34 protein-coding genes and 1 pseudogene (1 of these 35 only partly in view) are annotated in these 57671 nt (G+C 61.9%); 6 read left to right on the top strand and 29 right to left on the bottom strand.

Going from position 1 to position 57671, the window contains the following annotated elements; genetic code table 11:
* Positions 1–152 precede the first annotated feature (152 nt).
* From hrpB to IPI01_11795, 5 genes and pseudogenes are all read left to right on the top strand, one after another.
* Positions 153–2604: pseudogene (gene hrpB, locus IPI01_11815) on the top strand (ATP-dependent helicase HrpB).
* A 112-nt stretch (positions 2605–2716) separates the two neighbouring features.
* Entirely contained in the window at positions 2717–4477 is a 1761-nt protein-coding gene (locus IPI01_11810; protein MBK7258464.1) for a hypothetical protein, read from the top strand.
* Positions 4478–4482: 5 nt separating this feature from the next.
* Positions 4483–6924, top strand: coding sequence for an alpha-mannosidase (locus IPI01_11805; GenBank protein MBK7258463.1), 2442 nt, complete (start codon positions 4483–4485; stop codon positions 6922–6924).
* Entirely contained in the window at positions 6924–9578 is a 2655-nt protein-coding gene (locus IPI01_11800) for a glycoside hydrolase family 3 C-terminal domain-containing protein (GenBank protein MBK7258462.1), read from the top strand. The genes IPI01_11805 and IPI01_11800 overlap by 1 nt, the downstream gene beginning before the upstream one ends.
* On the top strand, positions 9575–10594 hold the full coding sequence (locus IPI01_11795; GenBank protein MBK7258461.1) for a hypothetical protein: 1020 nt from the start codon (positions 9575–9577) through the stop codon (positions 10592–10594). The genes IPI01_11800 and IPI01_11795 overlap by 4 nt, the downstream gene beginning before the upstream one ends.
* Positions 10595–10606: 12 nt before the next feature.
* Here the strand turns inward: IPI01_11795 and rbsD are convergent, their stop codons facing one another.
* The 29 genes from rbsD to IPI01_11650 form a co-directional block, all read right to left on the bottom strand.
* On the bottom strand, positions 10607–11008 hold the full coding sequence (gene rbsD / locus IPI01_11790) for a D-ribose pyranase (protein ID MBK7258460.1): 402 nt from the start codon (positions 11006–11008) through the stop codon (positions 10607–10609).
* 43 nt (positions 11009–11051) lie between these two features.
* On the bottom strand, positions 11052–13379 hold the full coding sequence (locus IPI01_11785) for an alpha-xylosidase (GenBank protein ID MBK7258459.1): 2328 nt from the start codon (positions 13377–13379) through the stop codon (positions 11052–11054).
* Positions 13376–13855: a hypothetical protein gene (locus tag IPI01_11780; protein MBK7258458.1), complete on the bottom strand. Its 480-nt coding sequence runs from the start codon at positions 13853–13855 to the stop codon at positions 13376–13378. Before IPI01_11780 ends, IPI01_11785 begins: the two co-directional genes overlap by 4 nt.
* Entirely contained in the window at positions 13795–14547 is a 753-nt protein-coding gene (locus IPI01_11775) for a hypothetical protein (GenBank protein MBK7258457.1), read from the bottom strand. Before IPI01_11775 ends, IPI01_11780 begins: the two co-directional genes overlap by 61 nt.
* Positions 14534–15685: a hypothetical protein gene (locus IPI01_11770; protein MBK7258456.1), complete on the bottom strand. Its 1152-nt coding sequence runs from the start codon at positions 15683–15685 to the stop codon at positions 14534–14536. Before IPI01_11770 ends, IPI01_11775 begins: the two co-directional genes overlap by 14 nt.
* Positions 15682–16047 (bottom strand): substrate-binding domain-containing protein, encoded by a 366-nt coding sequence (locus tag IPI01_11765; GenBank protein MBK7258455.1) that lies wholly within the window; start codon positions 16045–16047, stop codon positions 15682–15684. The genes IPI01_11770 and IPI01_11765 overlap by 4 nt, the downstream gene beginning before the upstream one ends.
* On the bottom strand, positions 15944–16771 hold the full coding sequence (locus IPI01_11760; protein ID MBK7258454.1) for a LacI family DNA-binding transcriptional regulator: 828 nt from the start codon (positions 16769–16771) through the stop codon (positions 15944–15946). Before IPI01_11760 ends, IPI01_11765 begins: the two co-directional genes overlap by 104 nt.
* Before the next feature lie 6 nt (positions 16772–16777).
* A complete protein-coding gene (locus IPI01_11755; GenBank protein ID MBK7258453.1) occupies positions 16778–19654 on the bottom strand; it encodes a hypothetical protein in 2877 nt (958 codons plus the stop codon).
* Positions 19655–19673: 19 nt separating this feature from the next.
* A complete protein-coding gene (locus tag IPI01_11750; protein ID MBK7258452.1) occupies positions 19674–20132 on the bottom strand; it encodes a hypothetical protein in 459 nt (152 codons plus the stop codon).
* Positions 20133–20222: 90 nt separating this feature from the next.
* On the bottom strand, positions 20223–22310 hold the full coding sequence (locus IPI01_11745; protein ID MBK7258451.1) for a T9SS type A sorting domain-containing protein: 2088 nt from the start codon (positions 22308–22310) through the stop codon (positions 20223–20225).
* 21 nt (positions 22311–22331) lie between these two features.
* Entirely contained in the window at positions 22332–24479 is a 2148-nt protein-coding gene (locus IPI01_11740; protein MBK7258450.1) for a hypothetical protein, read from the bottom strand.
* Between the two features lie 14 nt (positions 24480–24493).
* A complete protein-coding gene (locus IPI01_11735) occupies positions 24494–26230 on the bottom strand; it encodes a DUF2961 domain-containing protein (GenBank protein MBK7258449.1) in 1737 nt (578 codons plus the stop codon).
* The gene (locus tag IPI01_11730) at positions 26227–26469 is read right to left on the bottom strand and encodes a hypothetical protein (GenBank protein MBK7258448.1); all 243 of its coding nucleotides are present in this window, start codon (positions 26467–26469) and stop codon (positions 26227–26229) included. The genes IPI01_11735 and IPI01_11730 overlap by 4 nt, the downstream gene beginning before the upstream one ends.
* Positions 26470–26472: 3 nt before the next feature.
* Entirely contained in the window at positions 26473–29274 is a 2802-nt protein-coding gene (locus IPI01_11725) for an SUMF1/EgtB/PvdO family nonheme iron enzyme (protein MBK7258447.1), read from the bottom strand.
* 15 nt (positions 29275–29289) lie between these two features.
* Entirely contained in the window at positions 29290–32016 is a 2727-nt protein-coding gene (locus tag IPI01_11720; GenBank protein ID MBK7258446.1) for a hypothetical protein, read from the bottom strand.
* Between the two features lie 194 nt (positions 32017–32210).
* On the bottom strand, positions 32211–33134 hold the full coding sequence (locus tag IPI01_11715) for a PorV/PorQ family protein (GenBank protein MBK7258445.1): 924 nt from the start codon (positions 33132–33134) through the stop codon (positions 32211–32213).
* Between the two features lie 28 nt (positions 33135–33162).
* Positions 33163–34935 carry a hypothetical protein gene (locus tag IPI01_11710; GenBank protein ID MBK7258444.1) on the bottom strand — a complete coding sequence of 591 codons (1773 nt, stop codon included), beginning with the start codon at positions 34933–34935 and terminating at the stop codon, positions 33163–33165.
* A 28-nt stretch (positions 34936–34963) separates the two neighbouring features.
* A complete protein-coding gene (locus IPI01_11705) occupies positions 34964–37756 on the bottom strand; it encodes a TonB-dependent receptor (protein MBK7258443.1) in 2793 nt (930 codons plus the stop codon).
* Positions 37757–37766: 10 nt separating this feature from the next.
* Complete coding sequence (locus IPI01_11700) at positions 37767–39254, bottom strand: hypothetical protein (GenBank protein MBK7258442.1); 1488 nt, start codon at positions 39252–39254, stop codon at positions 37767–37769.
* Positions 39255–39310: 56 nt separating this feature from the next.
* Positions 39311–39967, bottom strand: coding sequence for a hypothetical protein (locus tag IPI01_11695; GenBank protein MBK7258441.1), 657 nt, complete (start codon positions 39965–39967; stop codon positions 39311–39313).
* A 169-nt stretch (positions 39968–40136) separates the two neighbouring features.
* Positions 40137–44078 carry a T9SS type A sorting domain-containing protein gene (locus IPI01_11690; protein ID MBK7258440.1) on the bottom strand — a complete coding sequence of 1314 codons (3942 nt, stop codon included), beginning with the start codon at positions 44076–44078 and terminating at the stop codon, positions 40137–40139.
* A gap of 315 nt (positions 44079–44393) precedes the next feature.
* Positions 44394–45542, bottom strand: coding sequence for a galactose mutarotase (locus IPI01_11685; protein ID MBK7258439.1), 1149 nt, complete (start codon positions 45540–45542; stop codon positions 44394–44396).
* A 44-nt stretch (positions 45543–45586) separates the two neighbouring features.
* The gene (locus IPI01_11680; GenBank protein MBK7258438.1) at positions 45587–46885 is read right to left on the bottom strand and encodes a galactokinase; all 1299 of its coding nucleotides are present in this window, start codon (positions 46883–46885) and stop codon (positions 45587–45589) included.
* A gap of 15 nt (positions 46886–46900) precedes the next feature.
* Positions 46901–47917 (bottom strand): UDP-glucose--hexose-1-phosphate uridylyltransferase, encoded by a 1017-nt coding sequence (locus IPI01_11675; protein MBK7258437.1) that lies wholly within the window; start codon positions 47915–47917, stop codon positions 46901–46903.
* A gap of 140 nt (positions 47918–48057) precedes the next feature.
* Positions 48058–50103: a polysaccharide biosynthesis protein gene (locus IPI01_11670; GenBank protein MBK7258436.1), complete on the bottom strand. Its 2046-nt coding sequence runs from the start codon at positions 50101–50103 to the stop codon at positions 48058–48060.
* A 305-nt stretch (positions 50104–50408) separates the two neighbouring features.
* Positions 50409–51380: a GDP-mannose 4,6-dehydratase gene (locus IPI01_11665; protein ID MBK7258435.1), complete on the bottom strand. Its 972-nt coding sequence runs from the start codon at positions 51378–51380 to the stop codon at positions 50409–50411.
* A gap of 117 nt (positions 51381–51497) precedes the next feature.
* A complete protein-coding gene (locus IPI01_11660) occupies positions 51498–53447 on the bottom strand; it encodes a choice-of-anchor D domain-containing protein (GenBank protein MBK7258434.1) in 1950 nt (649 codons plus the stop codon).
* Between the two features lie 178 nt (positions 53448–53625).
* Complete coding sequence (pepF, locus tag IPI01_11655; protein ID MBK7258433.1) at positions 53626–55551, bottom strand: oligoendopeptidase F; 1926 nt, start codon at positions 55549–55551, stop codon at positions 53626–53628.
* Between the two features lie 130 nt (positions 55552–55681).
* Entirely contained in the window at positions 55682–56950 is a 1269-nt protein-coding gene (locus IPI01_11650) for a mannanase (GenBank protein ID MBK7258432.1), read from the bottom strand.
* Positions 56951–57050: 100 nt separating this feature from the next.
* Between IPI01_11650 and IPI01_11645 the strand changes: the two genes are divergently transcribed.
* Positions 57051–57671 carry the 5' portion of a hypothetical protein gene (locus IPI01_11645; GenBank protein ID MBK7258431.1) on the top strand. Its footprint extends 480 nt past the window's final position, so the window shows 621 of its 1101 coding nt (coding positions 1–621); its start codon is at positions 57051–57053; the stop codon falls past the right edge of the window.

The raw sequence follows: 57671 nt of genomic DNA, 5'->3' as shown, positions 1-57671 counted from the left end.
GTGTGAAGTGCGAAAGGAAGCTGCGAATGGTGTTCTTGAAGATACCGCAGACGGCCCGAAAAGTCAAGGTCTGCAGCTGGCTCCACAGTGCGCCCCGGACCTCAGCGCACATTGACTCTCAGAAGAGCTCATCGTAGATTGACTGCACCCGTATGGCTTCCCAGAAGCATTCATTTCCCGTCGATTCCGCACTTCCGGAACTCGCTGCTGCCCTCACAAGAGCAGGCATGGCGATACTCATCGCCCCGCCCGGCGCCGGGAAGACCACGCGCGTTCCTCCGGGTCTCCTCGCCACGTCCGGCTTCCCCGCCGGAAAGATCCTGATGCTCGAACCGCGCCGCCTGGCCGCACGCCGCGCCGCGGAGTACATGGCATCGTTCACAGGTGAGAGCGTCGGCGAAACGATCGGCTACCGGATACGCGGCGAGTCGCGCGTGTCCGCACGGACACGCATCGAGATCGTGACCGAAGGGATCCTGACGCGTATGCTCCAGGACGCGCCGGACCTCCCCGGTGTTGCGCTCCTGATCTTCGACGAATTCCATGAACGGAGCATCCACGCCGACCTCGGACTCGCCCTCGCTCTCGATGCGCGCACGCATCTCCGCGCGGATCTCCGCATCCTCGTCATGTCAGCAACGCTCGATGGCGCCGCGGTCGGGAAGATCCTCGGCGATGCTCCGGTCGTCCGGAGCGAGGGGAAGATGTTCCCGATCGAAACGGTCCACCGCACATTCCCTCTGGAAGGCTTCATCGAGAAGAACATTGTCGAGACCGTGCAGCGTGCACTCAAGGAAACGGAAGGTGATCTGCTCGTCTTCCTCCCGGGCCGCCGGGAGCTCTACCGGTGCAGGGATATGCTGGGCGACGCCCGGCTCTCACCGGACATTCACGTCCACCTGCTCCACGGCGAAGCGTCGCGCGCCGATCAGGATTCTGCCCTGCTTCCCGCCGCGAACGGTGCGCGGAAGATCATTCTCGCCACGAGCGTGGCGGAGACCAGCCTCACCATCGACGGCGTGCGCGTGGTGGTGGACAGCGGACTCGCCCGTGTGCCGCACTTCGACCCGCGCCGGGGGATGTCCGGATTGATCACGGTCCCCGCCACCATTGCCACCGCGGACCAGCGCCGGGGCCGCGCAGGACGCCAGGCGCCGGGTGTGTGCTACCGGCTCTGGACAACTTCAGAAGAAGAACGGCGTGACCGGTATCCGACACCGGAGATCCTCGCCGCCGACCTTGCACCGCTTGCTCTCGATCTTGCACGGTGGGGCGTGAAGGATGCCGGCACACTCCGTTTCCTGGATCAGCCGCCCCCGCATCATCTGTCACAGGCAACAACATTGCTCACACAACTCGGGGCACTCGATGCAGCGGGACGTATGACCCCGCGCGGCAAGGCGATGAGCGATCGCCCCGTGCATCCTCGCCTTGCGCATATGATCCTCCGCGGGAAGGAACTGGGCATGGCGGCTCGCATGCGAGATCGCCGCACTGCTGGAGGGACCGGAGATCTCGCGTGGCAATGCAAAGGCGGATATCGACCTGGACGGTCAACTTGCCGTGATGCGCGGCGAAGGGCGCGGAGAGGCCGCGGCACGCTCGCGCATCCAGGCGGATGCACGGCGTCTCCGCATGCTCATCGGCGCCCACAAGGACGATACGACCGACGCTCGCCCCGGTGTGTTGCTCGCACTCGCCTTCCCCGACCGCATCGCGCGCAGGCGCGAGGACGGCGGACGACGCTACCTTCTCGCCAACACTACCGGCGCGCTGCTTCCCGATTGGAGCCAGCTCTCGCGGCACGAATTCCTTGCCGTCGGCGATGTGGACGGCGCCGGACTCGAAGCGAAGATCTTCCTCGCGGCACCGGTCACGAAGGACGAGATCGATACCCACTGCGCCGGGTCGATCGTGACAACGGACGAACTCTTCTGGGATGGCCGGACCGAAGCGGTGCTCGCCCGCCGCTTCCGCCGGCTCGGTGCGGTGACGATCGCGGAGCAGATGGTCACCCCGGATGCCGGTGAAGCCGCGGAGCTTCTCCTCAAGGAGATCGTCGCGGGCATTGGCTGCCTCCCCTGGCACCGTGAGACGGATGGAGTGCGATCGCGGAGCGAGTGGCTGCGCAGACGCGGGTTGGCCGGTGAAGCCTGGCCCGATCTGAGTGATGAACACCTTCTGGCAAGCGCGGAGGAGTGGCTGCTCCCGCATCTGCACGGACTGAGCCGTATCGCACATTTGGAGAGACTCGACCTGAGCGGGATCGTCCGGCAGTTGCTCGGAGAGAAGAACCGCCGGTTGGTGGAGACTCTCGCGCCACCCGTGCTTACTTCTCCGGTCGGACGCAAAGTGCATCTGGACTATGCGGCCGGGGACCAGCCGGTGATGGCCGTGAAGCTGCAGGATATGTTCGGACAGAAGCAGAACCCCACCGTCGCTGCGGGAAAGGTGAAAGTCCTGCTGCATCTTCTTTCCCCCGCCGGCCGGCCACTGGCCGTCACGTCGGATCTTGCTAGCTTCTGGGCGAATGCGTACGCCGACGTCCGCAAGCAGATGCGGGCGCGGTATCCGAAGCACAAGTGGCCGGAGGATCCCGGTTAGCCCGACCAGGTTGGTCGGGCGCTTCAAAAAGGCGGTGCAATCGTTTGCTTGCATATTTCCGTCGTTTGCTCTATAATAGGGGGTCGTTTCCACCTCCCCGCAAAGGAACCCTATGCCGCTCCATCCCATCGATATGGCGATCGTCATCGCCTACCTTATCCTGAATGCCCTCATCGGCGTGTATGTTCAGAAAAAGGCAACCGCAAATGCCGACGCCTACTTCCTCGCCGACCGGAACGTGCAGTGGTGGATGCTTGGCCTCTCCGGATGCTCCAGCTACATCGATATCGGCGGCACGATGGCACTCGTGGGCGCGATGTTCTACCTGGGCGTGAAAAGCATCTGGATGACCCACATCTTCTGGGGATGGCTGATCATCTGCTTCTATATGGCGTTCCAGGCAAAATACATCCGCCGCTCGGGCGTCATGACCTTTGCGGAGTGGAATGTGACCCGCTTCGGCGACACGCGCGACACCGAACATGCCCGCATCGCCGCCGCCTCATTCCTCCTCATCCTCATGGTCTTCAACCTGATGTTCATGGCCGTGGGCACCGGCAAGTTCGCCGAAGAGTTCCTCCCCTTCAGCCGCTGGCAGTCGTCGCTCATCGTCTTCGGCATCGTCGGCATCTATGTCACCCTCGGCGGCTTCAAAGGCGTGATCGCCACCGATGTCTTTCAGACCGTCATTATCGCCATCGGCGCGATCGTTCTTGCGGTGATGGCCATGCAATCCTCCATGGACCCCGCGGTCTTCGCCGCCAAGGCGCCCGAATGGAGTTCCCTCGCACCGGCCTGGCAACTGTGGCCCTCGTATCTCAGCGAAACACCCGCAGCCTACGCACACTACGACGCCTTCGGCACCATGCTGCTCGCCGGCTTTGGCTGGCTGATCTTCCGCGTGCTCGCTGGCCCGAACGTGTGGGACTTCCAGTTCTTCCTGAGCGTGAAGAGCCCCCGCGCCGCATCGCTCGCTGCCGGCACCTGGACTCTCGGCTACACCCTCCGCTGGATCATCGCCTGCTCGTTCCTCGTTCTCGGGATCGTCCACCTGGGCAGCTCCGCCGGCTTCGATGCCGAGAAGATCATGCCGCTGGTCCTCAAGAAGCTCCCCGTCGGCCTGCAGGGGATCTTCATGGCGGTCCTCCTCGCCGCCCTGATGTCCACCCTGAGCGCCATGATCAACGTGACCAGCTCGGTGGTCACGAACGATTTCCTCGCACGCTACTGGGCGAAGAACATGACCGGCAAACAACTGGTGCGCGCCGGACAACTCGCCTCGGTCGGCGCAATCATCCTCGGGTTCGTCTTCAGCCTCGCCTTCAATGATATCGTGTCCGCATGGGAGACGATGATCTTCGTGGTCGTCACCATGATCCTCGTCCCCTCCACCTGCCGCTGGCACTGGTGGCGGTTCAGCGCGAAAGCGTTCGTCTGGAGCATGATCGCCACCGCCGCGTTCATTGTCTTCCAGAAAGTGGCATTCCCGGAATGGGGCGTGGTGCTGACGCTGGCCGCCGACACCTTCGCTTCGTTCGTGCTGACCCTCGCGATCGGTGCCTCCATGAAACCCACGGCGATGGATACACTCGTCGCCTTCTATTCTAAGGTCCGCCCCTTCGGTTTCTGGGGGCCGGTGCGGCGGGAGGCCGAATCCCGCGGACTCGTACCGCGCAACGACAAGATGCCCATGATGGATGTTCTGAACGGCGGGCTCACGGTGATCTTCCAGGTCTCCCTCGCCCTTGTCCCCTTCTACATGTTCCTGCGCACATGGGACATGATGTGGCTCTGGATCGCGATCGCCCTCACGCTGGCGGTGATCCTGTATTTCACCTGGTACAAGAACCTCCCTTCACCTGACGAAGTGTGAGCCCTATGGCACGCCCCACCCTGCACCTGATCTGCAACGCCCACCTCGATCCCGTCTGGCAATGGCGATGGGAGGAGGGGTGCGGTGAAGCTCTGTCGACGTTCGGCACGGCGGTCCGCATGCTCGACGCCCACCCGGGCCTGATCTTCAACCACAACGAGGCCATTCTCTATCGTTGGGTGCAGCGCTACGACCCCGCCCTGTTCCGCGCGATCCAGAAGCGCGTCCGCGCCGGCCGCTGGCATATCAGCGGCGGCTGGTATCTGCAGCCCGACGTCAATCTGCCCTTGATCGAATCCATCATCCGGCATATCGCGGAAGGCCGGCGCTTCTTCGCCGAACACTTCGATGCCCACCCAACGGTCGCGTACAATTTCGATTCGTTCGGCCATGGCGGCGGGCTCCCGCAGGTGCTGAACCAGGCGGGCTATACGATGTATATCCATATGCGTCCGCAGGAGGCCGAACGCCACATCCCGTCAGACCTGTACCGCTGGCAGGGCGTGGATGGCTCGGAGATCCTGACGTACCGCATCGCCGTCGGACTCTATCACACCGAACGGGACAACATCGAACAGCGCCTTGCCGAAGGAACGGAACTCGCTCTGAAGCTGAACCGGGATGTCCCGGTCTTCTGGGGGATCGGGAACCACGGCGGCGGCGCCACACAGGAAGACCTCGAAACGATCGATGCGTTCATAGCGAAGGAACGCCGGGTACGCATCGTCCACAGTACACCGGAACGGCTCTTCACGGCCCTGAAACCACACGCCCGCACCGCGCCTGTTGTGCAGGGCGATATCCAGCGGGTCTTCACCGGTTGCTACACGTCTCTGTCGCGCTTGAAGCGAAGGGCACTTGCCACCTCATCGGCACTCCTCCAGACGGAAGCTCTGGCAACTGCGTCCTGGTGGGCAGGCAAAGATGAATACCCCGCCGGCGAATTGCAGCAGGCATGGGAGCAGACGTTGTTCAATGATTTCCACGATATCCTCCCCGGCTCATGTACACAGCCGGCGGAACAGGATGCCCTCGACCTCTACGGCGCCGCGGCATCCACCATCAGCACCGTACGCATGGGCACCGCAGCGGCACTCAACAGGGGCCCGCACCACCCTGCATATATACCGGTCACGATCCTGAACGCCAACACGGCGCTGACCCGCGTGCCGGTTGACGTGGAGTGCATGCTGGACCTCCGCCCCAAATGGACGGGCACCTGGCATCTCCGCGTTACGACGCCGGACGGAACAGAGATCCCCTGCCAGGAAGAGCAACCGGAATCACTCCTCCCCTTCAACCAGTGGCGGCGAAAACTGAGTTTCGTGGCCGACCTTCCGCAACTCGGCGCTGCACGGTATGTCATCGCCATCCACGAAGGAAGCCGGACGACCAGCCCCGCCACGCCGTGCGTCCGTCATACCGCCGACCCGATGACAGGACTCCTCGCATCGCTCGATGCCGGGAACCATCGCGAAGTCCTTGCCGGCCCGATGATGCAGCCGCTTGTCGTCGAGGATACCGGGGACGCCTGGGGTGCCGATGTCTGGAACTACCGGAAGGTTCTCGGGGCATTCACCCCCAAAGGTAAGTCCCCTGTCGTACTGCACGACGGACCGGTGCGCAGGACCACCGAGTCCTCTCTCACACACGAGGCATCGACCGCAACGATCCGGACCACCGTCTCTCCCGACTGGCCGGTGATCGAGTACTCCTTCCGCATCCACTGGCATGAGGCTCACAAACGCCTCAAGCTTTCCATCCCGACAGTCTTCCGTTCATCGGCATTGCTCTGCGAGATCCCCGGCGGTGCGATCACACGCCCGGCGGACGGAGAGGAACATGTCCACGGGCGCTGGTGCATGGTGTCCGGACAGATCGGCGGCAAAGACACAGCCCTCGGCATCGTGAGCTGCGGCCAGCACGGCGTGGACCTGAAGGATGGCGAGATCCGGTTGTCGGTCCTCCGGAGCGCAGCATATTGCCACGAGAAAGGCCTGCCGATCCCCGACCCGCCGGCACGGCGATATATGGACCAGGGCGAACATGAGTTCCGCATGCTTGTGATCGCTGGCGACACGGCACAGGTACGCGCAGCGCTCCCGGCACTCGCAGATCATCTCTCCGCACCGCCTGCGGTGTACGCGCATCTCCCGTTCGGGACGCCTGCGAAGGCCACAAAGCCCTCACAAGCATTGCCCGCTTCAACAGGACTCGTTACGATCGGCTCCCCGGCGGTCCGCCTGCAAGCACTCAGGAGAACGGACGACGGCAAAGCGCTCCTCATGCGGCTCCAGGACACATCGGGGGAACCCACGCGGACAACCGTCCGGATCGCGGGGATCAAGAAGGCCATCGCAGTGAAGTTCGCGCCGTTCGAGATCAAGACACTCCGGATCTCCCGCACGGGTTCGTGCCGGGAGGTTCATCTGTTGGAGGTCCATTGATGATCAGACACGCATCTTCGATCCTCATCCCGGCGGTCCTGATGCTGTCCGTTGCCGGCATGGCCACAGCGCCGGCCCAGCACCGTGACCTCCGGGCAACCTACATGCAGCGCACGGCACCGGTCGAAGCACGCGTGGCCGATCTGCTCTCCAGGATGACCCTCGAGGAGAAGATCGCCCAGCTCCGGTGCACGACGAAGAAGGTGGTCTGGGGCAACAACCTCACAGCCGACGGCGTCGGCGGCGTTGGCCCCATCTTCCGCCGGTTCACGGCAACCGCAGCCGCGGAAAGCATCAACTCTGTCCAGAGGATGGCGGTCGATCGGACCAGGCTCGGCATCCCGATCCTGTTCCATGATGAGGCGCTCCACGGACTCATCGGCACGAAGGTCACGAGCTTCCCGCAGGCCATCGGACTCGCGGCGACCTGGGACCCCGCGCTCATGGGCAGGGTCGCGACGGTGATCGCGAAGGAAACGCGTGCACGCGGCATCCGCCAGGTCCTGTCGCCGGTCGTGAACATCGCACGCGATGTACGCTGGGGGCGGGTCGGCGAAACGTACGGCGAGGATCCTCTCCTCCATGCCCGGATGGGTGTGGCCTTCTGCGAAGCGATCGAGAATGAAGGTGTGCTGACGACCCCGAAGCACTTCGTGGTGAATAACGGGGAAGGAGGCCGCGATTCCTATCCGGTCTCCATGGGAGAACGCGAACTCCGTGAGGTCTACCTGGCACCGTTCAAAGCGTGCATCCAGGAAGGCCACGCCACGTCCGTGATGGCATCATACAACTCCCTGAACGACGTCCCCGCCTCTGCCAGCCACTGGCTCCTCACGGACATTCTCCGGAAGGAGTGGGGATTTCAGGGATTCGTCGTCTCGGATTACGGTTCCGTTGCCGGGATCCGCGAAAAGCACGGCGCAGCAGCCACGATGCGTGAAGCCGCGGCGATGGCCGTGGAAGCGGGGCTGGATATGGAGCTCCCGGACATCATCTACTATGGCGATCCCCTCGTCGACGCCGCGAAAGACGGACTGGTATCGATGGACGCGGTGCACCGGGCCGTCGCCAACATCCTCCGTGCAAAATTCCGGCTGGGATTGTTCGAATCGCCCTACGTGGATGCCGCGCAGGCGGATGCGGTCAACGATGCACCCGCTCACCGTGCCCTTGCCCGGGACGCTGCACGCAAGGCGATCGTCCTCCTGAAGAACGAAGCGCATACCCTCCCGCTCAGCAAAAGCATCAAACGCATCGCCGTGGTCGGGCCGTGTGCGGACTCCGTGGTGCTCGGCGATTACAGCGGCTATGGTATGAAGGCTGTGACCCTGCGTGAAGGGATCGCGGCGGCGGTGCCCTCTGCACAGCTCGTGTACGAAAAAGGCGCGAGCGTCGGCTTCGATGTCCTTCCGATGATCCCCGCAGAGAATCTGGTACCTGCAGGCGCCCCCCCGGGCGCTCATGGCCTGAAAGCCGAGTACTTTGACAACATGACATTCTCCGGTACACCGCGCATCGTCCGCGTGGATCCGGGTGTGCAGTTCACGTGGGCCATGGGATCTCCCGACTCCCTCATCCCGCGCGAACAGTTCTCCGTGCGCTGGACAGGGAAACTGGTCCCCACGGTGAGCGGTCTGTACCGTATCGGGGCAGCCACCGACGACGGCGTGCGGCTCTGGATCGACGGAAAACTGATGCTCGAACGGTGGTTCGACCGCGGCGCAACGCTGGACGATGTGACGATGCGGTTCGAGGCCGGCAGGGCGTACGACATCAGGATGGACTACTACGAGAACAGCGGCTGGTGCCATGCGGCGCTGGTCTGGCGCCGGTTGACCGAGGTCGATCCCGCTCAGGCCGCGGCCGTGGAAGCCGTCAGGAAGGCCGATGCGGCGATCATCGCAGTGGGCATCATCGAGGGTGAAGGATACGACCGGACGCATCTGGAACTCCCCGGCGGACAGGAAGCACTCATCCGTGCCGTTGCCGCCACGGGGAAGCCGACCATCGTCGTGATCTACAGCGGCAACGCCGTCACGATGGCGAACTGGATCGACAGCGTCGCCGCTGTCGTCGAAGCGTGGTACCCCGGTGAGGAGGGCGGCAATGCCATCGCCGATGTGCTCTTCGGCGACATGAACCCGGGCGGCAAACTCCCGGTCACGTTCCCGCAGCACGTCGGACAGGTACCGTTGTACTACAACCACAAGCCCACGGGGCGGGGCGACGATTACACGGATCTCAGCGGCAAACCGCTCTTCCCCTTCGGCCACGGACTCAGCTACACGACATTCTCGTATGCAAACCTGGACATTGCTCCTGCCGCGATCTCACCCGACAGCACCGTGCAGATACGGATCGACGTGAGAAACACCGGAACGCGTACCGGCGATGAGGTCGTGCAGGTGTATACGCATGACCCCATCGCCTCCTTCACCCGGCCTGTGAAAGCACTCAAGGCCTTCCAGCGTATCACACTCGCCCCCGGTGCGCAGCAGACCATGGTCTTCACTCTCCGTGGCGCAGAATTGTCGTACCCCGGCGCCGACCTCAAGCCAGTGCTCGAACCCGGTATGATCGAGGTGATGGTCGGCAGCTCATCGGAAGACATCCGGCGCACGGGCTCATTCGCGGTAACAGGACCAACGAAATGACATCACAACAGCGTATCCGGAACATCATCGCCCGCCGGCCCGTGGACCGGTGCGGCTTCTGGCTGGGCAACCCGCACGGCGACACCCTGCCGATCTATTACAAGTACTTCGGGGTCAGTTCGCTGGAGGATCTGCATCGCGCCCTGGGCAGCGACTTCCGATGGATCACACCCCAGCTCATGGATTCAACGTACCGGCACCCTGAGGGCAAGGGGCTGTTCGACCTCTGGCGGCACAAGACATCGCTGGGCGACCCGGGCCCGCTGGCGCAGTGCGAAACGGTGGAGGAGATCGAACGTGCCTACGAATGGCCGTCCCTCAGCTACGTGCATCTCGACGAGACCATCGCGGCGCTGAAGGCGGCGGAGGGATTCTACCGGGCCGGAGGCTACTGGGCGCCGTTCTTCCACGACGTGGCAGACCTGTTCGGATTCGAGGAACTGCTCATCAAGATGCACACCCACCCCCATCTGGTGGAAGCGGCTTTCGAGAGGGTGTGCACGTTCTACCTGGAAGCGAACACGAAGCTGTACGATCTGGCGGGCGATACGATGGAGGCCTACTTCTTCGGCAACGATCTCGGGACACAGCGCGGATTGATGATCGGGCCGGAACAACTGGAACGATTCGTGATGCCATGGGTGCGCCGGCTCTCGGCACAGGCCCATGAACGCGGCTATCAGGTGATCCTGCATTCCTGCGGCTCGGTGCACCAGATCATCGGCCGCTTCGTGGAGGCGGGCATCCAGTGCCTGCATCCGCTGCAGGCACGCGCGGAGAACATGAGTGCCGCAACGCTCGCACGCGACTTCAAAGACTCGATCGCCTTCCTCGGCGGGATCGACACACAGGAACTGCTCGTGCACGGCACGCCGGACGATGTACGGGTGGACGTGCGGAGGGTGAAGCAGGCGCTCGGACCCTACGTCATCATCAGCCCGAGCCACGAAGCCCTGCTCCCCAACGTACCGCCGGAGAATGTCGAAGCGATGGCCGGTGAGGCCCTGAGGCAATAGCGGGAGGATCCCTTAGAACACCACTCCGGCGATCAACACGATATTCGAGAACGGGGTTGCTTCACCGGTACGGACGAAGTTCACGTTCGGTTCGGTGCGGCAGAACTCTTTGAACTTCTCATGCGAGATCTTCTTCATCGGCACCGTACCGATGGCGGCCTGGATCTCCTTCAGGATCGCCGGACTCTTCTGCTCCACTTCCTTTGCCATCATCGCACCCTCGATGTGCAACTCACCCAGCACCACCTTCAACGTCTGCACCAGTCCGGGCGTGCCGACCGTGAGCACGCAATCGGCCATCGGTTTGTCGTGCGGTATCGGATAGCCACAGTCGCAGATGACCAGTTTGTCGCCATGCCCCATCCCTGCCACGATCGCCGCCAGATCAGAATGAAGGATACCGGACTTCTTCATGAATGACTCCTCGTTGGGGTTGATCAGAACCTACGGATGATGCTCACAACCGGACCAGCATGGAACCCTTGCGCGCGCGTCCGGTGTCGCCTTCACGTATCACGCCACGGTAACCGGATGCATGCAATTCAATATGATACGTCCGCGCCGCCGGCCCCTGCCAGTTCACCGTGCAGTGGTCGAGGCCAGGGAAAACGCTCACTTCCGTTTCGCCGTCGTCGTCCGCGAAGCGCGTGGTCCCCTGATCATCCGACCAGAGCGACAGGACGAGGCGCTCGTGGCGCCCGCCGGTGATCCGGGCACCCTGCTCGAGCATCGGGATCACTGCCCCGGCCCGCACATACAGCGGAAGGGTGGACAGCGATACGTCCAGCCGGAGAATCTCTGGCCCCCGGATCACTTCGCCGGTCCAGAAGTCGATCCACGTGCCTTCCGGCAGATAGACGATCTTCTTCCCCGATGGGTGAACGACAGGGGCGACCATGAGCGACGGGCCAAGCATATACTGCTGATCGTGCACAGACGCGTGTGGATCATCGGGCCACATCAGCGGCAGCGCGCGCATGACAGGCATCGCCGTCCGGCTCGCCTCGATGGCGGCACTATACAGGTACGGGAACAGGCGGTAACGCAAATGGACGTACTGCCGCACGATCCTCAGGGCTTCATCGTCGAAGACCCACGGCTCACGCGGACTGTCGCCATGCATGCGGCTGTGCGAGCAGAAGAGTCCGAATTGCGCCCACCGCACGTACAGGTCCGGCAACGGCCTGCCGCGGTACCCGCCGATGTCGTTGCTCCAGAACGGCACGCCGGAGAGCCCCATGGAGAGCCCTCCCCGCACCGTGCAGGCAAGGCTGTCGAAGTCCGCAGCCGGATCGCCCGACCAGCACACGGGCGTGCGCTGGCTCCCGCCGATCGCCGCCCGTCCCCACACCACACCGTGGCCCCGTTCCTGCCGCGTCACCTCCGACACCGCTTCATTGTAGAGAAGCGGATACAGATTGTGCATCGTCTTCCCCGTCTCGCCATTGGCAAAGACCGCATCCGCCGGGATATCCTCGCCGAAATCCGTCTTGAAGACATCTGCGCCGGCCTTGAACACCGGCCGGTGGAGCTCCTGGAACCACCGGACGGCATCGGCGTTCGTCACATCGATGATGGCCACGCGGGCATTCCAGGAGTTCTCCGGTGTGGCTTCACGGACGATCCCGTCGGGGCGCGGGGCGAGCGAGAGCCCGTAGTCGATCACATACACGTCGCCATCCGGCCTCAACAGGAAATACCCGTGATCCTTGCCGAACGCAAAGAGTTCGCTTTCCACCGAGATGTACGGGTGCTCCCACAAACAGAGCCGGAGACCTTTCTCGCGCATCCGCGCGATCAACCCGGGAAGGTCCGGGAACGATGTAGCGTCCCATGTGAAATCGCAATACTTCCGCCACGTCATCCACCAGGGGTCGATATGCACGACGTCCGCGGGGATCCCGTGCTTCTCCAGGCCGTCAATGAGCGCTTCCATCGCCGGCTGGTCGCGGTAGGTACCGCCGGACGAGACCCAGAGCCCGAACGTCCATGGCGGCGGGACGGGCGCGCATCCTGTGAGCGACGCATACCGCCTCAGGATCTCAGCAGGGTCCCGGCCCGGTATCAGGTACATCCGCAGAGAGGGGGCTTCGACGGTCACCGTACAGGATTGGCAGGACGCCACCCCGAGGTCCCAGATAATCCGCGCACCGGTATCCAGGAAGAGGCCGTACCCTCGCGTGCTGATGAGAAGTGGGATATTTTTATGCGATCGCTCGCTCGTTGACCCGAAGGCATCCTGCGTCCATGCGGTGATACGCTGGCCGTGCCTGTTCAACGGGAGGAATTTCTCGCCAAGCCCGAACAGGGCCTCGTCGGGCTCCAGATGGAAAGCGAACGTCACGGCCTGCGTGCCAGGTGCTCCCTGCACGATGCCCAGCGGAAGAACGAACGGCCGCCCGAGACCGTCCACGTCGGTGGGATTCTCACGGAAGAGGCATGTCCCCTCCGGGTCCTCCATCCGGAAGAACCAGGGGTCCGCATCGATGCGAAGGACACTACGGCCGGCGAAAAGAGTGTGCCCATGCGGTGATGGGGTATCGGTGACAGGAACGGGAGGCTGAGACGATGACACGACCATGCCGGTGGGCGGTGGGACCATGGCCCCGGAAGGAACGATGGTCCACTCCCAGATGTCCGGCAATGGCATGCGGAAGGACATCCGCACGACCGTGCCGCATTCCGTCACCGCGTCGAAGCTCATTGACCCGTGATCCGTGGCCATCGATGCAGCCCGGATCACACATTCAAAACCATCAGGTGCATTGTACGGGCGTGCATTCATCCGTTGTCTTTGGGAGGTGGCGAAGAGATGCGTTGCGCGATCGCCTGGATGTCGGTCTCGGGCCAGGTGTCGTCCACGATGCCATTGGTGACATCGACGTTGATGAAGAGCCCGCGGTAGGTCCGGGCCGCGCGCAGGATGCGTTCGACGTAGTCCATCATGCCGTCGAAGTGCATATCGCGGTGCAGCCCCACCCGGCATGCAAGCACCTTCTTCCCCCCGAAATGCCCGAGGACCTTCTCGTAGTGTGCTTCCGTGGATCCGAATTCGAGTCCACGCAGGTTGTGCACTTTTTCCAGGCTGCTGAACTGATGGGTCCAGTCGCCGCAGGAATGCATGAACACACCGCCGAATTCTTCCGAGAGCATGTTCATGTACGGCACACTGAAGGTGTCGTGCATCGCCGCCGAGAGCATCACGCACTCATCGTTCGCCACCGACACACCCATGCCGTCGGGGAGCCAGGGCTGGAACATGCTCGGGACGAATTCGACGCCGCGCTGCCGGGCCAGCTCCCGCTGCGCCCTGACCAGGCGATGATGAAATCCGTGACCTTCCGGAGCAGCCTGTGCGCCACCTCCGGATCGGTCTTCATCAGCGCCAGAAATTCCGTATGCCCCGCGATGAGTGTGGAGGCATCCAGGGGTCCCTGCACATCCGTGAGCCGGATCGGAACCGTGCCGGCGGTCCGTTCGAGAAAGTGGGTCGTCGTCCTCAGGATGCGCGGGACCTCACCTTTCGTGAGATCCGGGACCTGCAGTGCTTCCACGGATGCCGCCTCGCCGTCGCATGCCGGATGGACCGCAGGGAGATTGTCTTCCCACCACACCACCTCACTCCCGAAGGCCGACGGGATGGAGACCACGCCGAACGCAGGACACAGCGACGACACGACGTCGCCCGGCAGGAGGGCGGTCGCTTTCAATTCTTCGAGCTGCGCCTGGAGGAACATTTCAGGGTCCTGCAGCCGTTGCCGCACGGTACCTGTGCCCTCGACCGAGAACAATGCGCTCTTGATCGGCGACCCTCCCTTCACCTTCGGGCCGACATAGCCGAACATAAACCCGGGGCGTTCGACGTTCTCGAGGCGCCACATCCGTTCGAGGAATGTACGGTGGGCAGGTGACTGCGCGGGCAACCGCGCCACATCATTGTCATGCACGGCCATAGAGCTCCGCCGCCTCCATCATGGCATTGATGTTCTCCACCGGTGTCCCCGGCGGGATGTTGCTTCCGTCCTGGATGATCAGCCCGCGGTGCGGGCCGAGGATCTCGATCACCCTTCGCGTCGCCTGCCGGATCTCCTCCGGCGTCCCGCTGTGGATGAGCATCGGGTTCACATTCCCGATCAGCACGACCTTGCCTCCCATCACCCGGGCGGCCGTATGAAGGTCCACCTGATACCCGAATCCCTGGAACTCGTGGATCGCCAGGTCGTGCGTGAAGATCTCCAGCAGGTGGTCCGTCGCGCCGCACATATGAAGGCTGAGACGCCCGTCAAAATGGAACCGCAGCTGTTTCTCGAATGGCAGGACCAGGTCACGGTAGGTTGCCGCCGACAGCGATACCGCAAGGTCGTCCGTCCACGCGAAGTCCTTCGGGACCGGGAGGCCTTCTTCCTCCCAGCAGAAATCGAGATAGGCGATGAGCTTGTCCGTGACGATGCGCAGAAGTTCACGGACGAACTCCGGCCGTTCTTTGACCGCGATGAACAACTCCGTCTGCCCCATGATATCGCCCGCCACACCGAACGGCCCATCGGAGGTGTGGGTGAGCGCGGGGTTCATGCCGGGATAGAACACGGGACCGCCCTGAAACCGGACAGGATACTTTTCTGCCACGACCATCATCGCCTTGCGGTAGGCGATCTGCCGCGCATTGATGCCGCCCTGCACGAAGTCCATCCGCTCGAGCTTCTGCAGATCGGCATCCGTATCCACCCACCCGGGGCCGACCCAGGGGATGTCATCCTCGGGGAACACGATCTCGCACCCGAGGCTCCCGGCTTCAAACGTATTCTGAAAATCCGTCCATCCCCCCACCCACGGACCGGTGATGCTGTACGCGTCGGTCCGGACATTCTCCATCAACCACTTCTGTGCGAGGATCTGCGCCCGCAGCATCGTTTCCGGATCCTGGTAGTACTCACGGAACGAGATCCCTGTCTTCGGGACGAGAAAGCGATGGGCGATCGCGGGGATGACCGGGACCCGGTCGGGGACCTCGAACCGCTTCGCGCATTCGACCCGCCGGCGCCGGGCTTCGATCTCGTCCTGCGGAACACCGATCTCGATGACGGGACTCATGATCTCTTCTCCAGTGTCCTTTTCGTTCCCGGGGGCGTGCATCCACACGAACTGCGCACGACAAGTTCTGCCCGGACGATCTGGTCCTTCCCCGAACGCTTCTCTCCATTGATCGCCGCGATGAGGCGCTCCGCAGCGGCACAGCCAAGATCATAGGCCGGTTGGCGGATGGTGGTCAGCGGTACGGGTATCAGGGATGCACGGAGGTCGTCCGAGAATCCAACGACCGCAACGTCTTCCGGGACACTCAGTCCGCTATCAGTGATCGCCCGCATGGCACCATACGCGGCGGGATCGTTGATGGCAACAACGGCCCGGGGGCGCCGACCGGGGAAACTCCAGAACGGAACGCATCGCTGCATACCCTGCATCCTCATGAAAGCCGGAGAGCACCGTGCGCGAGGGACCGCACACGATCCCGGCCTCCGCATGCGCGCGCCGGTAGCCCGCGGCCCGGTCGCGACTGATGCCAAGGTGCGGTGGGCCGGCGAGATGCGCGATGCGCGTGTACCCATGCTCGATGAGATGATGCGTGATGACCCGCGCACTCTCCTCGTCGTCGATGCTCACACAGGTTGCACCGATCCCCCGGACGCACCGGTCAAAGAAGACCAGGGGTATTCCCAGCGTCATGACCCGTTCATACGGCTTCTCATCTTCCGCGTTCTGGGCAACCGAGAGCAGTATGCCGTCCACGCGGTTCGCCTCGAGGGTGTGCAGCGCGTCGCGTTCGCGGTCCGCCGTCTCCGCACTGTGCATGAGCAGCAAATGATACCCGGCCTTCGTGGTCACTTCTTCTATGCCGCGGATCGCCTCCGGACAAAAAGAGTGCGAGCTCTCCGGGATCACGACGCCGATCGTCCGTGTCCGGCTGATGGCAAGGCTCCGCGCGAGGAGGTTCGGGGGGGATCGCATCTTGCGGGCGGCCTTGAGGACCTTCGCGCGGGTCCTGTCATCGACGTTCGGTTTGGGATTGAAGACACGAGAGACGGTCATGACGGACACCCCGCTCGCCTTCGCAACATCTCCCGACGTTGCGTGGCGTACGGTCCGCCGGGATCGCCGTGATGGTGTGGGAAGCGCCATGATCGATCATTCCGGGCGGAGGGTGACGCGCTGCGCAGCCCAACCGCTGGTGGATGGGTCGAACCGCACGATGCACTCCCATGCGTTCCCCTGCCCCACTCGCCGGACCTCCGCGCCGACCGCGCGGACGGTCTCGAACCCGAACACGCGGAAGGGGAAGATCGCGCTGGTAGCACCCCGTCCCTCCACCTCAACCGTATACACGCCCTCGCTGTATGACGTGCCGAGGATGCGGGGCGCGCGCGTGCTGTCGCCGGGCGCCGGCGCAGGCACCACGGGCACGAACGCCAGTCCGCCGGTGTACTCGAACGAGACCGTCACGGTGGAATCCACGCGGACCACGACCGGGGTCTTCACCTTCCCGCGCACCACGTCCCCATCCGCAAAGTGAGGCACCCCATCGATCATGACGCGGCCGACCTTCATGCCCTGGGCCACTTCAGGGGCGAGTGTGACCGTGCAGGGCGGGCCCGCGGTGCGATGCAGTGTATAGGTCATATATGCCGGCACCCGCGTCATGGTCATCTGGAGAACGCTGGCACCCGACCGGAGCCGCTCCACCGTCACATGGTCCCAGTCGATCGGAAAGCGTGGCGTGAGGTCCGCCGCAGCGTGGAGGGCATCGGGCTTCCATCCGACAAGTCCCTCGATCACCGGTTGCAGAATATTGGTCTCCGACCAGCACTGGTGGAAGCAGACACCGCTCGGACGGTAGACAGAGCCATGCATCACTTCCTGCGTCAGGCCGAGCGCCCAGTGTTCCTTGATGCGCATCAGTTCTTTGAGATGAATGAAGCCCTGCACCGAATTGCCATACATGAATTCACCAAGGGCTGTCCAGCCCGTGAACAGCGGCCAGGCTGCACCTTCCTGATAGCTCCTCGGATTGAAGAACGGCGATGCACCCGACAGTCCCCGGACCGCCCAATCCGTAGAGAACTCCGCACTTGCGTACGCACGCAGCATCCGCGCGGCTCTCTCGTCGTCCACGATCCCCCAGATCAGGCCCACCGCGGGGAATGCCGTCCGCTGCTTCACGAACGATCCATCCTTCAGCTTGCCATGACTGTAAAAATCGATGGCAGGGACCCAGAAATCATTCTCGAGCGAGACGCGGACGCGCAGGGCCTGGTGCAGATACCGTTGACGGGACTGCGTATCACCTGCCAGTTCCGCGATCCCGGCGGCGCCTTCAAGGGCGCGGAGCCAGAGCACCGAAAGGTAGTACTCGCTGTGGGTGCCGAACAGCTCCCCGCCGGGCTCTACCCACCCGTGGCCGACATCGGTGTTCTCGATTAGGCCATCACCATCGGTGTCGGTGGAGAACAGATGGTCCATGGCCCGGGCGATGGAAGGCCAGCTCGCGCGGATGAATGCCGTATCGCCCGACGCACGCAGGTAGTGATCGGCGAGCATCACATACATCGGCGTTGCATCCGAAGCATCGAAGTGCACCACGCCACTCGTCATCAGTTCGTGAAGGACCTTCCCGGTCCTGTCCTGCCACGCTTGATAGAGCGCAAGCTGATCCCGCACCGTCGCCAGGTCGCCGATGGCATCGAACGCGAAGCCTGACCACGCCGCGTCGCGCCCGAAGTACCACGCATAGCCCGGCCGTCCGCTGTTCCTGTGCTCACCGTTCCAGCCGCGCGCCGTCGTCGCATACCCCGCCAGCAATCCGGTTCCGACCCCGGGAGTCGTTGCGATGAACCTGTCGGCCCCGATAAGAGCCCACGCATACCATTTGTTGAACTCAGCGTCGGGTGTGGTCACCGACGTCACGCGCCCGAGCAGTGCGCGGTAGTGATCTGCAGACCCACGGTGCACGCGTGCCGGATCGCCGACAAGGGCACGATAGTCCTTCTCACACTGCCCCCGGCCTTCATTCGTCCCGGCGAACGCGAACGTCAACTCGCCCCGACCCGCGCCACCCAGCGGGTACTCCGCGCCGAACGCGATCTGATGGTCCGTGGTGGGTGAACCGGTGAGCGCCCGCGGACTCCAGTCGACCCGGCCAAACTGGCCAGCCAGGACCTTCGCGGGTTTCGCATCCGCACCGAACATCCCTGCGAACATCGCTGTGCGGTCGCGCACCTGCAGTGCGCCCAGGGACTCATTGTATCCATACATCAACGTCCCGAGAGCCGGCGCCTCATACGGCCACATCCACCGGAGATCGGTGCGGAACCTGATGACCAGGCGGACGGGGATCTCGGACTCGTAACGGACGAAGCCGCCGGATTGCGTAAGGGATGCGACCAGGATCTCGCGGAGTTCGTGCCCGCCGATGCGGTACCTGCGCGTGAAGGAGGATGGCCGCGCTTCAACGGAAGGCGTCATGTGCGAGAGCCATGCCACCGAATCGCCCGAGACAATGCCGGCCTGATAGTCGCGGATGATCCGGAGGGGATGGACCCATACCTCATCGATCCCCCCGCGCTCCTTCCCCATGATCACCGCACGGCGTCCGGCAACATCGAACATCTCCGTGCCGCCATTCTCACGCGACAGGAGCAGGTCCCCGGTGAACACCAGGTCCAGCGGGGCGCGCTTCGCGGTACGGAGCGGCGGTGAGGTTACCCGTTCGAGGACCGGCGCGGGAGCCATCTTCTCCCAGTAGGACACGGGCCCCGGCATGCGTACTCCTGCGGTGTAGAGGAGCGCATTGGTCATGAACTGTTCAAGGTTCGCGCGCAGGTGATTCACCGGCGCGAACGCGATCATGCCACCGAGGGAGAGGATGCGGCCGCCCTTGAGGACATGCTCCACCGCCACCTTCCGCGCCCCACGCATGAACACATAGGATTTCTCGACGGCGACGACCTTCCCCTTCGCAGGCCAGCTCTCATTGTCGTACGTGATGATCGGAAGGATCCGGTCCACCACACCGTCCTCGATGTATTCACCGCCGAAGAGAGCCGTTCAACAACGGATGACCGTGCAGGGAATGATACCCCTTCTTGTCCCACAGCCAATCGTTCTTGAGCGTATCCAGCCGGACGGTGGGACGCACCGGTTCGATCCCGAGATCGGAGGGGAGGAATGCCGCGTACCCCGTGGCAACGATGTGGCCGCGGGCAACGAGGAACGACCGGAGTGCCTTCATACGTTCCGGCGCGTGCGAGAGCAGAGCGTAAGGGGCTTCACCCGCAGAATGGATCCAGAGCACGTCGCAGGCCGGAGGAACCCATGATGCAGTGGACGCGTAGGTGACCATGGCCGTGAAGCGGGGAATACTCTCGATCCATCGTACCGCCGCACTGTCCTCGGCATTCATCCGGTCTCCGGCGACCACATACCCGACCCGGACCCCAGAGGACTCCGGCGCAGGGTCCGCGGCGGCCGGGGCAGCAGCAGCCATATGAAGAGTCAGAGCACAGATGAAGAAAACCGCGCCGCGCACGGTGTGTGATCCCGGATATGACCGATCTCGATGCATCGACGTTCCCATCTACTTTACCATGGCCATCATGCGTGTTTGAACCCACTGCGGCGAACTCAGCCGGTAGTAGTAGACGCCGGAAGCGAGCCCCCGGGCATCGAACGACACCTGATGGGTGCCGGCATCAAAGAATCCGCTGGCAAGGGTCCTGACGCGCTGGCCAACGACGTTGAACACTTCCAGGCTGATCGGTGCTCGCGCACCGAGATCGAACCGGATGGTGGTCGAGGGATTGAAGGGATTCGGGAAGTTCTGGTCGAGGCGGAAGCCCTCGGGCGCACCGATCCTGTAGCTGCCCTGGGTGCCCACACCGGTGGCCTTCGCGAGAGCGACGGCGCCCTCGTAGTCCAGCACGTAGTGCCACCAGTTGTTCAGCACACCGTCTGTGATCCCGACATACCTCGGCAAATGGCCGTACCACCACCGGAGGTAGCCGAGATGGTCCAACCCTTCGGCGAGCGGTTCACCGGGGGTGAAATACCAGGTGGAGACATTCACCTGACGGCTCATATTCAGCAGGATCGGATACCGGTACCAGTTCTCCGCGAACGACGTCACCATGGTCTGGTTGCCGTAGTTGTAATCGCTTGTTCCGTTCGGAGGGAAGTGGATGTTCCCGACGTGCGCCTGCCCGGGCATGTCCTTCTGGATCCGCGTGAAGAGGTCCCATGGTGTCGGGGTCGTGGACTTCGGGTTCCACGGCTTTCCGGTCGCCTCTTTGTACGCCTGGATCATGGCACTTTCCGACCGGTGGCCGAAGCTATGGAACGCCTGATCGACACCCCGTTCGTAGTTCAAGCCCATCACCGACAGCAGCCGTGTCAATGCCGTCCCATCCTTGATCGGCGGCGAGTTCCACCAGAATGCCGTGGGGCCGAGGAGCTGCGATTCGTACATGGCGAGATAGGGCGCGGCGAAGACCCAGACTTCATCGATCTCTCCGCGATTCCTCTTCTCGTCGAAATGATAGTACTTCACACATTCGCGGTAGTCGAAGGCAAGCAATCCGGAATCCGACGCTGCCTTCAGGGTATTCCATCCCGGTTCCTTCAGCAGGGTGACGTACTGATCCACCGTCATGAACTGCCCCCGCAGGCGCGTGTGGAGCTGCGTTGCTTCCACGACCTCCGTGATCTGGAAGTTCACCACGCTGTCCGTGGCTTCCCGGAAATGCTTCACCAGGGACGCCGCAAGCACGCGCGGGTTCCGCCAGTGGAACTCTTCGTGGATCCGGTTGGACGACGGCAAGACGGGGTCCTGATAGACCACTGCCACCTTGATGGTCATCGGGGCGACCTTCTGTGACACGAAATCCTGGACCACCGTGACCGGGGCACTCCCTGTGAGCTCATTGCCGTCGGTATGAACAGTGAGCGTGGTACTGCCGAGCGCCACGCCCGACACGGTACCATCCGCGTTGCCGACGGCGACCGCCGGGTTGGCGCTCTGATAGTTCAGGGGCTCGGTCAGGAAGTTGGGCGACACCTTCCCGCGATCGTCCCTGATCTTGATCGTGAGCTGGGCACTCGCACCGGGGACCAGCATCAGCGGGGCCGGATAGATGACGAAGTTCGTGTAGGTCACGGTTCCTTCGATGGTCCATTCGCCCAGGTAAACGCCGGGCCCGGTCGGATTCTTCAACCGCAGGCGGAGATAGCGCAGCGCCTGCTTCCCGAACGTGAGGGAATCCCATTTGAAGAATGCATGGGAGCGGTTGTTCACCAGCTGGATCCACGACCCGGTCCTGGTGTTCAGATCGGCAAGCGTGGCCGCACCCTCCAGAAACCACTTGCCGTCATTCCAGAGGAACACCTTGCTCTTTTCGATCGTCACAAGGGAGTCGAATGCAAGAGTGAAGACGAGCGAGTCGGAGGACCCCTGGGCATACTCGGTAAGACTGTTGCCGTCGAACACCTTGGTGGAATCCGCGCCGACCGAGGGGACGACGGTGACCGATGCCTTCCCCATCTGGATCTGCTCTTTGATGTCGAAGGCAAGGACCTTGGTGATCTGGCCCGGGGCAACCGACACTGCAAGCATCAGCAGTGCCGCCACGGGGCCTGCGGCCCGGCGTACGATCGAATGGTTCATTGTCATAGACACCTCCCTGCCCCCGTTCTACTTGTGATGATACATATCCAGCAGGACCTTCGCCATGATCGCGTCCCAGATATAATTGGACGGGCTTTCCTGCACCGGGAAGTCGGGGCTGTACGATTCCCAGAAACGGTGATTGATCGACAATTGAGTTGTCACAGCATCCATCATCTTTGCACCAACCTTGTCGGCGAGGCCGTCATACCCATAGTTCCGTAACCCGCGCATCACGATATAGTCCCAGAGCAACCACACCGGCCCATTCCAGCGGCAGCATCCATCAACGAAGGGGGTGTACTGCGGGTCATTCGCGGCGATCGTGGGAACACCGTACTTCCTCCAGAAGGATGTCGGATCGGTCAGGTGTTTCACCAGTTCCGCGGCCTGTTGTTTCGACGCCACATGTGCCCACATCGGCAGAAAACCGATGAGTTCCTTCCGTTTCAGGCTCGCCCCTTCGAACACAAAGCTGTTGCTGTCCATGCTGACATTATAATAGAAGCGGTCCTGCGGGTCCCACATATGCCGGTTGATGAGCGCCGCCGTCCGGTCGAATTTCGCCGTCCACTCCCGCACCCCGGCGGTGTCCCCCAGTTCGCGGGCCATCTGCCGCAGATGATACATCTCGTTCGCCATCTCGGCGGTCAGGTCGAGCACGTCCAGCTCATGAGAGATGTCCCGCCCTTCATCGGTCCCCTCGGAGAACAACTGGAAGACCACGTTCCAGCCGTCGCGCACGTTCTCGATGATCCCGTACGGGCCCCACTCGTACATCCCATCACCGTCCCTGTCCCGCTCGGTTTCCATGTAGCGGATATAGCGCGCTCCTGACGCATACGCATCCTTCAGGAACGCCCTGTTCTTTGTGACCGTGTACATCTCCCAGTTCGTCCACGTGAAGAATGGAGCGGATGTCGTCGGTACGCCTTCATGCGGATACACCTGCGGGCCGCGCGGGCCGTGACGGTAGGCGATGAGCCCATCCTCGTACTGCTGATCCATGTAGATGCGCTGTGACTCTTCCGCAGAACGAGCATCCAGGTACACATACGGGATCATCGAGAGCGATTCATGCATCACCTGATGACCGTGCCCCCATCCCCATACCGGGTTCCGGGAGAAGACGTAGAAGTTCCGTGTCGTTTGGCCGGTCGGCGGCAACATGCACTGGCGCACAAGATTGAACGCCCCGATGTACACGATCTTCTCTCCCGGGGTCCGGAACCGGACACGCGGCACGGTACGGAACAACGCGACATTCTCATCGACGCACTGCTGCATCGATGCGGTGCGCGCACCCCGGGCATCGGCACGCAGCGCCGTTTCGGGTTCGGCGGCATCCTGCACCGACCGTACAAAGCGCACGGTGCGCTGTTCCCCCGGGCGCAGCACGACATCCGACTGAAGCATGACCGCATCGACCGGGCCGACCCCGGCCTGGTTCAGCGCCGTAACATTCTCATGGACCTTGCTCAGCCGCTTGATCGCAAAGTACAGGTCGTCCATCGACGACCGCGCGTACGCTCCGTAGCTGGACGGCGGTGGAACGGCGCTGAGCATGTTCCGGAATCCGGTCGGGTACCCCCGGTCCTTGTACAGATTGCTGTGCAGCCGGACCAATTCCTCATGGTGGGCAAAGATGTATCCGCCGTCCGCGTCCTCATACCGTACCACGCGGAGGGAATCATTCGGAAGATGCAGCACGGGATAGACCATCACGTTCAACGGAACGGTGCCGGTGTTCGCCATATGGAGCTCGATCACGGCCGAGCCGGAACTGTACACGCAGAACGTCTCCTGCACCTTCACGCCGGCGAACGGTTCGTACTCCAGGACGGCCATATCCGGGAAGGACGCCACGACGACAGGCGCGCGCGCAAACTCCCGGGTCTTCGCGATCACCACATTGTTGAACTTCCAGAGCACGGCCAGATCACCCGCGAACTGACTGCTGTACGTGATCGGCTTGTCCGGCGTGAAATAATCCATGAAGTACGCTTTGTCCGCAAAGAACCGGGAGCGTGCCATGGGAGCAGCATAGGTCGTGAACAGTGGGTCCTTCGCGCCGGCCTGCAAGCGCAGATAGTCGTCCGTGATCCTGACCTGACCTGAAGCAGGCACGAAGGACACCAGGGCAATGAGGAGCCCGGCGGTTTTCCAGAGGTGCATCACGCAGTCTCCTTCTATTCGGTGCGGGTCGGGCTGAACCGGAGCGTGTGTTCCGGATCGAGCACACGCGCATAGAAATTGTACCCGCCGTAGTTATTCTCGATCTTGAGCAGAAGCGTGTTCCAGCCCTTCTTCAAGGCCACCGGCACACGGTCGTTGTCAGGCCGCACCACGCGTATCGCGAGCACACGGTGCACAGCCTCGCCGTTCACGAAGACCTTCACACCGTCGTCGGTCCCGAGAAGCAGCGGCACGGTCCGGTCCTTCGGAGCATAGATGTAGGTGAGTGCATACACAACGACCATCTCATACGGATCGAAATGGTACAGGTCCATGCGCCCGCGTGGCGGGGTCTGCGTCAGCGTCCACCGTACCGGTTGTCCGTTGACGCCCGCGTAGGTCTTCGTCAGATCGATCTCCCGTTCCGGCGGATAGGGCACATCGATGCCGCGGCGGTTCAGCCGTTCGTCGCGCGGATTGTCGAACGGCCCGATGAGTTGCCAGGCGGGAATGTAGGAACGGTGGGGCACGGGAATGAACACATCGATCCCGGTGGCAAATCCCGAGGCCTTGTCGTTCTTCCCTGTCACGGACACTCCGAGGCGGACCTGGCCGCTTGCCGCCTGCACGTCCTTCAGGATGATCTTCCCGCCGGGGACGACCGCCGGCGCATAGCCATCGTATTCTGCCAGCGTCCGCTCTCCCTGCGTCACCCGAACACGGCCGTATCCGGGCCCTTTCGCGATGTACATTGCGACATCATACGCCTCCTCCTCCACAGGGAACGAAAGGTCCACCCCCTCGCCCGGCCGCGCGAAGTCCAGGGTGAGTTGCTTCATCCCGCTCCACTCGGCGCCGTATCCCGTCATGTCTTCGGCCTTCGCTTTCAGGCCACCCGCCCGGGGGAGCAGGTCCTCGGCTTCCACCCCGCCATTCGGCACCACCACCCGCAGAGGGATGCGCGCAGCGGGAGGAAGCATCGCCGGGAACGGGGCATGCGGTTCAAGCTGGTACCAGTACGCCGTGCTGCTGTAATCTGCGATCTCCGCGTTCTGGTCGCCGTGTTCGATGCTGAAGTTGAGCGATGACGTGAATGAGATGGCATCCTGGATGTGGAAGCGGTACGCCGCGATCCGGTTGAGCGTGTCGTCCTTCAGGATCAACCCGTGGTACGGTGCTGCAAACTCACCCTTGTTGAAATACCACCCCCCGTTGAAATAGTCCTCGGTCCCCGTACCGCGGATCGACGGAGCCTTCTCGCCGTCCACCGTGACCAGCTCATCCCCTTCCAGATACTGCATGCCGTTGTCATATCCCTGCATGCTCATGTTGACGCCGACGAGGTGTCCGCGACCCTTTGCATCGAGGATGACGAACGGCTTCTCCGACCGCGTGCGTGGCTCACGCCGCCAGGAAGCATGGAAGTATCCCATGTCCGCGGCCGGCGCCTGATCCAGCGTCCGCCAGTTGACATGATAGTAGAACGACTGGATCTCCTCCCCTGTCTGGTTCACGATCTCGAGCCGCGCTGCTTTCGCGAACGGCATCGGGAAGTAACAGTAGTATCCGCCACTCGACATGCCGAGCCACGGTGTCAGATAGTGCTTGTACGCGAATCCCGTACCGAAGAAATCCCCCACCGGTACTTCGACGGAAGGCGTCTTCTCATCGTCCCAGTAGGCACGCAACAGGATCCTGCGGAGGAAGTGCTCATCGGTGGACATGATCGTGAACCAGAGCCCGACGATCATCCCGGCCCCTTGATCGACGCGATCACCGCGGTCTTCCCCGGAGGGATCGCGATGAAGTCGCTGTTCCCTCCGCTCGTATCGACGCTCGAAGCCTGCAACAACCGACCGGGTTTGATCTGCGGCAAACGGGAGGGCGAAAGGATATTGTCCATGATACTCTGAGCCTGCCCGCAGGGAGCAAGGACCAGAAGCATGGCAAGGAAAAGGGGCCATCGGTTCATCATGTCATTCCGTTTCATGATCTAGTTGCGCGCCGCATCTTTCACACAGCGGAAGCCCACCGTGGCACACCGGTCGAACCCCGGCGCAACAAGCAGCAGGATCTGAGGATTGTCCACCGGCTGCGGCCCGCCCCGCACATACCACCAGCTCGACGTCGGGTTGTAGTAGCTGCCGCCACGGAGCATCCCGTAGTAGAACGTGCCATTCGCATAGAGGTCGGCGGTGAGCTGCCACACGTTCCCGACCATATCCATGACACCGAACGGACTTGCCCCTGTCGGGAATGCATCCACCGGGGCCGTCGCCTGCGTGCCGTAGTTGCACCGGGTGGAGTCGAACTCTTTGCCCCACGGATACTTTCTTCCATCGGTCCCCTGCGCGGCATACTGCCACTCCAACTCGGTCGGGAGCCGCTTGCCCGCCCAGCGCGCATATGCCGCCGCGTCATTCCGGTCAACATAGACGACCGGATGCTTCTCCGAGCCCGGCACCGGCTGTCCATTCACCCAGTGCTTCAGGAAGTTGGTCCCGTCCGCGGGCGCATAGCGTGTCGCCGCAAGGAAATCGCGGAACTGCGCGTTGGTCACCGGGTACGTGTCCATGTAGAACTCCACCATCGGATACGTGCGCGGTTCCTGCGCCCCCGGATACGGGATCACTTCATTCGGCGACAGGAAGCTCCGGGTAGAGGCGTAGCGGAATGGACCTGCGGGTATGCGGACCATTCCCTGCGGCACCTCGTTGGCTGGCGTGGTGGTGATACGCGTGGCAATGGGACGCGGCGTTGCAAGCGGGATCTCCACGATCCGTTCGTCCATCAATTCGGTGCCGTTGAACAACTGCACTACGACCTTCTCTTCGTGGCGCCCGAGTGTCTTGTACAGCGAGATGGTCCGCGCATCCGCGGTGAACTGTGCGGAGGGAGTATTGTACGCAGGTTCACCCGCCCACACGACCACACGTGACCCCGCTGTGGTCCTGATGGACAGCGAGTCGCCGTCAAGTGCGATGCGCAGGTTCTTCTTGAAGAGCGCGATGCAATCCACACTCCCCTCTCTCCTGGTCCCGAGCCATGCGCGGCTGAAGCCATCGGCGGTCACGGAAAGCATGGCGCTGTCCCGCGCCACGTCCAACGACAACTCCTCATGGTTCCAGATATCCACCGCATGGAAGGACGTATCCACTCTCGCCTTGAACAGAGGGCCGGACCACCCTTCGGGACGGAGATTGTACACGGTAAAGAGCGTCTTGTCCTTCCCCTGCCACGCATTCACCCAGATGCTGTCGGCAGCGGTCCGCACCAACGGCGTCCATCCCTGATCCATGAACACCGCACTGTTCTCGCGGAGGATCTTCGTGGTCCGTCCGAGATAGGCCAACTCCTCTTCGATCCATCCCGGTCGCCCCGGACGCATGATATTGAGTTCCGTACCGTGCCCGTTGAAGAACGCAACCGCGATCTCGCGGTGGATCCTCCCCTCGGCGACCTGGATGACACGGAAGATCGCGAAGTCGGGTTTGATGAGCCTGTTCAGGTTCAGCGGCGGTGGCATGTAGATGGCATCATGCACACGCCCCGCGACGATGCCCGGCATATCCTTCGGTACGGCCATCCCTTCGCTATACAGGATGACGCCCGGCTTGACCCTGTCCGCCGCGCCCTGGAATTCCCGGCTGGATTGTCCCCAGGTATCAAGGACAACCCCGTCGGCGTCGAGCTTCCTCAGCATGTCTTCCATGCCACGGAGGTGGTCCTCCCGCCGGGTGCTTTCATCCCACGGGTTGTAGGCGATGAAGTAGCGCGTGCCTGCTTTGCGCGCCACCCCCACCTGCCGCCGGATCTCCGGAAGGCCGCCGGGAAGGTCCTTGTACATGTCCCACTGATTCCGCTGGTCCACACCCAGCCGCGGCCACGTGGGCCAGAGCATGAACGCCTCGAACCCGCCCACGAGATGGTTCCAATGCGTCAAGAACGCATCGAACCTGTACTGTCCTGCCAGCGCGTCGTAATAGTCCTGGTCCCACGCGAACTGGAGCATGAGCAGATAACTGCTGCGGATCCACGCAAGGTCCGCGCGCTGGAACAACGATGTGTCGAACGTTTCGAGATCGTACAGCCACCGGTCGCGGAACATCATGCGCATGCCGTCACGCCAGTCGCCCGGGTGATCGTCAAGGTACATCCGGTACGCCACCCAGCCGCCGGGCGGGATGTCGGCACGGAAGCGGCGGAGTTCGGCGGAAGCGGAGTCCTGCCGCCGTGCAATGGCGGTGAGCCCGCGCCCATTCTCCAGCGGGGCATCACAGAACCCCATTTCCCAGGCGTTGTCGGGAAGCACCACACCGATGGGCCCGTAACCCGGACGGAACAGCGCGGAGCGGGACAGACGCAGTTGGGGTGTGGCCGGGCCGTTCGCACGAATGAACACGCGCGAGGGATCCTCGCCGAACGGAACAACGTCCGCCAGCGACACGGTATCGCGCGACGCGTTACGGAATGTAATGTCGATCTGCACACCGCGCTTCGGCAGGGCCGTCACTCGAACGACGCCATTGAGCATCCTGCGGGTTGACCACACGATGCTGTCGCCGGACTTCCGCGCGGTGCATGTTGCCGTGGAGACCAGTGTGTCGTTGAGCCAATAACTCACGAGGGGAAGGGGGCGCGGAAGGGTACGGACCTTGCCATCCGTGCCTGTGTAGGAGCGTATCATCAACCCTGCGCCGGTCCCGAGTTCGACACTCCGGATATCCTGCGCCGGGGAAACGCCTGCGATCGACACCACGCCCAGAAGGACGAGCCACCGCTGTATACAGGTCATGCCTGTGGTCCTTGCTTATTCGTCAAGATCGCGCATCATCCGCGCGATGATACCTGCCCAGATATAGGTCTTGTGGAGCCCGGCCCAGGGTTTGTCCGGATGATACAGCTCCCACAAATTGTGATCGGTCTTCAACCTGTCGATCATTGCCGCTGCCATCCTCCCGACCATCTCGCGCGCTTCCGCCTTGTACCCGTACCGGAGAAGTCCGTGCTCGATCAGGTAGACCCATTGCACCCAGACCGGACCGTTCCAGTACCCGGTAGGATTGTAGTACGGATCGTCGGCTGCAAGCGTCGGGATCCCGAACGCGCGCCAGAACTTCGTGGAGTCGGTGAGTTTCTTGACCAGAAGCGCTGCCTGTGCGGAATCGGCGATGCCGGCCCACAGCGGCAGGAAGCCGATGATCTCTTCACGCTTCAGATCGTCGGCCGTCTTGAATGTGAAATCATGGTCCTTCCTGTCCACATGGAAGTAGAACCCCGACTTCGGGTCCCAGAACGTCCTGTTGATCAATGCTGCACGGGTGTCGGCATCCTTCTCCCACGCTTTCGCTTCTCCCGTGTTCCCGAGTTCACGCGCCATGGCCGCCAGCGACCTGGCCTCCATCACGAGCATGGCATTGCAGTCAAGCCCCTCGAACTCCGATGGCCATCCGACCTCATCCCACACGGCCACATCGCCATCGCGCACACATTCCAGCACGGCATGGGCACCCCATTCGCAGAGTCCATCACCGTCCGCATCCCGGTTCGCAACGTAGTACCGGTAGAAGCGCGCGCTGGATGCATACATCTCTTTCAGGAATGCACGGTCCTTCGTGATCCGATAGACCTCGTAGTTCTGCCATGCGTACCACGGCGCAGAGGATGTGAGCTGACCGTTGTAGGGAATGGTCTCATCGAGATACGGCCCGGTGCGGTAGTTGATGTAGCCGCTCGCATCCTGCCGTTCGCGGAACACCCGCTGGGAATTCATGGCGCTCACCGGGTCCATCAGTGCGTACGCAAGCATGGTCAGGCTCTCGTGGAAGACCTGTCCACCATGCCCCCATCCCCACTGTGGTTCACGGGAGAACACATAGTAATTGTATCCGCTTTTTCCTTCAGGGGGAAGCATGACCTGCCGCATGAGCGAGAACGCGCTCCAATAGAGCATCGCACGGTCCGGATCGGTGTCCTTCAGCGCCGGTATGCCCGCGTACAACTTTTCGTTCGCTACCCGGAACGGTGCGAGATCCATGGTGAGCAACTGCTCTGCAGCCGACAACACCGAGTCGCGGCGTTGCCCCGGCCGGTGAACGGCACGGACGATCCGCAGGTGTTCGGTCGCACCCGGCTGGATCGAAAGTTTCTTCCACGCGGCGATCACACGGGACAGGTCCTTCGCATCGCCCCGCACCTGGCCGGGGTACTTCGTGTCCGTCAGGAAATCACTCCCCTCGATGTTGTTCACCTCGCCGGAGGGCAGGCTCATGGTCCCGTTGGCATCCACCGCGATGACCACATACCCGTACACCTTATCGTCGGCGATGTTCTTGTCCGTATAGAACGACTGCGCCGATTCATACGCCACGCTCCGGTACACGCTTCCGGCCCTGTAGTCGCGGCGGTAGACATTGTAGCGCATTCCGGCTGCAGCTTTCCAGTACAGTCGGAGCTCGGTGCCATTCCCCCAGATGTCGCGTTTGACACCCACCGGAGGAGCCGGAAGCGCCGAGGGCGCAAGGGCGAGGTCAACCCGCTGGTCACCGGGCGTTGCAGGGTCGCCGATCGCGACCTCGACGCGGCCTGCCTCGCCCGTGTCTCCGCAGCCGATCACGACGGTGACCCGGTCCCCTTGTGCAAGGGTGCCGAAGTTGCCGGCCTCGATGGCATACGAACCATAGGAACGGATGTTCTGGTCGGCCGCACCCCAGCGGGCGGCATTCTCGGTCAGCAATTGACGCCGGTCGCCGTTGAGGTAGACGGCCATACGCACCGGAACCTGCCGGTGCGTGCAGCGCTCTTTTGTGGGATGGGTGATCGCACCGCGGACGACCTGGCGCGCGGGCCGCGCAAGATCGACCTCCTGCGGGATCTCCACACTGCCCCAGCGGTAACTCCGGAAGCTCGCGATCCTGTCGGGTTTCGATGAGAAGACCATCAGGTCGTGGACGCGGTCAACGTACGGCACGCCATGGTCCAGCACCCATCCGTCCGGGAGTTCATCGTGCCGGAACGCAACGGCATTCTTTCCTGTCAGCGGCGTGACATCGCTGAACGGCCGGGCAGAGCTCTGCAGGAACGGGATCACATCGATATCGATCGGGGCTTTGCCGGTGTTGGTGATGGCAAGATCCTGGACGGCGGCGGAGGAGCTGTGGACGAGGAAGGTCCCATGGACATCCACATCGGGGAACGGAGCGTACGCATAGGTGACCATGTCCGCATACGACGAGGTGATCACCGGCCGCCGCGCCATGGAGCGGAGGTCGTACACGAACTTCGTCCCTTTCCGGAACCCTACGGACAGATTGCCCGCATTGTCGGTGATGAAGTCGGCCCCGCGTGTGCTGTCATAGAAGAGGAAGTGATACCCTTCGTCCACGATGAACTCTGACCGCTCCATGGCAGCCGCGTACGTCGTGAAGAGGGGGCTGGATGCCGTGGCCTGGAGATGCGACAGAAAGGGTTTCGCCGGTTGAGCGCACATCGTGGCACCGGCAAGGGCGAGGAGGAGGAGCGTCGAGGGGATCTTCACGTGTGAGGTTCCATGTGCAATGCGTAGGCGCGTGTGGCCGCCGGAATGAACGAACCATGCATGCCGGCGCCCCGCCTCACACCATGCGACCGGCGAAAGCCAGCGGCACCGATCCGGGAGGTGGCACAGCAGGCCGGGCACATGACGTTGCCCGGGGACAGGGTTAACGCGTCACTCAGATCACGGCCGTTCTCTTAGAATCCGATGCCGACACCGATACGATGGCTGCCGCCGAGTGTCTTGTAGTTGCTGTAGGAATAGTCGGCCCGGAGTCCGATGCCTTCAATGGCAAAGGCCGCCCCGGCACCGGCGGACCAGGTCGCCGTTGAGTGGTTCAGCCGGTATCCACCGCGGACGAAGAACATCTGCTGGAAATTCCATTCACCGCCCACCTGAGCCTGCGGTTCGCCTTCATTGGGCTTCACGGCGGCGAAGCTGATCAGCAGCTTCTGGTCGTCGCCGTCGATCGCATTCATCGCCATCCCGAACTGGAAGTTGGTGGGCAACGGATAGGATTCGTTGACATATTGGATGCTTGACCCGAAGTCGGCGATCTGGAGCGCGAACCGGAACCCCCGGAAATCCGAGACATACATCACCGCAATGTCCAGAGCGAATGCATCGGCGGAGAAGTCCCGGAAGAGTTTCATGTTGAGATAGCTCAGAGTCAGGCCGAACGTCACGCGGTCGGTAAGGAAGCGCGCATAGGACAGGCCGAACCGGTAGTTGCCTGCGTAGAATGTCTCCCCCGTGCCTTCCGGCTGGAGGGGCGTCCGCACCTTCATCTCGTCCGTTGCCAGCGCGGTCACCGAGACCGCCACCGTCCCGATGTCATCGAGGTTCTGCGACGCGGCAGCAAAGTCGTGCGAGATACCGGCGAACCAGGATGTGTGGGTGAAGACCACATCCCGTCCCTTGACCCACGGGAGCGCGGCGCTGTTGTAATACGCGGCATCCGCACCACCCACGGCCGCCATATAGGCATCCGCCATGCCGGTCCCGCGTGCGCTGACCCCGATCTTGAGGAACTGCGCATCGGTACTTCCCGGACGGTTATACTGGCCGTACAGCATCACGGGAGCGAGTATCAAAAATCCGATCACGATACGTTTCATCATCGTCACCTTCTCTGGCACGGAGCCACACTCATTTAATGATAACGAATTTGCCGACCTGCACCTTGGCGTTCGCCACATCCTCAACGGTGAACAGGTAGATACCGCTCGAGATCGCCTGCCCGATGGACGAGGTCAGGTTCCAGTCCTCATATCCCCGCGTGGCATCATGATGGTCCAGCGTCGCCACGAGATCACCGGCAAGGGTATAGATCTTGATCTGACACTGGGTCGGCAGGTTGATGAACTGGATGCGGCGGTCCTGCTCCATCCACCACGGGCGGTTCCCCTGCGGGCGTTCCCACGGTGGGTTGTACGAATTGTACGCGATGTCGCCCCGGTAGGGGTTCGGCACCGCCGCCACTTCACCTACCGTGGCAGGCGGAGCGGTCCCCGGTACCACCGTTGCGGCATTCGCGGAGACGCTGGTTTCCTGCGAGGGGAAGTTGATCACCTTGTCCGATTTGGAGAATGCGGTCAGGCCGTAATAGTACTCGATGTTGTTCAACAACCCCTGGTCTTTGTAGGTGTATTGCAGTCCGGTATTGTACCCTTCATCGTTGATCACATCATACTCCGCCAGGAGCGTCCACGGACCATCCGGGCCTTTTGTGCTCTTGTACAATCGATACCCCTCAAAGGGTTTCGTGACCGTGTCGCCGCGGTTGGTGTCGGTATACAACTCCGGATTCGTTGCATTGGAGAGCGGCCTCCAGTCCAGCGACACTTCATGATTCGTCGTCGCGACGCGAAGGATGGGCTTCGGCGGAGGGGCGGGCACGCGGAAGTTCTTGCTCTTCAGGAAGGTCAGGTACGCAGCATTCTTCAACAGCCCCTGCAGACCTACGCCGAAGATCTCGGCCATGTCCACCTTCAGTGTCTCTCCGACGGCCACCTGAAACGGTCCGAACCCGAGGATGATGTGCGCCCGCGCCCGCTCGATACGGTCCGGCATGATCCGGGCACTCGCCATCGCCTGATAACACGCGGCATCCTTGATGGGCAACTCCTCGTGCTCGTAATAATTGAAGCTGTAGGTCGGGGCGTTGTTCGGGGTCATGACGCTGAACGCGATCGGGCTCACCGCACCGCCGTCCGATCCTCCGGGAGAATCCTCCGCCACCGCCATCTTGTAATCACGATAGTACCGCGTGTACTCGTCGATGTAATTGTCCGCGGCCCCGATATTGCCGATCGAACTATGCATCCAGAATCCGATGTACACATCCTTCAACGGCTGCTTCTTGTTGATGATGTAGTACTTGTGCAGCAGGAACTCGGCAAGCTGGCCGGAACTCCAGGAATATGTCGACTGGATGATGTCCAGATGGAGCGGCGTGTGATTGTCGATGTTCAACACGTTGTCGTCGCTGTACCGGGATACGAAATCCTGATCCGAGATGCATTCGTAATTCTGCCAGTACGGGATTTGCAGCGTATCGCCTTTCGATCCGGTCCAGATCGAATCCCAGTTGTTCTTCGTGGCATAGAATTCGTGCGGGGTGAAGTGGGCTTCGGACATCGACACGAGGGTGTCCCCGGTGGGGGTGATCCCGCCGATCCAGATGCCGCCCTGGAACAGATGTTCTTCATCGGACCCCGGAGGGAACTCGGCATTGATCAGCCCCGGGAAGCGGGTCCGCCCTTTGTCGAAGGTGCCCATGTTGGTGATGACCTGACGGATCTTGCCGACCGTGGTCACCCGGTAGTCCAGCTTCGCATCGATGAATTGTGCATGCGCCGCGGCACCGAGGCCAACGGCCAGAGTGCACACCATGGCAAGGCGAGATCTCAACACACGCATAGGGTCCTTCTCACGGCTGTGAACGCTGTTAGAAATCAATGCGGATGCCCAGTTTTGTCGTGCGACCCGTCGAAAACACGCGCGGATCCCGTATGCTCAACATCGTGTAGTAATCGAACAGGTTGTTCTGAGGATACTGGATATCCCCGTACCGGTACGGCTCGCCGGTCCATTGATTGAATCCGAGACCTGCCTGTACGGTCTGCACGTTCCGCTGATCGAACAGATTGAAGACATCGAAGGTGACGGCGAACCGGAGGCCGCCAACGGTGAAGCCCTTCTCGAACTTGAGGTCCGTCGTGGATGTATACGGCCCGTAGACGGTGTTCTCCTGCTTCTGTGCCTCGACCGGATTGAGCGTCGCCTGCCCCGGGGTGTACGGCGTGCCCGTCGAGAACCGGTAGAGCAACGTCAGGTTCCAATCATCCGCCAGCTCGAGCCCGAACAGGTTCGGATACTGCCCCTTGCCCGCGGACAGGGTCGCCTGGACGATCACCTGATGCCGCACGTCCCATTCCAGCGCGCGCTCACGGATCGGGTACGGGAAATTGTTCGTCGAGCGGACATAGTCATCGAACGCCGACGAGGAATACCCGTTCGCCCACTGGATGGTGTAGGTGGCGCGCCCGCCGATGAAATCAGACGGGTTCTTCACCAATTCGAACTCCAGGCCACGCGTACGGCCGTAGCCCTTGTTGTCATACAGATCGATCGGCGTCCCCTGCGTGCCATACACCCGCGTCGTGCCGATCTGCTTCGAGATGTCCTTGCCGTAATTCTTGATGTCGACCGCCCAGTAGTCGGTGAGCTGGTGCGTGAACCCGAATTCGTACAGGATGGTCTGTTCGTAGTCCAGCGCCGGGTTGCCCGTGAAACTGCTCCCGTAGGGATCACGGTAGAAGTATTGCAGTTCCGGCAACTGATTGAAGTGGCCGTACGAGAAGAAGACCACGGTGTTCTCGGAGATGGGGAAGGAAACGCCGAACCGCGGGCTGATCTTGAAGATGCCCTGCTTCCAATCCGCCTTCACCCCGGTGGCGCGCTCCCAGGACGACACCCAGCCCTGCTCCATCACGCTGCTGCCCAGGTTGAAGTAGTCGATCCGGACGCCGGCATTGATGACCAGATACTCCAGCTCGAACTTGTCCTGGATGTACGCCGATGCGATGATGGGTTTGACATCGAAGACCCAGCGGTTCTGGCCGAACAGATTGAACGGCCCCGGGGGAGCGATGGAATCGATGCCCTGCCCGAACTTCGACAGTTTGCTGCCGCCGTCCTGGATATCGATGTAACTGATGGTGTTCGCCTGCGCCTCGATCCCCGCCTTGATGAGATGGGAAGGATGCACCTGCGACGTGATGTCGCCCTTGAACGTGAATGTCCTCGTATGGTCGTCGCGCCAGATCGATTGCACCCCATCGGCATAATAGAAGCCGGTGCTCGGGTTGATGGTGGGCGACGTATACTTCGCGATATACCTCCCCGTGCTGTCCTGCGTCCAGAAGTCCGCAGGCGTCAACCCGCCCAGGGATCCCTTGAACACCACATCCAGATATCCTGCCATCAACGTGTAGTACGTGGACTTGGAAAGCACATGACTGAACGCCGCGGTCATCGTATAATTGTTGCGCTTGTAATCCGCGGTGTTGTCCGGCGAGTAGATCCACGGGTAATCGTACGAGCTCCACTGTTTGCGCGATCCGTGGTAACTCAGCGCCAGCTTGTGCTCGCCGCTGATATCCCAATTCACCTTGGCATTCAGGTTGGTGGAGTTGTCCTGCCGTTCCCGGACATCGAACAGGAACACTTCGAAATCGCGGCGCGTGCGCTTGTTGTCATACGGTGTGTTGCTCAACGTCGAGTTCGCCGACAGGAAGAAGGTCAACCCCTTCCCCGGGTCGAGGCCGAACGCCGGAAGGAGATACTGCGTGATCGGTTCCGGGCCGCCCAGGTACAGCGAGGCGTAGTCGGTGACGTAGGATTCGCCCAGGAATGCGGCCTGGTCCGTCTTGAATTCGAGTCCGCCGTGATACGATTCGCCACCGCTCTTCGTGATGATGTTGACCACGCCCGATTGCGCCTGGCCGTACTCCGCATTGAATGCGCCGGTGAGCAGTTCGACGCTTTCCACGTCAACGAGGTTCAGGTCCATGACGCTGCGGCCGCCGTAGATGGGATGGGTGACGGGCATACCATCGACCATATACAGGATCTCGCCCCCGCGGCCGCCGCGGATGTGCACGTCCTGCAGACTTTCGTCACGCACCTGCAGCTGGGTGCCATCCGCCAGCCGGAGCGTCGGTGGCGCCGCGGTGAGCACCGCGCCCGCCTGCAGCTTGAAGATGTCGGTCGTGGCATCCATCCCCGGGGTCTCGCGGATCTGGTCCTGTGTGACGGTACGCCGTGTCGACGTCACGTCCTTCTGGACCATCTTCTGCTCTGCCATGACGGTCACACCTTCCACCTCGATGGCCGCCTGCTCGAGCCGGACCTGCACTTCGGCGGTGAGGTCCACCTGGACCTTCACGCCTTTCAGCGTGATGCTCTGGTACCCGACGCTGGAGATCGCCAGATCGTGCACACCGGGCGGGACACGCAGGATGAAGAAATGCCCCTCGATATCCGTCGATGCACCCAGCGCGGTCCCCTTGACCGCGACGTTCGCACCCACGAGTGCTTCACCGGTGGCTTTGTCCTTGACGGTCCCGGCGATCTTCCCCGTGTTCTGTGCGGCCACACCGGCAACGCACAGGACGACGAGGATGGCCAGCGTCCATACACGCAGAACGTACGGCGTGTGTCTCGTACGCCTCATCATGACGATCTCCTTACTGGACATGCAGACTCCGCAGGATCTCTTGCGACATCACCAGTGCATCCTGTTTCTTGATGAAGTACATCGGGAAGCCGAGGACCACGGCATCGTACACGGTGCCGTAGTACCGCAGCGCGACCGCACGCCCGCGATAGCTGACATTCGGGCTCATCGGATCATTCTCATAGGAGTACAAGACATCGGTGAAGCCCGCCATGGTGGTGATCAGGTTCACCTGCGAGAGCCTCCCGTCATACGGGAAGTTCGCGAGCCGGGTGGAATCCACTTTGATGCTCGAGAAGACCCCGGTCTTCCCCTTCGCCCCGGTCATGTCCCCCATGATGTCCGTTTCGGTGACCATACGGATATGGAGGTAATCATAGACAAAGCTCCCCGGCGCGAAGGTGAACGGGAAGTTGCTGTAGTACGCGAACGACTTCAGGATCCTCCACCCGCTCATGAAGAACTTACCGCCGACCTTGAGGTAATCCGTGAAGATCTCGATGTTCGCCGGGTCGGAGATCTTGTGCGGCCTGCTGGTGGGCACGTCATCCGCGTGCCACACGATCAATTGGTACTCCGCCAGCACTTCACGCGGCGGCATCCCCTGCGTCTTGAAATCCCACTGCGTCGCACCGGGGAACAGATCCGAATAGAAGCGGTCCACCGTGCTGTCCGCGATCTTCCACGTGAGGAAGGGGTTGTTGAACTCATCCGTCTCATCGATGATGATGACGCTCCGGGTGAACGATGGGATGATCAGGTTCACGCTCACGGAATCCCCGATCGGGTCGATCAGGTTGGTGTTGTTGCGCGACGTGACCTTGATCTCATGCCGGCCGGTCAGGGCACCGCTGAACTTGTCGGGGGTGATGAACACCGAGGTGTCCACCTGCCACGTCCACGGACCGTCGTCCACCGCCCACGCATACTCCACGATCTTGCCGCGCCCCGTGGGATCGGTCGCCTTGAAGATGAGCTGGACGCCCGGCCACCAATCCGTGACCACGTCGTCCACCAGCAGGCTTCCGTTGTTCTTGGGCGCCAGGATCCTGGTCACAGGAGACACGGTGCGGAGGGTATAGAGGACGCGCTCGGCGGGGATCGGGTCAACATTGGACTCATTGTCCTTGGCACGCACCAGGAACCGCTGCATATTGAGCGCTTCGGTGGAATTGAACGCGATGGTCGCGCCGGTTCCGGTCGTGTCATGCCATCCGGTCGAGTCGAACAATACCCACGTGTCGCTCGTCCCCGGGGCAAGATGATACGTGAAATACCGGTACTGGTACTGCGTGATGAAGCCGTCGTTGTCCCCGCCGGTCCAGCTCATGTTCACCAGCGCAAAGACGGTGTCGCGTTCTTTCGGGACATTGGCCAGCCGGGTATCGGGCGGGCCATTGGGGTTCTCCGGAGCGACGGGACGCTCGCAGGAGATCCAGAGGGGGACACAGACCGCTGCCAGGAGCAGGGCGAGAACCGCATGAGACCGTTGTTTCATAGAGTACCTGCCCTCATCTCTCGACGTCCGGATCGCACCGGGGTGGGGTATCTGCATCAGAGCACCCGGACTTGTTTGACCACCAATTTGCGTTCAAAGTAGAACTGGTCCTGGTAACGCCGCAGCGATTTGTACGGCTGGAGTTCCAGTTCGATCTCGGTGACGCCCCGTTCGCTGATGGTGACGTTGACCGGGAATTCCATGGTCGGCGTCACACCGGGGGGAAGGGTCACCGGGTTGAGGTAATGCTTGGGGATGAAGAATTCCATCTCCGAGGCTGTCACGCTGATGGACATCTTCTGATACGACCCGGGCGGCACGTAGTATTCAAAGATCACAAAGCGGCGGAACCGGCTGTTGCCCACCGTGATGGAATCGGAATCCTGGAACGTGATCGGCACGCCACTCAACCACTCACGGGCGAGTGCGTTCACCGTATCGTCCGCCTTGCGCTCGCTGCTCAGGTTGTTGTACACGTAGGAGTAGTTGTCTCCCCTGTACAGACGGCACTGGGAAACTATGATGTTAAAATTGTCCCACCGGGAGAACCGCGAGGTATCATTCTGGATGATGATCGCCGTATCGTCATCCGAGCTTTTGAACACGACGCGGAGGATACCGGGTTCGGGGCTTGGCTCGACGGCGGTCTTGCATCCGATGTCGCTGAGGAGGAGGCCCGCCACCGCACACAGAAGGATCCATCGCTTACGCATACGCAACCTCGTGGTGTCAGAAGGATCGAAGCACGTCCAGGAGAAGAGGCAACAGGCGGGGACGGCCTCCCGGCCGCCCCGCCTGCCACCCGTTGTCACTTACCGCGTACGACGTGTCACAACGTACTCCTGTTACTGAACATCAACGACATCCGCACGGATGTGCGGATCACCGCATGAGCATCATCTTCGTGGTCTTCTCGAACTGTCCGGCGGTCATGCGGACGAAGTACACGCCGCTGGCCACCTGGGCACCGGAACCGTTGGTCCCATCCCACTGCACGAAGTGCTGGCCCGCGTGCAACACATCGTTCACCAGGGTCTTCACCTGGCGTCCGAGGATGTCATACACAAGGAGCTTCGTCTGGACCTGCACCGGGACCGTGAAGTTGATCCGTGTGGTCGGGTTGAACGGGTTCGGATAGTTCTGCGCCAGAGCGAATACCAGCGGTGTTTCCTGTTCGCCGTCCACACCGGTCGTGATGCCTGCGGCCGGATAGTTGTACACCTTCACATTGTCGATCCTGCCGCGGCACGGCCCGACGTAGTAATTGTCGGCGCCATCGAACCACGACCGGCCGATACGCATCGGTGCACCTGCCATGATCGGCGGCTTGGGTGCGGCAACCGCCTTCTTGAACAAGAGAGCGTCGTTCTCATCCTTGATCGCCATGGCGAATTCCTGCGAGGACGCATTGCGCTCGAGGATGATATGGCGCCACTTGCCGATGTGCGTGGAACCGGCGAGCGTGTCCTGCACGACATAGGCGACCGACAGGTCGTTCGCCCAGTACCGTGCCGTGAACACCGGTACGCCCGGACCACCGTTGCGGAGACTCAGCTCGAAGTTCGCGTTGTTCCAGTCATTCTCCTTCGAGGGGTTGATGATGATGCGCACCGCATGACGGTCGGTCGAGTCTGCTTTGAGCCAGCAGTCCATCGTGAACTCTTCCGCTGCCAGGAACGGCGACACCGCTTCCACCCAGTTCGAATCGATCGACACGCCGGCATGGGTCTTCAGCTGCCACGAGTAAACACCGCCGCCGGTGGGAACATCCGTCGAATAGTCCTTCTGCACACGCGTCACGATCTGGGCGCCGTTCGGTGAATGGTCCACCGGGTTACCGGACGGGCCTTCCTCGAACGTGAGGTCCAGCGTCATGGCATGGGGCTGATACACATAGAACGAGAGCAGGGTCGGATTCGTCGCGGCCTCTGCATCGCTCGGATACATGGCACCCTGGCCATTGTTATCCGTGGCGACGTAGTAGTACTGGACCTTCTTGCCGAACGTCGTCGACGGGATGGTTCCCGTGAACTTGTCCTGGGCGCCGCCCGACAGCGCGACCGTGCTGAACGAACCTGTCGTATCGGTCCGGTACTTCAGGGACACGCTGCTGATGCTGCCGCCGGCATTCAACGGGAACACGGTGATGCTCACCGGGTAGTTCGCTGCTGTCGTCGGCTGGTTCGGCAGGATCGTGACCTCCGCGATCACCGGCGGACCGGCGAACTTGCGGACCACGTTGCTGACGCGGAGCTCATCCACGAAGCCGTCAAGCCAGGAATCATTGCTCGCGTTCGTGATGCCCTTCGCACCCGCCCAGCCGATATGCATCGCCTGCCTCGTCGTCTTCGGCCTGTCACCCTTCGTGAATCCCTTCGTCAGGAATCCCTTCAGGTTCTTGTCCTTGTCATGGACCATGACCGCGATGAACGCGCGGGCAGTGTCATTGATGAAGGTCAGATGGACCCACTCACCCGGCACGAACATGTTGTTCGGGGAGGTCACGGTGACGTACGAACCGGATTCGGCAACGTACCCGCCATGGAACAGGCGGTTGTCGCCCCACATCTCCAGCCACCAGTTGGCACCATCATAGAAGGTGACGTCGGCCGGCTTCATGCAGACGCGCGGCACCCAGCGGTAATCCTGGGCATTGTCGCCGAACGTAAAGATGTTCGCCCACGCTTCGATCGTGAAGCTGCCGGTCAGGTCCAATGCGGCCGTGTCGGCAACCGTCAGGTACGTGGAATCCGTGATGGCACCGTTGTCCAGACGGACGCACTGGCCCAAACTCGGGACCGCGGTGTTATTCAGGAAGTAGATCTTGGAGGGATTGGTGGTGTTGCGCACTGCTGCGGTATCGGTCTTCCCGATCGCCGCCGCACTGTTGGTCATATTGCCGTCAAAATGCAACAGGACCACGGTGTTCGCATCCGGCGTGTACGGACCGCCGACCTGATCGATACCGACGCCGGCAGTAGCTCCCGTCGCCGCATAATTGTACAGCTTCACATTGTCGATCCTGCCGCGGTACGGCCCGACGTAGTAATTGTCGGCGCCATCGAACCAGGAACGGCCGATACGCATCGGTGCACCCGCCATGATCGGCGGCTTCGGTGCATCAACGATCTTATGGAAGATCACCGCATCGTTCTCGTCCTTGATGACCATCGCGAACTTGGCGGGATTGGCTTTCCGTTCAAGGATGATATGGCGCCACTTGCCGATGTGTGTGGAACCGGCGACCGTGTCCTGCACGACATACGCTGCCGACAGGTCGTTCGCCCAGTAGCGTGCCGTAAACACCGGGACGCCCGGGCCGCCGTTACGGAGGCTCAGTTCAAAGTTCGCATTGTTCCAATCCTTCTCTGCCGAAGGATTGATGATGATACGCACCGCATGACGGTCGGTGGAGTCCGCTTTGAGCCAGCAGTCCATCGTGAACTCTTCCGCTGCCAGGAACGGCGACACCGCTTCCACCCAGTTCGAATCGATCGCCACACCGGGATGGGTCTTCAGCTGCCATGAGTAATTGCCGCCGCCCATGGGGACATCCGTCGAATAGTCCTTCTGCACACGCGTCACGATCGTGGCTGCATTCGGGGAATGGTCCACCGGGTTCCCGGAGGGGCCTTCTTCGAATGTCAGATCCAGGGTCATGGCGTTCGGCTGGTAGACGTAGAACGACAGGCGTGTCGGACTGGTTGCCGCTTCCGCATCGCTCGGATACATCGCCGTCATGGCGTTGTTGTCCGTGGCAACATAGTAGTACTGCACCTGCTTGCCGAACGTGGTCGCGGGGATCACGCCGGTGAATCTGTTGTTCGCACCACCGGTCAACGGCACCGAACTGAAGGCGCTCGTGGTGTCCGTGCGGTACTTCAGGACGACACTCGTGATGCTGCCGCCGGCATTCAACGGGAACACGGTGATGCCCGCTGCATAGGATGTCGCCGTCGTCGGCTGATTCGGGAGGATCGTGACGTCCGAGATCACGGGCGGTCCGGCGAAATTGCGGGCCACCTTGCTGATACGGAGTTCATCGATGAACCCATCAAGCCACGAGTCGTTGCTTGCATTCGTGATGCCCTTGGCACCGGCCCAACCGATATGGACCGCCTGCTTCGTGGTCTTGGGCGCGTCGCCGATCGTGAAGCCCTTTGTCAGGAATCCCTTCAGGACCTTGTCCTTGTCGTGGACCATGACCGCGATGAAACCGCGGGCGGCATCACGGATGAAGGTCAGATGGACCCACTCGCCGGGCACGAACATGTTGTTCGGGGAGGTCACGGAAACGTAATTGCCTGATTCCGCTACATAGCCGCCGTGGAACAGACGGTTGTCGCCCCACATCTCAAGCCACCAATTCGCGCCATCATAGAACGTGACATCGGCGGGCTTCATGCAGACACGCGGGACCCAGCGATAGTCCTGGGCGTTGTCGCCGAACGAAAAGATGTTCGCCCATGCTTCGATGGTGAAACTCCCTGTCAGGTCGACCGCGGAGGTATCAGCGATCGTCAGATAGGTCGAGTCGGTGATCGCACCGTTGTCCAGGCGGACGCACTGTCCGAGAGCCGGGATCGCGGTGTTGTTCAGGAAATAGATCTTGGAGGGGTTGGTGGTATTCCGTACAGCAACAGTATCGGTCTTCCCGATCGCTGCTGCGGCGTTCGTCATACTACCATCGAAATGCAGCAGCACGACCGTGTTGCTGTCGACGGTATAGGGCCCGCCCACCGTTTCGAGCCCCTGCGCAAACAGCCCAACCGCACACACCATCGTCATCGCGACGACGGCAAAGAAGTAGAACCGGGGTTTCATGGGGTACTCTCCTTGTGTTGATGGCGTGGCAAACAGCGGAGTCTGCCGGCAGCCGGGATCATCTCCGCCGGTAGCCTGCAGAGAATAGCGTAGCAGGACGTCGAGTCACCTCCCTTCTGCAATCGTTGTCGTTGAGTGATCGTACGTAGCGTTCAAACCCTACACACACAGGGTAAGCGGAGTATGAGTGACTGAACTACGTGGAATTACTTCAATGCTAACGATTGTATTCGAGAATGTCAACAAAAAAGTGCTGACCGACCTCTCTCAGGTGGCATCCGCGTAGGATGCCACCTGATGGCCAAAAAAACGGTGTTACTTTACAGAAAAACGGTAGACGATCGTGGCGGTGTACTTCTGGCCCGGATCGAGGCGGACCGGCGGGAAGGAAGGCTTGTTCGGAGAATCCGGGAAATGCTGCGGCTCCAGACAGAAGCCGTGACGGAATTCATACTTCACTCCGCCCTTACCGACGATCGTGCCATCAAGGAAGTTCCCCGAATAGAACTGCACGCCCGGCTGGTCCGACAGCACCTCAAGCACACGGCCGGTGGTCGGCTCCACAACGCGGGCATTCACGGCAAGCGACTTCCCACCCGATTTCAACACCCAGTTGTGATCGTAACCACCCGGACCGAGATGCAACTGCGGATCATCCGCACCGATGCGTGCGCCGATCGCCGTCGGTGTCCGGAAGTCCATCGGCGTCCCGGTCACATCCTTCAACTCACCTGTGGTGATCAACCCGTTGTCCACCGGCGTGTACGTGTCGGCATCGATCATCATCAGATGGTCCAGGATGCTCTTCCCCGACGTCGCGCCGGCCAGGTTGAAGTACGAATGCGCCGTCAGGTTCACGATCGTCGGCTTGTCCGTCGTCGCCGCAAAGTCCATGACCAGCTCGTTGTTCGCTTTCAGCGTGTAGGTCACCGTCGACGTGAGCGTGCCCGGGAACCCCTCCTCGCCATCCTTGCTCACGTAGGTCAACACCAGCCCGGGGCCGTCGGCCGTCGTGACCTGCTTCGCATCCCACACCACTTTATCGAACCCGACCTTTCCACCATGCAGGTGGTTCGCGCCGTCGTTGACGGTCAATTGATAGGCCTTCCCATCCAGCGTGAACTGTCCCTTGCCGATCCTGTTGCCATAGCGCCCGATGAGTGCGCCAAAGTACGGCGTCACCCGGATGTACCCGGCAAGCGAGTCGTAGCCCAGCACGACGTCATCATACGTCCCGTTCTTGTCGGGCGCAGTAAGGCTCACGATGATACCGCCATAGTTGGTGATCTTCGCCTCCATGCCGGCGGCATTGCGAAGAGTGTACAGCATGACGCTTGTGCCGTCGGGCGTCGTGCCAAAGACCACAGGGTCATTGCTCATTGTCTTCTCCGTAGAACGTGAACATCCCATCATCAATCCAGCCGTTGCCAGCGCCACCACGATACCAGCACGGAAGATACGCATGGGTCACCTCAAGTGATGTGATCGTTGATCTAGTGTGTGTTGCTTTAAAGTCTGAACCACACGGCGCCGGCCTGTCGGGCCGTCAGCACCGCAACGCTTCCCGCCCCGAACACCGCTTCCATCGCCGCACGGTACCCCGGCACGAGATCTCCGGGAAGGATCGCAAGCATGGTCCCGGCGAACCCGCCCCCATGCACCCGCCACCCGCCACGCTGCGCCACTCCAGGATACTGTTCGGTGAGCGCAAGTGCAAGCATGATCCCCTGTTCCGTCGGAGCGGAAGAGGGATAACAGTTCTGCAACCAGAGCGCGGAGGACCGGCCGGAGGCGATGACACCGGCAAGGAATCCCGCGATGTCGCCGCCTTCGAGCGCACGCACCTGCTCTTCCACCCGCGCGGTCTCACGCAGGAAATGGATCGCGCGCAGCACCGCACGGTCGCCCGCAACCGCCCGGAGCCCGGGGAGTGCCGCTACCAGCGCCTGCTCATCCGCGATGTCGCGGCAGACCCTCCCACCGAGGGCCTGCGCAACAGCCTTCATCTCTGCCGGTACTGCAGCATATTCCGGGGTGAGGTCTGCATGGCTCCCGCCGGTATGAATGACCAGCACCTGGAGTCCAAACTCCCCGAACGACCTCTTGAGCTGCTGGATCTCCGGCTTTCCGGGGTCGCGGAAGTCGATCGTCACGATCCCCCCCACCGCGGAGGCTGTCTGGTCCATCAACCCGCATGGCTTGCCAAAGTACACGTTCTCCGCAAACTGTCCGATGGCCGCGATCTCTTCGGGTGCGATGGCTCCGTCATTGAAGAGCCCATTGAGGATGGTGCCGATCAGCACCTCCACGGCAGCCGAAGAACTCAGCCCCGATCCCGGCGCGACCTGGCTGGTGATATGTGCGCGGAATCCGCCGGTGCGATAGCCTTTCTCTTTGAACCGCGCTACGATCCCCCGGACCAGCGACTGCGTGGTGCCGGATTCATCCTTCTTCGCCGCGGTCTCATCACACCGGACACTCACGGGATGCTGGTATCCCTCCGACGTGACCGTGATCATGCCATCCGCCGTGGGGGCCGCCGCGGCGATGGCATCCAGGTCGATCGCTGCCGCGAGCACACGGCCATGATTATGATCGGTGTGATTGCCTCCCACCTCGACGCGTCCCGGTGCGCTTGCATAGAGCACAGGCGCGACGTCATAGGCGTTGACAAATTGCCGCTCCAGCGCCCCGTACCGGGTGCGGGCAGCATCGGCCTTGCCCGGATAGAGGTCCTCGAGATAGTGGACGAACGCAGCATCGTGGACGGAGGGCCCACCCTGCAGCGGCTTTTCTGCGTGTGACATTCGAACGATCCTTCGCTAGCGGCCGGTTGGTGTACAGAGCGAGCGGAGCACGCCGGCGGCGGACTCTGCCGTGAGGTTTTGTTGCGGCTCGGCAAGCATCTCATACCCCACCATGAACTTCTTGACGGAGGCGGAGCGCAACAACGGGGGATAGATATGTGCATGCAGCTGCCAGTGCGCCGTCTCCTCCGTCATGAACGGTGCGCCGTGCCAGCCCATGGTATACGGGAAGGACACGGAGAAGAGGCGGTCGTAGCCGCGCAGGACCAGGGAGAGCAGGGCAGCGAGTCTCTCCCTGTCGGCGTCGGTGCACTCAGGCAATCGCCGGAGGTGCGTGCGCGGGAGGATCAGCAGTTCGAACGGCCACACGGCCCAGAACGGGACAAGGGCAACCCAGCGGTCGTTCATGGCGACGATGCGTTCTCCGCGAGCGATCTCCAGCTCCACATAGTCCAGAAGGAGGACCGCGCCGCGTTCCCTGAGGTACGCATGTTGCTCGCGATCTTCTTTCGCAGGTTCATTCGGCAGGGACGATCCCGCCCAGATCTGTCCGTGCGGGTGCGTGTTCGAGCACCCCATCACCGCACCTTTATTCTCGAAGACCTGGACCCATCGGTAGCGTTCGCCGAGTGCGGCGGTCTCGGCCGCCCAGGTATCGATCACGGCCCGGATCCCTTCCACGGGCAGGTCAGCGAATGTCTGATCGTGGCGCGGCGAGAAGCAGACGACGCGTGAGGTGCCGGTGACCTCTTCGCCGGTGAGGAGAGGGCTGTCCTTCCAGACCTCTCCGGAAGCCTCCGGGAGCAATGCAGGATAGTCGTTGGTGAAGACGAAGGTCGACGTATACTCCGGATTCGACGCACCGCCCGCGCGTGTATTCCCCGGGCACAGATAGCATGCCGGGTCGTGGTGCGGGAGTGAGGCCGGAGGAAGTGCCTCCTGTCCTCCCTGCCATGGGCGTTGGGTGCGCTGGGGGGAGACCAGGACCCACTCGCCGGTGAGGGGGTTGCGTCGACGGTGCGGATGGAGCATGAGACCCTGAAGGATGGTGCGGGATGTTAGCGCTAACATAGCGGACACAATGAAACCCGGCGATGCCGGGTTCACTGCGTTTCACGTGGCTCAACGTACGGAGGGAATCCGCAAATGTCAAGATGCGGCGACGGCGGCGCTCAGCCGTTCACCGCGATGCCCGGGGCATTGACCGGACGCAGCACGGGATGGATCGCTGTGCCCTCCACCTGCTCCGCGACGTATTCCGTCGCCGGCGTATACTGGGGAACGATCCGCTGGATGATCGCGTGCGCCGACTCCAGGTTGCCCTGGGCCGCAGCTTCGATCAGCGTGTCCACATCGATGCTCAATCCCGTCTCGTACGGACTCGATGCCGTCCCCGTCCCGATCGACCCGTACTCTGCCGCAAAATTGTGGCGGGAGACCGTGATCATCGGGTGCGCTGTTGCCTCTGTATCATCCGTCTCGTAGAACAACTCCTCATACATCTTCTCGCCGGGTTTCAATCCGGTGAACTCGATCCCGATCTCCGATTCCGTGTACCCGCTCAGACGTATGACGTCGCGCGCGATATCCACCACCTTCAACTGCTCACCCATGTCGAGCACGAACATCTCACCCCCGGATCCCATGGAGCCCGCCTGCAGGACGAGATGAACGGCTTCCGGGATCGTCATGAAATAACGCGTCACATCCGGATGCGTCACCGTGACCGGTCCCCCCATATCGATCTGGTGCTTGAAGATGGGAACAACGCTCCCGCGGCTTCCCAGGACGTTCCCGAACCGCACGGTCACGAACCCGCGTCCCGTCCGGTTCGCGGCATCCTGCACGATCAGTTCCGCGATGCGCTTGGTGACGCCCATGACGCTCGTCGGATTCACCGCCTTGTCGCTCGAGATCATCACGAACCGCCGGACACCGAACTTCTCGGCCAGGGTCACCAGAACGCGGGTCCCCATCACATTGTTCGTGATGGCATCAGGAAGATTCTGCTCCATCAGCCAGACATGCTTGTGCGCCGCTGCATGGAAGATGATCTGCGGCCGGTGTTTGAAAAAGACCTGCTGCATCCGCTCCAGGTCCCGCACATCGGCGATCACCGGTGTGACCACCATGCCCGGGACCGGATGCTCTTCCAGCTCCTTCATCATGTGGAAGATCGACGTCTCGCCATGCCCGAGCAGGATGAGCTCTGCAGGCCGGAAGTTCTTCAACTGACGCACGATCTCGCTCCCGATCGACCCGCCCGCCCCCGTCACCAGCACCCGCGCACCGCCAACAGCAGCACGGACCGTCTCCGGATTCGATTCCAGGACCTCCCGCCGGAGGAGATCCTCCAGCTGGATCTCGCGGACATTCACCACCCGCGCAGCACCACGCAGGATATCGAACAGTCCGGGCGTGATCTTGCTCGGAACCCCCGCCTCCTTGCAGATCTGCACCACACGGCGTATGACCTGCCCCGAGGCAGCCGGCATCGCGATGATGACCTCTTTGATATTGTGCCGCTGTGCAACCCACGGAATATCACTGAACAGTCCGAACACCGGGACGCCGCAGATCATCTTGGTGCATTTCTTCGGATCGTCATCCACGAAGCCGATCGGTACCAGTCCGAGATGGAGATTGCGTTGCAGTTCCCGTGCAACAGCGATGCCTCCCGTACCCGCACCGGCGATCAGGACAGGCTTCGACTTCACCGATTGGAATTCCCGGCGGCTGACAAGCGCGAAGATGACACGGATGGAGAACCGCACACCCGTCACATGGAAGGCGGTCAGCAATGCACTGAGCAAAGGGATCGACCGGGGGAATCCGTTGCCGAAGTTCCCTGAGAATCCCATGACCATGAAGAACAGCATGATCTCCAGCAACCCGGTGAGGGTAACAGCACGTACCACGAGCAGCAATTCCTGGACACTCGCATACGCCCACAGCGCTTTGTACAGCCCCACACGATAGAACACGACCCACCTCATGAGGACCATGAGGAGCGTGTACCCGACGATCGCATGCCAATGGGTCGCGAACTGGTCCGTCGATTCCGTGCGCAGCAGAAATGCCAGTGCCGGACTGAGGACAAGCCCCAGCGTGTCAATGCCGATGAGATACCGGTTGCGGAGATGGGTCAGACCGTGAAGCATCCGCTTCAGGGCCTCCATCGGCAATTCAGGTGTCGTACCATGCATTGAATGATCCATCGCGATCCAGCCTCCAGAATGTGCGCTCTCGATCCCGCCCATTGCCGGGCAGTCGGAGACAATGGTGCACTCCCGGCCGGACCAATGGCCCGTGCCGGAAAGCGAGGATGGGAGCTTACGTACAGTTGTGAGACGGTGTCTCGCGAAAAGCGTGCCACGATGAAAGGGAGGAAAAGTGAAGAAAATCGGGTGAAATTGGGGAATTTAGTGCGGTTGGAGCGTAAGAAATGAAACAAGGGTTCCCGCAGCGAAAACCCCTGTACAGCAAAGAGCCCGCCAGAATGCGGGCTCCCGGAGCTCATGCATCAATCTGTGACCACCTGCGAAGCCCACTTCCGGTTCGCCATATACCAGTCGACCAACCGGGTCACCCCCTCTTCGAACGTGACACGCGGCTCCCAACCCAGGAGCGAACGAGCCCGCCCGATGTCTGCCCACGTCGCCATCACGTCCGCCGCATGAAGCGGGTGATATTCGAGGATGGCGTTCTTGCCGGTGAGGCGCTCGATCAGGGTGATGGTGTCCTTCAATACGATCGGCGTATCCGAACCCAGATTGACGATCGTGTATCCCGGCTTCCCGAATCCGGCGATCGTCCCCCGCGCTATATCCTCAACGAACGTGAAGTCCCGCGACTGGGAGCCATCACCATTGATGGCGACCGGCCGCCCTTCCACGATCCATTGCACGAAACGGAAGAGGCTCATATCAGGCCTCCCCGCCGGCCCATAGACCGTGAAGTAGCGCGGGATGGTCACATGGAGTCCATACAAATGATGGTAGGTGAAACATGCGGTCTCGGCACCCTTTTTCGATGCAGCATAGGGCGACAATGGCTTGTTGGTATCCGCATCCTCGCGGAACGGCTGGGGGTTGTGGGCTCCGTACAAACTCGACGTCGACGCCATCAGGAAATTCTTCACGCCGAATTCGCGGCAGAATTCCAGGAGCGTGACCGTTCCCTTCATGTTCGTGTCCATGTAGACCCAGGGATTCTCCACCGACTGCCGGACACCTGCCCGCGCCGCAAGATTGTACACCCCCTCCACTCCCTTTTCGAACACCGGGCGAACGGCGACGCGATCGTTGATATCACCCTGGACGAATGTGAAACGGTCCAACGCACGAAGGCGCTGCAACCGCCATTCTTTGAGACGGACATCATAGGCATCATTGAGGTTGTCCAACCCCACGATGGTGTGGCCGGCTTCGATGAGCTTTTCGCAGACGACGGATGCAATGAACCCCGCTGCACCCGTGACAAGATACGTGGACACTGTCGTTCTCCCTGATGTTGACACGACGGAAATAGAGGCTTGAGAATGTAGAGAGGCAACCCTTCAAAAGCAAATGGCCTCCCTGCCTGCAGCATGCCATGCGAGCGACCCCCGGGTCTACCGCATCACCACCATCTTGCGCGTGCCTTTATACTGACGGCTCTGATCGCTTCTCGGCGTGGCCACGAGACGGAAATAGTACACGCCCGACGTGACCGTTGCGGTCCACGTGACGTTGTGGAATCCCGCATCCTGCTCACCATCCACGAGCACGGCCACCTCCTGGCCCAGCGTGGTGAAGATCTCCAGGCGCACATGCCCGGGTTCAGGGAGCACGTAGCGGAACGTGGTCGTCCCCCGGAACGGATTGGGGAAGTTCTGGTACAACTCGAACTGTCCCGCCGTCGCCGTTGCCCCACCGTTCCCCCCGGGAGGAGATCCGTTCCCGGTCAGAATGATCTTCCGCGGACTCCCCACAGCGCTGCTCCCGATCACCAACGTGTCGGAGAAGAACCTGACGCTGTCGGGAAAGAAGTACAGGGTGAACGAGAGCGTGTCACCCTTCCTGACGGTCGCCGGCAACGGCGGACGGTTGAACCGGAAGGCCTTCGTTCGCGTCCGGATGGAATCCACACGGAGCGGACTGATGGAACTGTTCGCTATCCTGATCACGACACCGGCCGTATCGCTCTTCTTGACCGTCCCGAAATCAACACGGTCTGCACCGGTCTCGAGCACGGGCAACGGGATCCGTGCGATCACCGGCACACGCAACGCACCCCACCAGGAATTGTTGGCCACCGACACCGTGTCCATGAATGTGCCATACTTCCCGGCAACGAACCGGAAGGGCACCAGGAGCGTGTCGGTCCTGCCGATCCGTCCCCTCGAGACAAGTGGCCGCACAGACCGCGTCCGGGTCCCGATGGAATCGATCCGGAGATCGTTGACCGAGCGGTTCAAGAGACGGAGGACGGCGATGGCGGTATCCCCCGACGCGACATCCCCGAAACTCAGCACCTGCGGTTCGACCCAGGCGCGGGGCGAGGGGGATTCGCCACGCAGCACCACTCTCCCTTCACCACCATCACTCTCCACCAGGCAGGTGTCGGTGTACGTCCCGAAGGCATCGGCCTTGAACGCCCGCACGTGAAACTTGACGGGAACGCGGAGGACCTCGCCCGGCTCCAGCCTGCGCACCGGAAGGAATGACGCGCTGAAGAACTGCGTGCGGGTCCGCACCCGGCGCACCGTGAGCTTGTTGAACGGGCCCGCGTTGGTGAACTCCAGTGTCGCCGCTGCCGAATCGCTCACGGCGCATGGCCCGAGGGTGATCTGCGAGAACCGCGCGGCAAGGACCGGCGGAGAGCACCGGGCACGGAACGGCACTCCCGTCACCCCTTCCTCACCTCTCATCCACAGGGTGTCGGACTCTTCCCCGAATGCCCGGGGCCGGTAGTTCAGATGCACCACCAGGCTGTCCCCGGCACCGATGACCAGGGGCATGCGCATCAGCACGGACATGCGGGGATGAACAAGGGCAGAATCGATCGTCACCGGATACGCATTGTCGTTCCGGAGAACGGTCACCGCTGTATTCGGTTCATCGCGCCTTGAGTCGGCAATGGTGACCTGCCGCGCGCGCGGGACGGTTCCGGTAACGCACCAGGAGGTATCCGAGAAGCGATACCCGCCGGCTGCATCGGCAACGCCGATGCGCCAGGCGAAAGCCTGCAACGGTGCAAAAGCGCGGTGGAGTTGGACCGTCGTATCCGTGCCGAGCGTATCACTGACGAGACACGAGGCGAACGACGAATCCGTGCTGATCTGAAGGAGGTATCCGGGAGCGTCGGGTACGGCCGACCATGCAAAGCGTGGAGAGGTCCGGGTGGGTCCCGCTCCCGGCAGCGGGGCAAGCAGCCGCGGACGCACTGGCTGCCCGCCTTCGGTGGACGGCCGCTGCTCTTGCGCCATACCACCCGGGGCCCACCACCACACCACACAACAACTGACAAGAAAGAAACGGCGCACGTTCATAGCGAACAGATCGGGGAACAGGGAATCCATCGAGGTGCCCCGGCGGGGCACTCTCTATGATACGGGGAGAACACGCGAAGAGTCAACAGGAAAGACCGCCGGTCAGCCTGTGAAACGACGAAAAGCGAATCCCCCCGGGAGTTCCTCTCCGGGGGGATCCTGCATCGTCAGAGATGCCGGCACACCACCCATACCGCGCAGGGCAGGGTCAGATGCGGCCCTGTGCCTTGAGCCGTGTGACGATCTTCTCCATCTCGCCGACAAGCGTGTCGAAGCGTTTGAGGGCGGCCTGGCCCGGCGCCGGTGAGGTCATGTCCACGCCCGCGTTCCGGAGCAGCACAAGCGGAGAATCGCTTCCCCCCGACTTGAGCATCGTCAGGTAACGGTCGAGGTCCTGCTTGCCGCCGTGCAGCACCTTGTCGCTGAGCGCCAGCGATGCGATCATGCCCGTGCTGTACTGGAACACATAGAAGTTCAGGTAGAAGTGCGGAACCTGGCTCCACTCGTTGCCGATGTAGTCATCGACGCGCATCACGCCCGCATCGTGCCCGTAGTATGCGCGCGTCAATGCAAGGTACTCCTCCGTCAGCCAGTCGGCCGTGAGCGTCTTCCCCTCTTCGACCCGGCGGTGCATCGCCAGTTCGAATTCCGCGAAGAGGGTCTGCCGGTAGATCGTTCCGCGCACCTGATCGAGGTAGGCATCCAGGATCGACAGCTTGACGAGGTCGTCGGTCTCCGTCTTCATCATCTGCTCGATCAGCAGATGCTCGTTGAACGTTGACGCGATCTCGGCAAGAAAGGTCGGATAGCCCGCATTGCCGAAGTCCTGTGCCGCATTGGAAAAGTAGGAATGCATCGCGTGGCCGAGCTCGTGGGCCAGGGTCGACACATCGTCATAGTCGCCGTTGAAGTTCATCTTGACGAACGGATGGTTCCCGTACACGCCGCCCGAGTACGCACCGAGCTGCTTGCCCTTGTTCGGATAGATATCGATCCAGCGGTCGGCGAAGGCACGCTTCAGCCCTCCTGCATAGTCCGGACCGAGAGGTGCGGTGGACGCGGTGATGATGCCGCGGGCTTCATCATAGGAATACTGCTTGTCCACCGACTTCACCGCGGAGGCATAGATGTCGTCGTAGGTCAGCGTATCCAGCCCGAGCAGACGCTGACGCAGGCGGAGCAAACGGTGCAGCGGGCCGAGGTTGGAGCGCACGGCGGCGATCAATTGCGTGTACACCGTGGTATCGATATTGTCGTCGAAGAGGCGGGCATGGAGGCAACTGGTGTAGTGCGCCGTGCGCGCCGTGAACAGATGCGTCTTGATCCCGCCGTCGAGCATCGAGGCGAGCGTGTTCTCGAACTTCTTGTGGTTCTCCCAGAACGTATGCATCACCAGGGAGCGGTCGGCGCGGTTCGCCGATCCCCTGTGCCGCATGTAGCCCGAGATGTTCAACGTGAGCGGCGTACCGTCGGAAAGCGTGATGCTGGCCGGCGGGAGTTCGACGTTATTGAGCACATCCGCCGCTTCCTGGGTTGCGCCGGAGAACAGGCCGGTCATGGTGACGATGCTCTGCTGATCCTTCGGGAGAACATGCTTGCGTGCACGGAGGACCTCCTCCACACGGAAGCGGTACTTCGCCATCGCCGGGTCATCCGCGAAGAACCCGCGGAGCTTCTTCTCATCCATCCGGAGGATGTCGTCGTTCCGGAACGCCATGCGCGCACCGAACTCGGCGAACATGGTCTGCAGCTCACCCTGCATGCTGCGGTAGGTGGTATTGGACATGTCCACGTTGCTCTGATGGCTCGCGTACGAGTACAGGCGGTTTCCGATGAGATTGATGGAGTCGGCGAGCTGATAGAGGGAACGGAAGCGCTGCGAAGAGGCGGTCCAGTCGCGCGCGCGCTCATCCAGCTGCGCCATCAATCCGCGCACGGCCACGCGGTCCGCGTTCCATGCATCCATGTTCGGATAGAGGTCCTCGATCCGCCATGTATACTCCACCGGGACCTCCGAGCGGGCCTTGTTCGAAAAGTCCGGGACCTTCTTGTCCCCGGCGGCAGCGGTAGAGACGCCCGTCGTCAGCACGAAAAGCAGTATGGCAGACAGCACGGTAGTGGAACGGAATGACATAGGATCTCCCATCAAGGTTGGAGTACGAAATGTTTATGCAATATCCGGATAGTGCTCCCTATCTGCAAGGGCATTGCGACGAAATGCACCAGGAAAGGCTCATTTTCATTCACATTCGCCATTTTCTGCCTCAGGCGGTCATTCGTGACCGGCGGAGTTCCTCAAGGAACCGTGCATGGCCCCGGACAACGGTAAGGGTGGAAATATCGGTATCGTACACCGAATTGAGCCCCTGAGGCTCATGCGGTGGATCGCCCGGTGCGCTTGCGTCGGTTCCCTCCGTTGCGCCGACCGGTGGCGTATGGCCCTCGCCCCCCCAGGTCCAGAAATTCGACCCTGCAAGGGGTGAACCGGACCGCATCTCCCCGAGCAGGAGATCGGATATAAAAGAGAAGAACCCGTCGCGGGCGACCGTGGGCGTCCCCGCTGCAACTGCGCCCCGGTCGCGTGGGAGCCCGAACTCTTCGAGCACGATCGGTTTGCCGAGCCGGCGGGCAAGCGCACCGTGCCGTTGCACGTACGCGCTGCTGCGCTCTCGTGTCCCAGGCAGCGTCGCATCCGGCCGCGAGGGATCGAACCATCGCCAGTTGTACGGCCAGAGATGGAACGTGAGATAGTCGATGTGGGCATCGGCGTGCGCCGTGATGTAGTGCTCGTCGGAGCCAAGACATCCTTCCGTCCCCTCACTTCCGGTCGAGACCAGATGGTTCGGATCGATCGCGTGGATGAACGCAGCGGTCTCTCCGAGCCACGAGAAGAACGCCGGGAGATTCTTCTCTCCACGCGCCCCGTACAGCCCGGGGCGTGGCTCATTCGCCAGCTGCCACGCCATGATCGCAGGTTCGTCACGATACACGCGCCCCGTGATCGAGTTGGTGCGTGTGACGAGACGATGGATCTGCGCACGGTACAGCTCGTTCGCCGCACTGTTCGCGTAAAATGTCGCCGTGTACCCAACGAGGGCCTCCCACCCTCTGGCCGGGTCCGGGATCGCGGGCACGGCACCTCCATCGGTCCATGCGTTGTACGACGACATCCCGCCCGACCAGTCCCAGAAGTTCGTCAGATACAACACCGCATGCATGCCGCGCTCACCGAGTGCCGCAAGGAGGAAGTCGAGGCCACACAGCAGATCCTCGTCAACATCACCCGGCGCACGCTGGATCGGAGGACGAACGGCCGCGGGCAGGATGGAGGCTTCGCTCGATGCCATGATGCGTACATTCGTGATGCCGTGTTCGCGCAGCAGGTCGAGTTCGCGGACGAGGCGGGCACGCTGACCTCCAGGCCCCGCCGCACCGAGATACGCGCCGAACCACATATTGGTGCCGGCGACCAGGCAGGGCGCATCATGAAGGATGAGCTGCATCCCTTCGACACGAATGAAATCATCGCTCACTGTTCATCCACCTCCCGGTCACGCTCGTGTGGTGCATCATGGCGCGTACGTGCGCCACCCCCGCTGGATTCTTGTCTGCCGAAGCTGTATACTGCTCACCATGCAGCCACTTTTTTCAAGCACACCGATCGGCATCTACAGCTCCGTCTTCATCACCGCATCCGTGCTGTACGTTCTTTTCGCGCTCGTGATGCGCAGGTGGACGTTCCCGCGGACCGCGGTGCTGGTGCTCATCGGGGTGGGCATCGCTGTGCGCGCCGCCCTCCTGCCGGTACACCCGATCGGCTCGGATGACATCGAGCGCTATCTGTGGGACGGGCATGTCCAATCCGCCGGGATGGATCCGTATGCGTACGCACCGGCCGACAGCGCGCTTGCACACCTGCACTCCGCCGACCTTCCGGCCCGGGTCAACAATCCGTCGTTTCGCACACCGTACTTCCCGCTGACCCAGTGGTTCTTCCTGCTCGCGTGGGAGGCCGCCGGAGAGAACATCCTCGGACTCAAGGTGCTGCTGTTCATCGCCGAATGCCTGACGCTGTTCGTGCTCGCCCGGGCTCTTCGTGCCTATGAACTTCCCCGACAGTACATCCTGCTCTATGCACTCTGCCCGCTGCCGGTCTTCATGTTCGCGCTCGACGCCCATATTGATGGGCTCGGGCTGCCGCTCTTCCTCCTGGGCCTCGTGTTCTGGGCCGGGGGCCGGCGGACGTCTTCCCTG

This window comes from Ignavibacteriota bacterium (assembly GCA_016707525.1).
Taxonomy (GTDB): domain Bacteria; phylum Bacteroidota; class Ignavibacteria; order UBA10030; family UBA6906; genus JAGDMK01.
The sequence above is the reverse complement of the archived record's forward strand: the minus strand, read 5'-3'. Positions and strand labels throughout refer to the sequence as shown.

Excerpts from the sequence above, each read along its gene's own strand:
- IPI01_11660 (MBK7258434.1), bottom strand. The coding sequence starts at position 53,447 with ATGGATTCCCTGTTCCCCGATCTGTTCGCTATGAACGTGCGCCGTTTC.
- IPI01_11710 (MBK7258444.1), bottom strand. The coding sequence starts at position 34,935 with ATGCGTGTGTTGAGATCTCGCCTTGCCATGGTGTGCACTCTGGCCGTT.
- IPI01_11750 (MBK7258452.1), bottom strand. The coding sequence starts at position 20,132 with ATGGCTGCTGCTGCCCCGGCCGCCGCGGACCCTGCGCCGGAGTCCTCT.
- IPI01_11715 (MBK7258445.1), bottom strand. The coding sequence starts at position 33,134 with ATGATGAAACGTATCGTGATCGGATTTTTGATACTCGCTCCCGTGATG.
- IPI01_11690 (MBK7258440.1), bottom strand. The coding sequence starts at position 44,078 with ATGAAACCCCGGTTCTACTTCTTTGCCGTCGTCGCGATGACGATGGTG.
- IPI01_11735 (MBK7258449.1), bottom strand. The coding sequence starts at position 26,230 with ATGATCGTCGGGCTCTGGTTCACGATCATGTCCACCGATGAGCACTTC.
- IPI01_11705 (MBK7258443.1), bottom strand. The coding sequence starts at position 37,756 with ATGATGAGGCGTACGAGACACACGCCGTACGTTCTGCGTGTATGGACG.
- rbsD (MBK7258460.1), bottom strand. The coding sequence starts at position 11,008 with ATGAAGAAGTCCGGTATCCTTCATTCTGATCTGGCGGCGATCGTGGCA.
- IPI01_11760 (MBK7258454.1), bottom strand. The coding sequence starts at position 16,771 with ATGGCGCTTCCCACACCATCACGGCGATCCCGGCGGACCGTACGCCAC.
- IPI01_11730 (MBK7258448.1), bottom strand. The coding sequence starts at position 26,469 with ATGAAACGGAATGACATGATGAACCGATGGCCCCTTTTCCTTGCCATG.
- IPI01_11765 (MBK7258455.1), bottom strand. The coding sequence starts at position 16,047 with ATGCAGCGATGCGTTCCGTTCTGGAGTTTCCCCGGTCGGCGCCCCCGG.
- IPI01_11725 (MBK7258447.1), bottom strand. The coding sequence starts at position 29,274 with ATGACCTGTATACAGCGGTGGCTCGTCCTTCTGGGCGTGGTGTCGATC.
- IPI01_11770 (MBK7258456.1), bottom strand. The coding sequence starts at position 15,685 with ATGAGTCCCGTCATCGAGATCGGTGTTCCGCAGGACGAGATCGAAGCC.
- IPI01_11745 (MBK7258451.1), bottom strand. The coding sequence starts at position 22,310 with ATGACAATGAACCATTCGATCGTACGCCGGGCCGCAGGCCCCGTGGCG.
- IPI01_11780 (MBK7258458.1), bottom strand. The coding sequence starts at position 13,855 with ATGTTCCAGCCCTGGCTCCCCGACGGCATGGGTGTGTCGGTGGCGAAC.
- IPI01_11700 (MBK7258442.1), bottom strand. The coding sequence starts at position 39,254 with ATGAAACAACGGTCTCATGCGGTTCTCGCCCTGCTCCTGGCAGCGGTC.
- IPI01_11805 (MBK7258463.1), top strand. The coding sequence starts at position 4,483 with ATGGCACGCCCCACCCTGCACCTGATCTGCAACGCCCACCTCGATCCC.
- IPI01_11740 (MBK7258450.1), bottom strand. The coding sequence starts at position 24,479 with ATGCACCTCTGGAAAACCGCCGGGCTCCTCATTGCCCTGGTGTCCTTC.
- IPI01_11670 (MBK7258436.1), bottom strand. The coding sequence starts at position 50,103 with ATGGATCATTCAATGCATGGTACGACACCTGAATTGCCGATGGAGGCC.
- pepF (MBK7258433.1), bottom strand. The coding sequence starts at position 55,551 with ATGTCATTCCGTTCCACTACCGTGCTGTCTGCCATACTGCTTTTCGTG.
- IPI01_11810 (MBK7258464.1), top strand. The coding sequence starts at position 2,717 with ATGCCGCTCCATCCCATCGATATGGCGATCGTCATCGCCTACCTTATC.
- IPI01_11795 (MBK7258461.1), top strand. The coding sequence starts at position 9,575 with ATGACATCACAACAGCGTATCCGGAACATCATCGCCCGCCGGCCCGTG.
- IPI01_11695 (MBK7258441.1), bottom strand. The coding sequence starts at position 39,967 with ATGCGTAAGCGATGGATCCTTCTGTGTGCGGTGGCGGGCCTCCTCCTC.
- IPI01_11775 (MBK7258457.1), bottom strand. The coding sequence starts at position 14,547 with ATGGCCGTGCATGACAATGATGTGGCGCGGTTGCCCGCGCAGTCACCT.
- IPI01_11675 (MBK7258437.1), bottom strand. The coding sequence starts at position 47,917 with ATGCTCCATCCGCACCGTCGACGCAACCCCCTCACCGGCGAGTGGGTC.
- IPI01_11800 (MBK7258462.1), top strand. The coding sequence starts at position 6,924 with ATGATCAGACACGCATCTTCGATCCTCATCCCGGCGGTCCTGATGCTG.
- IPI01_11680 (MBK7258438.1), bottom strand. The coding sequence starts at position 46,885 with ATGTCACACGCAGAAAAGCCGCTGCAGGGTGGGCCCTCCGTCCACGAT.
- IPI01_11785 (MBK7258459.1), bottom strand. The coding sequence starts at position 13,379 with ATGAATGCACGCCCGTACAATGCACCTGATGGTTTTGAATGTGTGATC.
- IPI01_11685 (MBK7258439.1), bottom strand. The coding sequence starts at position 45,542 with ATGCGTATCTTCCGTGCTGGTATCGTGGTGGCGCTGGCAACGGCTGGA.